The organism is Salinispora fenicalii (genome assembly GCF_000514815.1).
GTDB lineage: Bacteria > Actinomycetota > Actinomycetes > Mycobacteriales > Micromonosporaceae > Micromonospora > Micromonospora fenicalii.
This window is the reverse complement of sequence record NZ_AZWQ01000018.1, coordinates 1-56,089: the sequence shown is the minus strand read 5'-3', so window position 1 is coordinate 56,089 and position 56,089 is coordinate 1. Positions and strand designations below refer to the sequence as shown.

Annotated in this window: 51 protein-coding genes and 2 pseudogenes (1 of these 53 cut by a window edge); 37 read left to right on the top strand and 16 right to left on the bottom strand. The window is 70.4% G+C overall.

Annotated features, from left to right (window positions below; translation table 11 throughout):
• The 4 genes from B116_RS0108315 to B116_RS0108300 form a co-directional block, all read left to right on the top strand.
• Positions 1-151: the 3' end of an ABC transporter permease gene (locus tag B116_RS0108315; RefSeq protein WP_018720987.1), read on the top strand. Its footprint begins 539 nt before the window's first position; the window shows 151 of its 690 coding nt (coding positions 540-690); the start codon falls outside the window, past its left edge; the stop codon is at positions 149-151.
• Entirely contained in the window at positions 148-882 is a 735-nt protein-coding gene (locus B116_RS0108310) for an ABC transporter permease (RefSeq protein WP_033667429.1), read from the top strand. Before B116_RS0108315 ends, B116_RS0108310 begins: the two co-directional genes overlap by 4 nt.
• Positions 883-1,162: 280 nt before the next feature.
• Complete coding sequence (locus B116_RS0108305) at positions 1,163-2,167, top strand: glycine betaine ABC transporter substrate-binding protein (protein ID WP_027659770.1); 1,005 nt, start codon at positions 1,163-1,165, stop codon at positions 2,165-2,167.
• 69 nt (positions 2,168-2,236) lie between these two features.
• Positions 2,237-3,817, top strand: coding sequence for a hypothetical protein (locus tag B116_RS0108300; protein WP_027659769.1), 1,581 nt, complete (start codon positions 2,237-2,239; stop codon positions 3,815-3,817).
• Between the two features lie 35 nt (positions 3,818-3,852).
• Here B116_RS0108300 and B116_RS0108295 read toward each other — a convergent pair whose 3' ends face one another.
• Entirely contained in the window at positions 3,853-5,019 is a 1,167-nt protein-coding gene (locus B116_RS0108295) for an NADH-quinone oxidoreductase subunit D (RefSeq protein ID WP_188116010.1), read from the bottom strand.
• Entirely contained in the window at positions 5,016-6,029 is a 1,014-nt protein-coding gene (locus tag B116_RS0108290; RefSeq protein WP_027659768.1) for an SAM-dependent methyltransferase, read from the bottom strand. The genes B116_RS0108295 and B116_RS0108290 overlap by 4 nt, the downstream gene beginning before the upstream one ends.
• A gap of 177 nt (positions 6,030-6,206) precedes the next feature.
• Between B116_RS0108290 and B116_RS0108285 the strand changes: the two genes are divergently transcribed.
• The 9 genes from B116_RS0108285 to B116_RS0108240 all read left to right on the top strand — a co-directional run bounded on the left by B116_RS0108285 (position 6,207) and on the right by B116_RS0108240 (position 17,350).
• Positions 6,207-7,148, top strand: coding sequence for a Rossmann-like and DUF2520 domain-containing protein (locus tag B116_RS0108285; protein WP_018720982.1), 942 nt, complete (start codon positions 6,207-6,209; stop codon positions 7,146-7,148).
• Complete coding sequence (panC, locus tag B116_RS0108280; protein WP_027659767.1) at positions 7,145-7,993, top strand: pantoate--beta-alanine ligase; 849 nt, start codon at positions 7,145-7,147, stop codon at positions 7,991-7,993. Before B116_RS0108285 ends, panC begins: the two co-directional genes overlap by 4 nt.
• 22 nt (positions 7,994-8,015) lie before the next feature.
• Positions 8,016-8,444 (top strand): aspartate 1-decarboxylase, encoded by a 429-nt coding sequence (panD, locus tag B116_RS0108275; RefSeq protein WP_018720980.1) that lies wholly within the window; start codon positions 8,016-8,018, stop codon positions 8,442-8,444.
• A 233-nt stretch (positions 8,445-8,677) separates the two neighbouring features.
• On the top strand, positions 8,678-10,396 hold the full coding sequence (locus B116_RS0108270) for an L-aspartate oxidase (protein ID WP_027659766.1): 1,719 nt from the start codon (positions 8,678-8,680) through the stop codon (positions 10,394-10,396).
• Complete coding sequence (nadC, locus tag B116_RS0108265; protein ID WP_018720978.1) at positions 10,393-11,289, top strand: carboxylating nicotinate-nucleotide diphosphorylase; 897 nt, start codon at positions 10,393-10,395, stop codon at positions 11,287-11,289. Before B116_RS0108270 ends, nadC begins: the two co-directional genes overlap by 4 nt.
• A 35-nt stretch (positions 11,290-11,324) precedes the next feature.
• The gene (locus B116_RS0108260; RefSeq protein ID WP_027659765.1) at positions 11,325-12,083 is read left to right on the top strand and encodes a type III pantothenate kinase; all 759 of its coding nucleotides are present in this window, start codon (positions 11,325-11,327) and stop codon (positions 12,081-12,083) included.
• Between the two features lie 207 nt (positions 12,084-12,290).
• Positions 12,291-13,799 (top strand): lysine--tRNA ligase, encoded by a 1,509-nt coding sequence (gene lysS, locus B116_RS0108250; RefSeq protein WP_027659764.1) that lies wholly within the window; start codon positions 12,291-12,293, stop codon positions 13,797-13,799.
• Between the two features lie 117 nt (positions 13,800-13,916).
• Positions 13,917-14,267, top strand: a complete 351-nt coding sequence (locus tag B116_RS0108245; protein WP_033660423.1) for a histone-like nucleoid-structuring protein Lsr2 — start codon at positions 13,917-13,919, stop codon at positions 14,265-14,267.
• Between the two features lie 548 nt (positions 14,268-14,815).
• Positions 14,816-17,350 (top strand): ATP-dependent Clp protease ATP-binding subunit, encoded by a 2,535-nt coding sequence (locus B116_RS0108240; RefSeq protein WP_018720975.1) that lies wholly within the window; start codon positions 14,816-14,818, stop codon positions 17,348-17,350.
• Positions 17,351-17,415: 65 nt separating this feature from the next.
• Here the strand turns inward: B116_RS0108240 and B116_RS0108235 are convergent, their stop codons facing one another.
• The gene (locus B116_RS0108235) at positions 17,416-18,315 is read right to left on the bottom strand and encodes an HhH-GPD family protein (protein ID WP_027659763.1); all 900 of its coding nucleotides are present in this window, start codon (positions 18,313-18,315) and stop codon (positions 17,416-17,418) included.
• 129 nt (positions 18,316-18,444) lie between these two features.
• Between B116_RS0108235 and B116_RS0108230 the strand changes: the two genes are divergently transcribed.
• From B116_RS0108230 to B116_RS0108220, 3 genes are all read left to right on the top strand, one after another.
• The gene (locus B116_RS0108230) at positions 18,445-18,957 is read left to right on the top strand and encodes a glycine cleavage system protein R (RefSeq protein ID WP_027659762.1); all 513 of its coding nucleotides are present in this window, start codon (positions 18,445-18,447) and stop codon (positions 18,955-18,957) included.
• Positions 18,954-19,517 (top strand): peptide deformylase, encoded by a 564-nt coding sequence (locus B116_RS0108225; protein WP_018720972.1) that lies wholly within the window; start codon positions 18,954-18,956, stop codon positions 19,515-19,517. Before B116_RS0108230 ends, B116_RS0108225 begins: the two co-directional genes overlap by 4 nt.
• A gap of 197 nt (positions 19,518-19,714) precedes the next feature.
• Positions 19,715-20,428, top strand: coding sequence for a hypothetical protein (locus B116_RS0108220; protein WP_027659761.1), 714 nt, complete (start codon positions 19,715-19,717; stop codon positions 20,426-20,428).
• A gap of 108 nt (positions 20,429-20,536) precedes the next feature.
• Here the strand turns inward: B116_RS0108220 and disA are convergent, their stop codons facing one another.
• The 4 genes from disA to B116_RS0108200 form a co-directional block, all read right to left on the bottom strand.
• Positions 20,537-21,712 carry a DNA integrity scanning diadenylate cyclase DisA gene (gene disA / locus B116_RS0108215; RefSeq protein ID WP_018720970.1) on the bottom strand — a complete coding sequence of 392 codons (1,176 nt, stop codon included), beginning with the start codon at positions 21,710-21,712 and terminating at the stop codon, positions 20,537-20,539.
• 132 nt (positions 21,713-21,844) lie between these two features.
• Entirely contained in the window at positions 21,845-23,290 is a 1,446-nt protein-coding gene (gene radA, locus B116_RS0108210) for a DNA repair protein RadA (protein ID WP_027659760.1), read from the bottom strand.
• Positions 23,291-23,318: 28 nt separating this feature from the next.
• Positions 23,319-23,972, bottom strand: coding sequence for a hypothetical protein (locus B116_RS0108205; RefSeq protein ID WP_027659759.1), 654 nt, complete (start codon positions 23,970-23,972; stop codon positions 23,319-23,321).
• 137 nt (positions 23,973-24,109) lie between these two features.
• A complete protein-coding gene (locus B116_RS0108200; RefSeq protein WP_027659758.1) occupies positions 24,110-25,042 on the bottom strand; it encodes a UbiA family prenyltransferase in 933 nt (310 codons plus the stop codon).
• A gap of 45 nt (positions 25,043-25,087) precedes the next feature.
• Here B116_RS0108200 and B116_RS0108195 point away from each other — a divergent pair, with 45 nt between their 5' ends.
• Genes B116_RS0108195 through B116_RS0108185 form a run of 3 tightly spaced genes read left to right on the top strand, consistent with a single transcriptional unit; the run spans position 25,088 to position 28,135 of the window.
• Complete coding sequence (locus B116_RS0108195; protein WP_027659757.1) at positions 25,088-25,879, top strand: methyltransferase domain-containing protein; 792 nt, start codon at positions 25,088-25,090, stop codon at positions 25,877-25,879.
• On the top strand, positions 25,876-27,039 hold the full coding sequence (locus B116_RS0108190; RefSeq protein ID WP_027659756.1) for an acyl-CoA dehydrogenase family protein: 1,164 nt from the start codon (positions 25,876-25,878) through the stop codon (positions 27,037-27,039). The genes B116_RS0108195 and B116_RS0108190 overlap by 4 nt, the downstream gene beginning before the upstream one ends.
• Before the next feature lie 34 nt (positions 27,040-27,073).
• Positions 27,074-28,135 (top strand): type III polyketide synthase, encoded by a 1,062-nt coding sequence (locus B116_RS0108185; RefSeq protein WP_033667427.1) that lies wholly within the window; start codon positions 27,074-27,076, stop codon positions 28,133-28,135.
• On the opposite strand, the gene B116_RS0108180 is transcribed toward B116_RS0108185, so the two are convergent.
• Positions 28,115-28,786, bottom strand: a complete 672-nt coding sequence (locus tag B116_RS0108180) for a hypothetical protein (protein WP_027659754.1) — start codon at positions 28,784-28,786, stop codon at positions 28,115-28,117. The two genes, B116_RS0108185 and B116_RS0108180, sit on opposite strands and share 21 nt — an antisense overlap.
• Positions 28,787-29,108: 322 nt before the next feature.
• Between B116_RS0108180 and B116_RS0108175 the strand changes: the two genes are divergently transcribed.
• From B116_RS0108175 to ispF, 3 genes are read left to right on the top strand one after another with little or no spacing between them, the layout of a single operon-like run.
• Positions 29,109-29,594, top strand: a complete 486-nt coding sequence (locus B116_RS0108175; RefSeq protein ID WP_012015454.1) for a CarD family transcriptional regulator — start codon at positions 29,109-29,111, stop codon at positions 29,592-29,594.
• A 56-nt stretch (positions 29,595-29,650) separates the two neighbouring features.
• Complete coding sequence (gene ispD / locus B116_RS0108170) at positions 29,651-30,346, top strand: 2-C-methyl-D-erythritol 4-phosphate cytidylyltransferase (protein WP_027659753.1); 696 nt, start codon at positions 29,651-29,653, stop codon at positions 30,344-30,346.
• 13 nt (positions 30,347-30,359) lie between these two features.
• A complete protein-coding gene (gene ispF / locus B116_RS0108165; RefSeq protein ID WP_027659752.1) occupies positions 30,360-30,854 on the top strand; it encodes a 2-C-methyl-D-erythritol 2,4-cyclodiphosphate synthase in 495 nt (164 codons plus the stop codon).
• A 298-nt stretch (positions 30,855-31,152) separates the two neighbouring features.
• Here the strand turns inward: ispF and B116_RS0108160 are convergent, their stop codons facing one another.
• Positions 31,153-31,812, bottom strand: coding sequence for a TetR/AcrR family transcriptional regulator (locus B116_RS0108160; RefSeq protein ID WP_027659751.1), 660 nt, complete (start codon positions 31,810-31,812; stop codon positions 31,153-31,155).
• A 113-nt stretch (positions 31,813-31,925) separates the two neighbouring features.
• Here B116_RS0108160 and B116_RS0108155 point away from each other — a divergent pair, with 113 nt between their 5' ends.
• Positions 31,926-32,408: a peroxiredoxin family protein gene (locus tag B116_RS0108155; protein WP_027659750.1), complete on the top strand. Its 483-nt coding sequence runs from the start codon at positions 31,926-31,928 to the stop codon at positions 32,406-32,408.
• 380 nt (positions 32,409-32,788) lie between these two features.
• On the top strand, positions 32,789-33,814 hold the full coding sequence (locus B116_RS0108150; protein ID WP_018720960.1) for a tetratricopeptide repeat protein: 1,026 nt from the start codon (positions 32,789-32,791) through the stop codon (positions 33,812-33,814).
• A gap of 5 nt (positions 33,815-33,819) precedes the next feature.
• Here B116_RS0108150 and B116_RS0108145 read toward each other — a convergent pair whose 3' ends face one another.
• Positions 33,820-34,986 (bottom strand): homogentisate 1,2-dioxygenase, encoded by a 1,167-nt coding sequence (locus tag B116_RS0108145; protein ID WP_027659749.1) that lies wholly within the window; start codon positions 34,984-34,986, stop codon positions 33,820-33,822.
• An 86-nt stretch (positions 34,987-35,072) separates the two neighbouring features.
• On the opposite strand from B116_RS0108145, the gene B116_RS0108140 reads away from it, so the two are divergent.
• The 5 genes from B116_RS0108140 to B116_RS0108120 all read left to right on the top strand — a co-directional run bounded on the left by B116_RS0108140 (position 35,073) and on the right by B116_RS0108120 (position 39,570).
• Positions 35,073-35,936: a hypothetical protein gene (locus B116_RS0108140; RefSeq protein ID WP_027659748.1), complete on the top strand. Its 864-nt coding sequence runs from the start codon at positions 35,073-35,075 to the stop codon at positions 35,934-35,936.
• Positions 35,933-37,129, top strand: a complete 1,197-nt coding sequence (gene fahA, locus B116_RS0108135; protein ID WP_018720957.1) for a fumarylacetoacetase — start codon at positions 35,933-35,935, stop codon at positions 37,127-37,129. The genes B116_RS0108140 and fahA overlap by 4 nt, the downstream gene beginning before the upstream one ends.
• Before the next feature lie 253 nt (positions 37,130-37,382).
• Positions 37,383-37,592 carry a DUF397 domain-containing protein gene (locus tag B116_RS0108130; protein WP_018720956.1) on the top strand — a complete coding sequence of 70 codons (210 nt, stop codon included), beginning with the start codon at positions 37,383-37,385 and terminating at the stop codon, positions 37,590-37,592.
• Positions 37,593-37,688: 96 nt separating this feature from the next.
• Positions 37,689-38,177, top strand: coding sequence for an SRPBCC family protein (locus tag B116_RS0108125; RefSeq protein ID WP_018720955.1), 489 nt, complete (start codon positions 37,689-37,691; stop codon positions 38,175-38,177).
• Positions 38,178-38,313: 136 nt separating this feature from the next.
• A complete protein-coding gene (locus tag B116_RS0108120) occupies positions 38,314-39,570 on the top strand; it encodes an outer membrane protein assembly factor BamB family protein (RefSeq protein ID WP_027659747.1) in 1,257 nt (418 codons plus the stop codon).
• Positions 39,571-39,607: 37 nt separating this feature from the next.
• Here B116_RS0108120 and hisC read toward each other — a convergent pair whose 3' ends face one another.
• The 3 genes from hisC to hppD form a co-directional block, all read right to left on the bottom strand.
• Complete coding sequence (hisC, locus tag B116_RS0108115; RefSeq protein WP_027659746.1) at positions 39,608-40,711, bottom strand: histidinol-phosphate transaminase; 1,104 nt, start codon at positions 40,709-40,711, stop codon at positions 39,608-39,610.
• Positions 40,708-41,676, bottom strand: coding sequence for an RDD family protein (locus B116_RS0108110; RefSeq protein ID WP_027659745.1), 969 nt, complete (start codon positions 41,674-41,676; stop codon positions 40,708-40,710). The genes hisC and B116_RS0108110 overlap by 4 nt, the downstream gene beginning before the upstream one ends.
• Positions 41,677-41,775: 99 nt before the next feature.
• A complete protein-coding gene (hppD, locus tag B116_RS0108105; protein ID WP_027659744.1) occupies positions 41,776-42,981 on the bottom strand; it encodes a 4-hydroxyphenylpyruvate dioxygenase in 1,206 nt (401 codons plus the stop codon).
• A 154-nt stretch (positions 42,982-43,135) separates the two neighbouring features.
• Here hppD and B116_RS0108100 point away from each other — a divergent pair, with 154 nt between their 5' ends.
• Positions 43,136-43,702: an Lrp/AsnC family transcriptional regulator gene (locus B116_RS0108100; protein WP_027659743.1), complete on the top strand. Its 567-nt coding sequence runs from the start codon at positions 43,136-43,138 to the stop codon at positions 43,700-43,702.
• Here B116_RS0108100 and B116_RS0108095 read toward each other — a convergent pair.
• Positions 43,657-44,646, bottom strand: coding sequence for an ArsR/SmtB family transcription factor (locus B116_RS0108095; protein WP_027659742.1), 990 nt, complete (start codon positions 44,644-44,646; stop codon positions 43,657-43,659). The genes B116_RS0108100 and B116_RS0108095 overlap by 46 nt on opposite strands.
• 65 nt (positions 44,647-44,711) lie before the next feature.
• Between B116_RS0108095 and B116_RS0108090 the strand changes: the two genes are divergently transcribed.
• From B116_RS0108090 to B116_RS0108075, 4 genes are all read left to right on the top strand, one after another.
• A complete protein-coding gene (locus tag B116_RS0108090) occupies positions 44,712-45,941 on the top strand; it encodes an MFS transporter (RefSeq protein ID WP_027659741.1) in 1,230 nt (409 codons plus the stop codon).
• Between the two features lie 80 nt (positions 45,942-46,021).
• Positions 46,022-47,395 (top strand): outer membrane protein assembly factor BamB family protein, encoded by a 1,374-nt coding sequence (locus B116_RS0108085; protein WP_033667425.1) that lies wholly within the window; start codon positions 46,022-46,024, stop codon positions 47,393-47,395.
• Between the two features lie 66 nt (positions 47,396-47,461).
• Positions 47,462-49,129 carry a fumarate hydratase gene (locus B116_RS0108080; protein WP_027659739.1) on the top strand — a complete coding sequence of 556 codons (1,668 nt, stop codon included), beginning with the start codon at positions 47,462-47,464 and terminating at the stop codon, positions 49,127-49,129.
• Between the two features lie 186 nt (positions 49,130-49,315).
• Positions 49,316-52,288, top strand: a complete 2,973-nt coding sequence (locus B116_RS0108075; RefSeq protein WP_027659738.1) for an AfsR/SARP family transcriptional regulator — start codon at positions 49,316-49,318, stop codon at positions 52,286-52,288.
• Between the two features lie 109 nt (positions 52,289-52,397).
• Here the strand turns inward: B116_RS0108075 and B116_RS26375 are convergent.
• Positions 52,398-52,862, bottom strand: a pseudogene (locus B116_RS26375) (EamA family transporter); the annotation flags it as partial.
• Positions 52,863-52,957: 95 nt separating this feature from the next.
• Between B116_RS26375 and B116_RS24835 the strand changes: the two are divergent.
• A pseudogene (locus B116_RS24835) lies at positions 52,958-53,591 on the top strand (aminotransferase class I/II-fold pyridoxal phosphate-dependent enzyme); the annotation flags it as partial.
• Between the two features lie 53 nt (positions 53,592-53,644).
• Positions 53,645-55,045, top strand: a complete 1,401-nt coding sequence (locus tag B116_RS0108055) for a class II fumarate hydratase (protein ID WP_018720942.1) — start codon at positions 53,645-53,647, stop codon at positions 55,043-55,045.
• Positions 55,046-55,059: 14 nt separating this feature from the next.
• On the opposite strand, the gene B116_RS0108050 is transcribed toward B116_RS0108055, so the two are convergent.
• Complete coding sequence (locus B116_RS0108050) at positions 55,060-55,680, bottom strand: TetR/AcrR family transcriptional regulator (protein ID WP_188116009.1); 621 nt, start codon at positions 55,678-55,680, stop codon at positions 55,060-55,062.
• 74 nt (positions 55,681-55,754) lie between these two features.
• Between B116_RS0108050 and B116_RS0108045 the strand changes: the two genes are divergently transcribed.
• Positions 55,755-56,089: RidA family protein (locus tag B116_RS0108045; protein ID WP_027659735.1), on the top strand; the 335-nt coding region annotated here is incomplete at its 3' end.

Genomic DNA, 56,089 nt, shown 5'->3' with positions numbered 1-56,089 from the left:
GATCTTTGCCGGCTTGCAGAACAACTTCTACAAGGCGCAGATCATGACCGGTACGCTGCTCTGCGTCCTGCTCGCCTTGGTGTTCGACCTCGTCCTGGCCGGTGCCGGGCGGCTGCTCACCCCGTGGCTGCGTCGCCGGAGCGCGGCATGATCGCGGTGGCGGGGCCGATCGAGGCGGCGGTGGTCTGGCTCAACGACCCGCTGAACTGGACCAATCCGGGCGGCATCCTGGACCGGGTCGGCGAACATCTCGCCATCTCCGGGGCGGCGGTGCTCCTGGGCTGCCTGGTCGCGTGGCCGATCGGGCTCTGGCTCGGGCACACCGGGCGTGGGGGCGGGCTGGTCGTGCTGGTGGCCAACCTGACCCTGGCCGTACCGACGCTGGCCCTGCTCGCCATCCTGCCGTTGACCTTCCTCGGCTTCGGTCGGCCGGCGGTGGTGGTGGCGCTGGCGGTCTTCGCGATCCCGCCGTTGCTGGCCAACGCGTACACCGGGGTGCGTGAGGTGGATCCGGAGGCCCGGGACGCGGCCCGGGGGATGGGCTTCTCCGGCTGGCAGCTGCTGCGTCGGGTCGAGCTGCCGCTCGCCGTGCCGTACCTGGCGGCGGGGTTTCGCACCGCGGCAGTGCAGGTCGTGGCCACCGCCGCGCTGGCCTCCTTCGTCAACGGCGGCGGCCTTGGGCAGATCATTCGGGCCGGGTTCGGTCTGGACATCGCCGCCGGCGGTGGGCAGATCCTCGCCGGCGGTCTGCTGGTGGCGGGGCTCGCCATGCTGGTGGAGTTGGTGTTGGCGCTGGTCGAGCGGCTGGTCACCCCGCGGCCGCTGCGCAACCGCGGCCGGCGGGCGGGGCGGCGCGCGGCCGACGCGGTCAGCGGCGCGTGACCGGCGTCTGACCGGTGCCTCCGGTTCCTGACCGGTGTCTCCGGCGCCTCCGGTGCCGGACCGGCGCCGCGAGGATGCTTCGGGTCGCCCGGGCAGTCGCGTCGGTGCCGGGTGACGATCCGGTGACGAAGTCCGAGCAGAGTTTGTCGTACCCGGCGTGAGAATGTTGGGTGGGAGCGCGGGCGGCACCGATCGCCCGTCGGAGACGCGGGTGTATTGATCGCCCGTCGGACACGCGGCCGGCGCAGGAGCCGTGCCGGGACACGGAAGGCGGGCAGACATGCACGCAGGCACACGTTTGGCAATCGGCGCTGTCGGCGTCCTGACCACGGCCGGGCTCCTGACCGGCTGCGGCGAGGCCGGTTCGTCGGGCACGGACGCGCCCGAGACGGCGGCGGCGGGGGAGGGATGTGCCCCGGTGGCCGGCGACGAGTTGGTCGTGCTGACCGACGACAAGTCGTTGCAGAACAGCGACAACATCATCCCGGCGGTCAACGCCGACGTCGCGACCACACCGCTCATCGCCGCCCTGGACCAGGTCTCCGCGGCGCTGGACACGCCGAAGCTGGTCCAGCTCAACAAGGCCGTTGACGATGACCGCAAGACGCCCGCCGTCGCGGCGGCCGAGTTCGCCACCGCCCACGACCTCACCGCTGGCATTGCGAAGGGGCCCGGCGGTACGATCAAGATCGGCGCCGCCAACTTCAGCGAGAGCCAGACCCTCGCCGAGCTCTACAAGATCGTACTGGCCGCCGCCGGCTACCAGGCCGAGGTGCAGCAGGTCGGCAGCCGTGAACTCTACGAGCCGGCCCTGGAGAAGGGTGAGATCCAGGTCTTCCCCGAGTACGCGGCCACCCTGGCGGAGTTCCTTAACACCAAGGCGAACGGCGAGGACGCCCAGCCGGTCTCCTCGCCGGACCTGGACGAGACGGTCGCCGCGCTGAAGACGCTCGGCGCGGAGGTCAACCTGGCCCTCGGCGCACCGGCTGCGGCCCAGAACCAGAACGCCTTCGCCGTCACGAGCGCCTTCGCCGAGCAGCACGGTGTACGGACTCTCTCCGAGCTGGCCGAGAAGTGCTCTGGCCAGGAGACCGTCCTGGCCGGTCCGCCGGAGTGCCCGCAGCGGCCGAAGTGCCAGGTTGGGCTGGTCGAGATCTATGACTTCCGGGCCGGGTCGTTCAGCTCACTTGATGCCGGTGGACCGCAGACGAAGAACGCTCTGCGGACCGGCGAGGTCAGCGTGGGTCTGGTGTTCTCCTCCGACGGAGCCCTCACCGCCGGCTGAGCCCAGCAGTAGCAGGGAGAGTTGCGCTGCCGTTCCCACGCGGCGCAACTCTCGGTAGGCTGCACAGCCATGTCCGTCCCGGCCGTGACTGATGACCCGCGTAAACCTCGGGTGCCCACGGCACTGTTCCGGGCCGGTGTGGCATGCGCCCCGGTGGCGGCGCTGGTCTTGCTCATCGCTGACAGCAACGGGCTGCTACGGGTCGCCGCCGTACTGGCGATTCTGGCGGTCGTGCTGATCGGCCTGTCGATCGTGCTGCGTCCCGACGACGGCGCCCGGGCCGGGGAGCTGCGGGGCGAGATCGAACGGCTTCGCCACGAGCTGCACGGCGAGATCGTGGCTGCGGCCCAGCGGGGCAACCAGGCACTCGACCAGACGCAGCGCACCCAGGAGGCGGTGGTGGCGCTGGGCCGACGCCTCGACGCCGGTGCCGCCGCGCCGGTCGGGAGTGCCGGCGCCGCGCCGGTCGAGACCGAAGGTGCGCAGCGGGCACGGGTCCCGGTTGACGGGCCGGCCGGGCGGGCGGCCGTTCCGGAGGCCGACCGCTGGGGTGACCACGAGGGCGACCGGACGGGTGACTCCCAACCTCAGGGCCACTTTCCGGGCGGCCACTCCACTGCCGGAGCGGCCGGGGCATACGCCGCGTTCCACCCATCGGCCGGAGAGCCGGGGGCCGACGAGCGCTTCGCCGGTCAGCCCGGCACCGAGCGGGCCGCCGGCGCCAGTGCGGGAACCGCCGGCACCTATGGCGGCACTGACGGTGGTGCCTGGTCGGCGGAGCCGGATGGCCGGCACGCCGCCCCCCTGCGCGGCGTGGTGCGGCACACCGAGACGGTGCACGTCACCCGGCACACCGTGGTCGATGGTGGCCGGAACCACTCCGGTGCGCCCGCCAGCGACTACGACCGGCGGTGGCCGTCCGGCCCGGACGCACCGTCGTGGGCTGAGGACGGGGAGCGTCGCTCCTGGTCCGGGGCCGAGGCCGGGACCCGGGACCGGGAGCGCCGCTCCTGGCCGGGCGCCGACGACTCCGATGACCGGTCATGGTCGGACCAGGGCGGGCGGGCACGCGACGATCGTGGGTTGGGCGAGCCGCCAGAGGTCACCGGGGCCGGAACACGGTGGGATGACCAAGGCTGGGCCAGCCAGCCCGACGGCCAGGGCTGGGGCGGTGAGCGGTCTGACCGCGGCGGCGTCAACCAGCATGGCGGGGAGCTTGCGGCGGGCGGCGACGCGGAGGACGGGTACTGGTCGCAGCTGCGGGCCGGAAACCGTTGGGCCACCGTCCACGCGGATGAGCGCGGGCACGAACTGCGGCTGGGTGAGCAGCGGGCGCAGGTGCGCACGGATCGGGGCGGTGCCGAATACCGGGTGGACCAGCGGTGGGCCGCGGTCCGTCGAGACGAGCCCGGACGGGACCGCGCCGACGCTGGACGGGGCGGGTGGTCCGAACCGGCGGAACGGTCCGCGCTGCCCCCGGAGTCCGCCGAGTGGGAGCCGCCGCGGCAACGACAGCCCGAGCCCCGGTGGCAGCCCGAACCTCGGTGGCAGTCAGAACCCCAGCGCCAGCCCGAGCCCCAGTGGCAGTCCGAACCCCAGCGTCAGCCGGAGCCGGGCCGGTACGGCCGCGGGGACAACCGGTGGCGTTGACGGCTGCGACAATGCCGGCGGGCGCAGCCGGCCGCTCACTTGTCGATGTCGCCAACCACGAAGAACATCGAGCCGAGGATGGCGACCAGGTCTGGCACCAGGCAACCGGGCAGGAGGGTGGCCAGCGCCTGTACGTTGGCGTACGACGCGGTGCGGAGCTTGAGCCGCCACGGCGTCTTCTCACCCCGGGACACCAGGTAGTAGCCGTTGATGCCGAGCGGGTTCTCGGTCCAGGCGTAGGTGTGCCCCTCGGGCGCCTTGAGTACCTTCGGCAGCCGGGTGTTGATCGGGCCGGTGAGCTGGTCCACCCGGTCCAGGCACTGCTCGGCGAGGTCGAGCGAGACGTACACCTGGTCGAGTAGCACCTCGAAGCGGGAGTGGCAGTCACCCGCGGTGCGGGTCACCACCGGCACGTCGAGCTGGTCGTACGCCAGGTATGGCTCGTCCCGGCGTAGGTCGAGGTCGAGGCCGGAGGCGCGGGCGACCGGTCCGGAGGCGCCGAACGCCGCGGCCTGGGCCGCCGAGAGCACCCCCACGCCGACGGTACGGGCCAGGAAGATCTCGTTGCGCCGGATCAGGTTGTCCAGGTCGGGCAGGCTCTGTCGGACCTCGCCGATGGCCGCCCGAGCCCGCCCGGTCCAGCCGGCCGGCACCTCCTCCTTGAGTCCACCGACCCGGTTGAACATGTAGTGGATCCGCCCGCCGGAGACCTCCTCGAGCACCGCCTGGAGCGTCTCCCGTTCCCGAAAGGCGTAGAACATCGGGGTGATCGCCCCGATCTCCAGCGGGTACGAGCCGAGGAACATCAGGTGGTTTAGGATCCGGTTCAGCTCGGCGAGCGCCATTCGGAGCCAGGTGGCCCGCTCCGGAACCTCCATCCCCAGCAACCGCTCCACGGCGAGCACCACGCCGAGTTCGTTGGCGAACGCCGAGAGCCAGTCGTGCCGATTCGCCAACACGATGATCTGCCGGTAGTCGCGGACCTCGAACAGCTTCTCCGCGCCCCGGTGCATGTAGCCGATGATCGGTTCGGCGCTCACCACCCGTTCGCCGTCGAGCACCAGCCGCAGCCGGAGTACGCCGTGCGTCGAGGGGTGCTGCGGACCGATGTTGAGCACCATGTCTGTGCCGAGTTGTTCCCCACCGGCGCCGGTGCCGACGGTCAGTTCGCGGAGATCGGCGTGGGTGGTCATGCCTGTCATGGTGCCACGAGTGGGTCGAGGGGGCCGCCGGCCGGCTGGAGGAGCCACCAGTGTCCGCCGAGGCCGGCCGGGTCGATCAGCTCGGCCACCGCCGACGCCGCGGAGAGGGCCCGGAGGTATCCCGCGGGGTCGGTGCTGGCCCGCTCCAGCGGTGGGCGGCGGCCGTCGGCACCGAGCGCCCGCAGCGCCGTCCGCTGCGACACCAGGGTGTACGGAGCCTGCGCGACCTGCGCACCGGCGGCGGCGACCGAGTCCACGCAGAGGTGCGCGGTGACATCGCACGATCCGTCGGGTACCGGTGGGACCTGCCGCCCGTTCCGGTAGCCGGTCAAGGTCCCGGCGGTCGGTCGGGATTGCCGGAGGTGCCCGTAGTCCACGGCGACCGCCAGCCCCCGGTCGAGTCGTCCGAGGGCGTCCGCCCAGGCGTCGTCGCGGGTTCGGCCGATCTCGGCGCGGATGCCCGGGCTGTCGGCGGGCGGCGACCACCACCGGGCCAGCCAGTCGGCGTCTTCCGGGCTGACCGGGGTGCCGACCGTCTCCTCGCCGGTGGCGGGGTCCACCAGGAGGTACCGCCAGCCCGCCGGGGTGGTCACGGCCAGATCCAGCGGTACGTTGTCGAGCCACTCGGTGGCCAGGAGGAGGCCGGTGATGCCGGCGGGGATCTCGTTCGTCCAGGTGATCTCCGCGGGCAGGTCCGCGGGGCGCGGGGCGCGTTCGACGGCGGTGAGGCGCAGCCGGTGCGCGAGGGACGCGTCGGTGGCCCCGGCGATGCTGGCATGGAGGGTGCGCAGCAGCTCGCCCCGCCCCGCCCCGACATCGACGATTGCGATGGGGGCTGGGTGGTCCAGGGCGGCGTCAACGGTGGCGATAAGCCGGTGCAGGGCCGCCGCGAACGCCGGGGAGGCGTGCACGCTGGTGCGGAAGTGGTCGGCCGGGCCGGCTCCGGAGACGAAGAAGCCGTCCGGCCCGTACAGCGCCTGCTCCATCGCGTCCCGCCAGCGGATCGACATCAGCTCCTCCTTCGGTTCGGCCGCCCCGTTGCGGATCGGCCCCTCTCGTTGTCTTCGGTGGCGAACGGGATCCCTGACCCCGGTGGGTGAACGTTTTCACACCTCCCTGTCCCGGTTCCGGCACCGCGGCGCATACTTGCCAACGACCGGTACCCCTCCGAGGACTGGATCATCGTTATGAGCGCTTCGCTGTCGCCGCGTCCCGGCATTCCGTCGGTTGACGCTCCCACCTCCCGATCCCTGACCGTCGGCGTGATCGGCGTTGGCCGGGTCGGTGCCGTGTTGGCCGCTGCTTTCGCCGCCGCCGGGCACCGGGTTGTCGCCGCGGCTGGGGGTTCCGCCGCCTCGCAAGCCCGGATGGCGCTGCTCCTGGCCGACGTGCCGCGGCAGCCGGCTACCTCGGTAGCCCGCGCTGCCACCGATCTCTTGCTGGTGGCGGTCCCCGACGACGCGCTCACGGGGGTCGTCGCCGGCCTCGCCGAGGCCGGGGCGTTGCGCCCGGGCCAAGTGGTCGCGCACACCTCCGGCGCGCACGGTCTGGCGGTACTGGCGCCGGTCGTCGGGGCCGGGGCCAGCCCGCTGGCCCTGCACCCCGCGATGACCTTCACCGGTACGCCAGACGATCTCACCCGGCTGCCCGGCACCTCGTACGGGTTGACCGCCCCGGCGCAGTTGCGCCCGTTCGCCACCCGACTCGTCGCCGACCTCAACGGCGTACCGGAGTGGGTCGCTGAGGTGGACCGGCCGCTCTACCACGCGGCTCTCGTGCACGGTGCCAACCACCTGATCACGCTCGTCAACGAGGCGGCTGACCGGCTGCGGGATGCCGGGGTGACTCAGCCGGAACGGGTGCTCACGCCGCTGCTGGGGGCCGCCTTGGACAACGCGCTGCGGCTCGGGGACGATGCGCTGACCGGACCGATCGCCCGGGGGGACATCGGCACCGTGGAACGGCACTTGACCCAGCTCACGGCGACCGCGCCGGAATCGGTGGGGCCCTACCTGGCGTTGGCCCGACGGACGGCGGATCGAGTGATCGCGGCCGGCCGGCTGCAGCCCATGGACGCGCAGCCGCTGCTGGGCGTGCTGAGTGGGTGGGATCGGGAGGTGGCTGCGTGACCGAGCTGGTGCACACCCGCGCCGACCTGGCGGCGGTGCGGGGCGGATTAACCGGCACCGTGGGCGTCGTCATGACCATGGGCGCCCTGCACTCCGGGCACGAGACCCTGCTGCGGGCGGCCCGGGAGCAGACCGACAACCTCGTGGTCACGATCTTCGTGAACCCGCTTCAGTTCGGGCCGGACGAGGACTTCAACCGCTATCCGCGCACCCTCGACGAGGACCTGGAGATTTGCCGCCGGGCCGGCGCGGCGGTGGTCTTCGCGCCGGCCGACCCGGAGCTGTACCCGCAGGGCCAGCCCCGGGTCTGGGTCAACCCGGGCCAGCTCGGCGAGGAGTTGGAGGGGCAGAGCCGTCCGGGCTTCTTCCACGGGGTGCTGACCGTGGTGTTGAAGCTGCTCCAGCTCATCCGGCCGGACCAGGCGTTCTTCGGCGAGAAGGACTATCAACAGCTGACCCTGGTCCGTCGGATGGTGCGCGACCTGGATGTGCCGGTGGAGATCGTCGGCGTGCCGACGGTTCGGGAGCCAGACGGGCTGGCCCTGTCCAGCCGCAACCGCTACTTGTCGCCCGAGGGCCGGGCGGCGGCGCTGACCCTGTCGGGGGCGTTGCGGGCGGGGGTAGCCGCCGCCGCCGGGGGCGCGGACGCGGGCGCGGTGTTGGCCGCCGCGCACGCCGCATTCGACTCCGGCCCGCCCAGCGTCGAACTGGATTACCTGGTGCTTACCGATCCGGAGTTGGAGCCGGGGCCGGTCACCGGCCCGGCGCGGTTGCTCGCCGCCGCCTGGGTTGGCACCACCCGTCTGATCGACAACGTGTCGGTCCAGCTCAACCCGCGTTTCTGACCCACCTCACGGAAGGCGCCCGATGCTGCGCACCATGCTTAAGTCGAAGATTCACCGGGCCACGGTTACCCAGGCCGACCTGCACTACGTCGGCTCGGTCACGGTGGACCAGGATCTGCTGGACGCCGCTGACCTGCTCGCGGGGGAGCAGGTGGCGATCGTGGACATCACCAACGGCGCCCGGTTGGAGACCTATGTAATCCCGGGCCAGCGAGGCAGCGGCGTGATCGGCATTAACGGTGCCGCCGCCCACTTGGTCCGCCCGGGTGATTTGGTCATCCTCATCGCCTACGGACAGCTGGAGGACGCGCAGGCGCGTACCTACCAGCCGCGGATCGTGCACGTCGATTCAGGCAACCGAATTGTTGACCTGACCGCGGACGCGGCCACGGCGGCACCCGGGACGGCGGGGTCGCCGGTTCCCAACCCGTTGGCGGACTCGCTGGGCTGACCGGGGCCCGGCGCGCGCTTGTTCCTCCGGTGGGCGGGTGTCCGCCCACCGGAGCCACGCTGCAGGGCGCTGGTCCGGCTCGGTTGTCGGTCCGGGCCCGGTGACGAGGAGTTCGCGGCGCTTCTCTTCGACGTCGTTGGCGCGCGGATCGGCCCGGTCAGGTACGGCGTAGCCCAAACCACTCGCCTCGCCCCCGCCGCCTCTGGCGCGCATTGTTCGGGTTAACTGTGGGGATGGACCTACCGACCGGTGACTGGCCAGCCCTGCCCCGCCTGCTGGCGGCGCCCGCGCCCGGGTGGGTGGAGACGACTGACGTGATCGTCGTCGGCTCCGGTGTCGCCGGCCTGACCGCCGCGCTCCACCTGCGTGAGGCGGGCCTGCACGTCACGGTGGTCTCCAAGGTCGACATTGAGGAGGGCTCGACGCGCTGGGCGCAGGGCGGCATCGCTGCGGTGCTCGATCCCCACGACACCCCCGCGGCCCACGCCTCGGACACCGAGATCGCTGGCGTCGGCCTCAGCGATCCAGCGGCGGTCCGGGTTCTCGTCGAGGAGGGGCCCACCCGGCTGCGGGAGTTGATGCGGATCGGCGCGGAGTTCGATCGCAACCCGGATGGCTCGCTCATGCTCAGCCGGGAGGGTGGGCACCGAGCGGACCGGATCGTGCACGCGGGTGGCGATGCCACCGGTGCCGAGGTGCAGCGGGCACTCCACGCCGCTGTTCGCCGGGACCCGTGGATCCGACTTTTCGAGCACGCCCTGGTGCTGGACCTGCTCCGGGCCCCCGGAGACGGTCCGGATGGGCTCGGCCCTGCCTGTGGGGTGACCCTGCACGTGCTCGGTGAGGGCAGCGAGGACGGCGTCGGGGCGATCCTGGGTCGCGCGGTGGTGCTCGCGACCGGGGGGATGGGTCAGGTCTTCGGGGTCACGACCAACCCCGCGGTCTCCACCGGTGACGGGGTGGCCCTCGCGTTGCGGGCTGGTGCCGCCGTCACCGATGTGGAGTTCGTCCAGTTCCATCCGACCGCGCTGATCGTCCCGCCATCCGCTCGGACGTCCGGGGCCCGGCACGCCCAGCAGCCGTTGGTCTCCGAGGCGCTGCGGGGCGAGGGTGCCCAGCTGGTGGATGCCGACGGCAAGCGGTTCATGGTCGGGCAGCACGAGTTGGCGGAGCTTGCCCCCCGGGACGTGGTCGCGAAGGGCATCCACCGGGTGCTGTTGGCCACGGGATCGGACCATGTCTTTCTCGACGCCCGGCACCTCGGCGGCGACTTCCTCGCCCGCCGTTTTCCCACCATCGTGGCCTCCTGCCTGGCCATCGGCGTCGACCCGGCGACCGACCTGATTCCGGTGGCCCCGGCGGCGCACTACGCCTCCGGCGGCGTCCGTACCGACCTGCACGGCCGTACCTCCATCCCCGGCCTGTACGCCTGCGGTGAGGTCGCCTGCACCGGTGTGCACGGCGCGAACCGGCTGGCCAGCAACTCATTGCTGGAGGGGCTGGTCTTCTCCCGCCGGATCGCCGAGGACCTGGCGACCGGTTTGCCGGAGCAGTTGCGTCCGGCCTCGACCGGTGCCTGGGTGGGTGGTGCCGGTCGGGTGCTCCCCGTCGCCGGCGTTCCCGCCCTGCAACGGGCGATGACCCGGGGTGCGGGCGTGCTGCGGTCGGCGGCGACCCTGGCCGATACGGCGGCTGCCCTGGTCGCGTTCGGTGACGCCGCGGGAGTTCCCCGCACCGCGGACTGGGAGGCGACGAATCTGCTGACTGTGGCAACCGTGCTGGTGGCTGCCGCCACCGCGCGGCAGGAGACCCGGGGCTGCCACTGGCGGGAGGACTTTCCGGTGGCCGACGAGCGGTGGCGCGGCCACCTGGTCGGCGCCATTGATCCGCAGGGCCGGCTGACGCGGAGGTGGCAGCGGTTCGGGGCTGTCGAGCGTGGGGAGAAGATGTGACTGGCGAGACCGAGGGCTTGTTGCGGGCGGCGGGGCTGGACCCGGAGCGCGTACGACGGGTGGTCATGGACGCGTTGATGGAGGACCTGGGGCCGGATTTCCTCGACGTGACCAGCGTCGCCACGATCCCCGACAGCCAGGTTGACACGGCCGACGTGGTCGCGCGCGCCGACGGGGTGGTCGCCGGGTTGCCGGTGGCCGCCGCCGTGTTCGAGCTGGTGGGCGAGGTGACCGGAGCCGGCCGTACGGTCGCGGTGTCGCTCGTCGCCCACGACGGGCAGCGGGTGGCCGGTGGCGACGTGCTGGCCACGGTGACCGGCCCGACCCGGCTGCTGCTCACCGCCGAGCGCACCGCGCTGAACCTGCTTTCCCGAATGTCCGGCGTCGCCACCCACACTCGGGCCTGGGCCGACGCGTTGGCGGGCACGAAGGCGATGGTGCTGGACACCCGGAAGACCACCCCGGGCCTGCGGGCGTTGGAGAAGTACGCGGTCCGCGCCGGGGGCGGTACCAATAAGCGGATGGGCCTGCACGATGTGGCCATGGTCAAGGACAACCACAAGCTGGCGGCCGGTGGGGTGGCCGCGGCGTACCGGCGGGTTCGGGCGGCGTTTCCGGGCGTGGGAGTGCAGGTGGAGGTGGACACCCTCGCCGAGGCGGTGGAGGCGGTCGAGGCGGGCGCGGACTTCCTGCTGGTCGACAACATGGGGGTGGAGTTGCTGCGCGAGGTGGTGAGCGCGGTCGGGGAGCGGGCCGAGCTGGAGGCGACCGGGGGGCTGACGTTGGCGGTGGCGGCCGAGGTGGCGGCTACCGGAGTGGACTTCCTGTCGGTTGGCGCGCTTACCCACTCGTCGTCGATTCTGGACATCGCGCTGGACCTGCGGACGGGGTGAGGCGGCCCGCGCTGGCTGTTGTCTAGGCTGTGGGTGTGCTGCTCTGCATCGACATCGGAAACACCAATACCGTACTGGCGACCTTCGATGGCGACAAACTGGTGCACTCGTGGCGGATCAACACGGATCCGCGGTCAACCGCGGATGAGCTGGGGTTGATGTTCCGGGGTCTGCTCTCCGGTGCCGAGGTGGAGATCAGCGGAGTGGCGGCCTGTTCGACGGTGCCCGCCGCGCTCCGGTCGGTGCGTACGATGCTGGACCGCTACTACGCCCACGTGCCGCACATGATCGTCGAACCCGGCGTGCGGACCGGGGTGCAGCTCGCCATCGACAATCCCAAGGAGGTCGGTGCCGACCGGGTGGTTAACACGCTCGCGACGTACAACCTCTACGGCGGCCCGTCGATCGTCGTTGACTTCGGCACCACCACCAATTTCGACGTGATCAGTGGACGGGGCGAGTTCCTGGGCGGGGCGTTCGCCCCCGGCATCGAGATATCCTTCGACGCGCTCGCGGCCCGCGCCGCCCAGCTGCGAAAGGTCGAGGCCGCCCGGCCGCGTTCAGTGATCGGCAAGAACACGGTCGAATGTCTGCAGGCCGGCCTCTACTTCGGCTTCGCCGGGCAGGTGGATCGGATCGTTGAGCGGATGGTGGAGGAGTTGGGTCCGGTGAAGGCGGTGATCGCCACCGGGGGGCTGGCCCCGTTGGTGATGAAGGAGTGCCGGACGATCACCCACCACGAGCCGATGATCACACTGATCGGGCTCCGGATGGTCTACGACCGCAACGTTTGAGCCAGGCCCTGCCGAGTACGGTACGGCCGGTAGCCAGACTGAGGGATCCCGGCTACTGCGGTTGCTATCGGTCGTCGCCGCCCCCCCCGAACGATGGTGTGGGCGTGGGTTCGGTCATGGCGGCCGCTATCCGATGTCCCTCGCGAGAGCCCTTGAGTACGCTCGGGGGCTGACCCCGCCCGAATTCTCTGCCTGAGGAAGCGCGCCGTGATCGAGCAGAACGCCGTACCAGTTGACCCCGCCGACGACCTTCCGGAGCAGATGAAGGTCCGCCGGGAGAAGCGGGACCGGATGCTCGCCGAGGGCATCGAACCGTATCCGCTCGGTTATCCGCGGACCAGCACGCTCGCCGAGATCCGCCAGAGCTACGCCGACCTGCCCACCGACACGGCCACGGGTGACCAGGTGTCGGTCACCGGCCGGGTGATCTTTGTGCGGAACACCGGCAAGCTCTGCTTCGCCACGCTCCGGGACGGCGACGGGACCGAGCTGCAGGCGATGCTCTCCCTGGACCGGGTCGGCGCGCAGCGGCTTGAGGACTGGAAGCGGCTGGTGGACCTCGGTGACCTCGTCGGGGTGACCGGTGAGGTGATCACCAGTCGGCGCGGTGAGCTGTCAGTCTTGGCGCAGGGGTGGGCGGTTACCGCGAAGGCCCTTCGCCCACTGCCGGTGGCGCACAAGCCGCTCAGTGAGGAGGCCCGGGTCCGGCAGCGCTACGTCGACCTCATCGTTCGTCCGCAGGCCCGGCAGATGGTTCGTACCCGGGCGACTGCGGTTCGCAGTCTGCGGGAATCGCTGCACGAGCGGGGCTTCCTTGAGGTGGAGACCCCGATGCTCCAACTGCTGCACGGCGGTGCGGCCGCTCGCCCATTCGTGACCCACAGCAATGCGCTCAGCACCGATCTGTATCTGCGAATCGCTCCGGAACTATTTCTCAAGCGGGCGCTCGTCGGTGGCGTAGATCACGTATTCGAGATCAACCGTAACTTCCGCAATGAGGGTGTCGACTCGTCGCACTCGCCGGAGTTCGCGATGCTCGAGGCTTACCAGGCGTATGGCGACTACGACACGATCGGTGAGTTGACCCGTCATCTCATCCAACGGGCGGCGCTCGCGGTCGGCGGCTCGACGGTGGTGACCCACGCGGATGGTCGCGAGTTCGACCTCGGCGGTGAGTGGCGTTCGGTGACCCTGTTCGGTTCCCTTTCCGAAGCGCTCGGAGAGGAGGTCACGGTTCGCACGGAGCGGACCCGCCTGGTCGAGTACGCGGACAAGGTGGACTTGGCGGTCGACCCGAAGTGGGGTCCGGGCAAGCTGGCCGAGGAACTGTTTGAGGAGCTGGTGGTCCCGGGTCTGCTGGAGCCCACCTTCGTTCGGGACTATCCCGAGGAGACCAGCCCGTTGGTCCGGGCGCACCGCACCGAGCCGGGCCTGACCGAGAAGTGGGACCTCTACGTGCTCGGCTTCGAACTGGGTACGGGCTACTCCGAGTTGGTGGATCCAGTTGTTCAGCGGGAGCGTCTGGTGGCCCAGGCGCGGCTCGCAGCGCGGGGCGACGACGAGGCGATGCAGCTCGACGAGGACTTTCTCCGGGCCCTGGAGTACGGAATGCCACCGTCTGGTGGTATGGGAATGGGAATCGACCGGCTCCTCATGGCGCTGACCGGCCTGGGAATTCGGGAAACCATCCTCTTCCCGCTGGTCCGACCGGAGTGACGGTCGGACCACCCGGCTCGGAACCGGATCCTATTGACGCGCGGAGCGTCATCCGGGTTATTGTGCTCTTGCGGGATTCGCAGAACCGCTGCACCCTGCTGGAAAGGAATGTGGGACGTGGCCAAGCAGATCATTCATAAGCTGGTCGATGACCTGGATGGCGGGGACGCTGACGAGACCGTCAAGTTCGCCCTCGACGGCGTTCAGTACGAGATCGACCTGTCGAGCGTCAACGCCGAGAAATTGCGGGAGGTATTCGCCGCGTACGTCGCCAACGGCACGAAGGTGGGCCGGGGTGGCGTGGTCGTGGGTGGCCGGGCCGCCCGGGGCCGGGGCGGTGCCACCGCCGATCGTGAGCAGAACAAGGCGATCCGGGCCTGGGCCAAGAAGGCCGGCAAGGAGATTTCCGACCGGGGTCGCATCCCGCAGGAGATCGTGGACGAGTACCACGCTCGCGCCGGCCACTGACCGGTATTTGGCGGACGCCGACCCGGAGCTAGATACTCCGGGTCGGCGTTGCTGTGTCTCGGGTCGGCGTTTGCTGTGTCTCGGGCCGGCGGCGCGGCGGCGGGGGAATGGGTGGCGCTGCCGGCGGCGCGGTGGCGGGGGAAAGGGTGGCGCTGCCGGCGGCGGGCTCTACGGTGTCGCCGTGGCCGCGACTGGAGCTTGAGTCGGGGGCCGTGACTGGGCTGGGGCCCGTGGCTGGGCTCGGGCCGTGGCTGGGGCGGGATGGGCTGTTTTTGGGCTAGTGACGGTTTCCAGGCTGTCGTGGGGCCGATCCAGCGGCGGCCGAATTTCGCTCTGCGCGTAGCAGCGCTGCTACCGGAACACCTGCTGAGCGCGGACGGTTGGGCAAAACAGCGCGTATCCGGCGCCACCGGGGGACACAGGACCCCAGCGGAGTCGGCCCACGGCGATAGAGTTAAAAGGCACGGACGCCCATCCCGGGCGTTCACGCAGCGGCCCCGCCACGATCTAGACCATCGAGGCGCACGGTATGTGAGGAGCACGAGGGCATGTTCGAGCGGTTCACCGACCGAGCGCGTCGGGTTGTCGTCCTGGCCCAAGAAGAGGCCCGGATGCTCAACCACAATTACATTGGTACTGAGCACATTCTGCTGGGCCTGATCCATGAGGGTGAGGGCGTTGCCGCGAAGGCGCTGGAGAGTCTGGGGATCTCTCTCGAGGGCGTGCGTCAGCAGGTAGAGGAGATCATCGGGCAGGGCCAGCAGGCGCCGAGTGGTCATATTCCGTTCACCCCGCGGGCCAAGAAGGTGCTGGAGCTGTCGCTGCGGGAAGCGCTGCAGCTCGGGCACAACTACATCGGCACCGAGCACATCCTGCTGGGCCTGATCCGTGAGGGTGAGGGCGTGGCGGCTCAGGTGCTGGTGAAGTTGGGGGCCGACCTGAATCGAGTCCGTCAGCAGGTGATTCAGCTGCTGTCGGGCTATCAGGGCAAGGAGCCGGCGGCGGCGGGGACCGCGCCAGGTGAGGCCGCTCCCTCGACGAGCTTGGTGCTGGACCAGTTCGGTCGCAATCTGACGCAGGCGGCCCGTGAGGGCAAGCTTGATCCGGTAATCGGTCGGGAAAAAGAGATCGAGCGGGTCATGCAGGTGCTGTCCCGGCGGACGAAGAACAATCCGGTGCTGATCGGTGAGCCGGGTGTGGGTAAGACCGCCGTGGTCGAGGGCCTGTCGCAGCGGATTGTCAAGGGCGAGGTGCCCGAGACGCTGAAGGACAAGCAGCTGTACACCCTAGACCTGGGTGCATTGGTAGCGGGTTCCCGGTATCGGGGTGACTTCGAGGAGCGGTTGAAGAAGGTCCTCAAGGAGATCCGTACCCGTGGTGACATCATTCTCTTCATTGATGAGATTCACACGTTGGTGGGTGCGGGTGCCGCCGAGGGCGCGATCGACGCGGCAAGCATTCTGAAGCCGATGCTGGCGCGGGGTGAGCTGCAGACCATCGGCGCGACGACGCTGGATGAGTACCGCAAGCACCTGGAGAAGGATGCCGCGTTGGAGCGCCGGTTCCAGCCCATCCAGGTGGGTGAGCCGTCGTTGGCGCACACCATTGAGATCCTGAAGGGGCTGCGGGACCGCTACGAGGCGCACCACCGGGTGTCGATCACGGACGCGGCCCTGGTGGCGGCGGCGACCCTGGCCGACCGGTACATCTCGGATCGATTCCTGCCGGACAAGGCGATCGATCTGATTGATGAGGCGGGTGCGCGGATGCGGATCCGGCGGATGACCGCGCCGCCAGACCTGCGGGACTTCGATGAGCGGATCGCGCAGGTGCGTCGGGACAAGGAGTCCGCGATCGACGCGCAGGACTTCGAACGGGCCGCGCAGCTGCGGGACACCGAGAAGCAGCTGCTGGGCCAGAAGGCGCAGCGGGAGAAGGAGTGGAAGGCCGGCGACCTGGATGTCGTCACCGAGGTCGACGACGAGCAGATCGCCGAGGTGCTCGGTAACTGGACGGGTATCCCGGTCTACAAGCTGACCGAGGAGGAGACCTCCCGGCTGCTGCGGATGGAAGACGAGCTGCACAAGCGGGTCATCGGCCAGGAGGACGCGGTCAAGGCGGTATCGAAGGCGATCCGCCGTACGAGGGCCGGTCTGAAGGACCCGAAGCGGCCGTCTGGGTCGTTCATCTTCGCCGGCCCGTCCGGGGTTGGTAAGACCGAGTTGTCCAAGGCCCTCGCGGAGTTCCTTTTCGGCAGCGAGGACGCGTTGATCCAGCTGGACATGTCCGAGTTCCACGACCGGTACACGGTGTCCCGGCTCGTCGGTGCGCCTCCCGGCTACGTCGGCTACGACGAGGGCGGGCAGCTGACCGAGAAGGTCCGTCGGCGGCCGTTCAGCGTGGTTCTCTTCGACGAGATCGAGAAGGCCCACCCGGACGTGTTCAACACGCTGCTGCAGATCCTCGAGGACGGGCGGCTCACCGACGGTCAGGGCCGGATCGTGGACTTCAAGAACACGGTCATCATCCTGACGACCAACCTCGGTACCCGCGATGTCGCCAAGGCGGTCTCGCTGGGCTTCCAGGCCTCTGATGACTCCGACTCGAACTACGACCGGATGAAGCAGAAGGTCAACGACGAGCTCAAGCAGCACTTCCGGCCGGAGTTCCTTAACCGGATCGACGACACCATCGTCTTCCACCAGCTGCGCCACCGGGAGATTCTCTCGATCGTCGATATCATGATCGGCCGGATCGAGACCCAACTGCGCAACAAGGACATGGGGCTGGAGCTCACCGACAACGCCAAGAAGTACCTCGCGACGAAGGGCTTCGACCCCGTTCTCGGTGCCCGGCCGCTACGCCGCACGATCCAGCGCGACATCGAGGACAACCTCTCCGAGCGGATCCTGTTCAACGAGCTCAACCCCGGCCAGATCGTCATCGTTGACTGCGACGGTGATCCGGCCGATATCGATTCCTCCACCCTCACCTTCCGTGGCACCGACAAACCGGCCGAACTGCCGGATGCGGTCCCAGCCGACCTCGGCGGCGCCGCCACGGGAGCGGACGACACGGCGTAGGCCGGGCAGGTCCAACCGAGCGCGCAACGGCCCGATGGCGATCGCCATCGGGCCGTTGCGCGTGCTCAGCGGACGAGGACCGGCGGTCCGTCCCCGGTCAGCCGGAAACACGCCTCGTTGACCTGCTCCACGAGGCCGTCCTCGACCAGGCCGGCCAACGCCCGAAAGCGTTGTGTTTCGTCGGCCCACACCTGGTCCAGGCGTTGCCGGGGCACCGGGGCGGTTGCCTCCCGGAGCACGCCGAGCAGCAGTCCACGGACCTGACGGTCGGTGCCCGCGTACCGTTGCGGACGTCGGGTGGGGCCGGTCGGCGCTGGCTGCCCGGAGGCCCGCCAGGCGCAGATCGAAGCGACCGGACAACTCCCGCACCGCGGTGACCGGGCCGTGCAGACCACCGCTCCCAGTTCCATGAATGCGGCACTGGCGAGCGCAGCGGCGGCCGGTTCCGCCGGCAGTAGCTCCTCGGCGGCGACTAGGTCTGCCGGGCGGGTGGCGGGCCCGGCGTCCGGTTCACCCGCGACCGCCCGACAGATCACCCGTCGTACGTTGGTGTCCACCACGGGGTGCCGCTGCCCGTACGCGAACGCGGCCACGGCCCGCGCCGTGTACGTGCCAACTCCCGGCAGGGCCAGCAGCTGCTCCAGCCGGTTCGGCACCTGCCCGTCGTGCCGCTCCACGATCGCCACCGCGGCCTCGCGCAGTCGGACCGCCCGTCGTGGGTAGCCGAGCCGCCCCCACATTCGGATCGCCTCTGCTGGCGGCTCCACCGCCAAGTCGGCCGGGGCTGGCCAGCGGGCCATCCAGTCCGTCCAGGCTGGCAGCACCCGGGCGACCGGGGTCTGCTGGAGCATCACCTCACTGACGAGGATGGCCCAGGCGCCAACCTCAGGGCGCCGCCACGGCAGGTCCCGCGCATGCTGCGTGTACCACCGGCTGACCCGGGTGGTGAAGGTCGGTTCAGTCATCGTCGGTCGATCATGTCACGCCGTGGGATGCGCGCTCCTCCGGCGGCCAGCCCCGCTGACCAGTCCCGACAAGTGGTTGACCGGGGGTTTATGGGTGGCGTTCTGGGACTGGTCGGGGAGAATCTGGGGATGAGCGAGCTCGCCATCACCGTCATTGGCCGGGACCGGCCCGGCATCGTGGCCGATGTCGCCGAGGCACTCGCCCGCCTCGGTGCGAACCTCACCGATAGCACCATGACCCGGCTCCGAGGACAGTTCGCGATGACGCTGATCTGCGCGGGCCCGGCCGTCGCCGAGGCCGAGGCCGCGCTGGCGCCGCTCGCCGCCGATGGTCGGCTACTGGCGACGGTACGCGCGGTGGTGCCGGATGCGGAGCAGGCGCCGAACGGCACGCCGTACGTGCTGGCAGTGCATGGCGCTGACCGGATGGGCATCGTCGCCGCCATGACCCGGGTGCTCGCGGAGGCGGGCGGCAACGTCACGGATCTGAGTACCCGGCTCGCCGGCGCGCTCTACGTCGTCCTCGCTGAGGTCGAGCTGCCACCGGGAGGGGTCGAGCAGGTGACAACACGGTTGGCGGCGACCGCCGCCGAGCTCGGGGTGGAGGTAACCCTCCGGCCAGCAGATCCGGACCTGCTGTGAACCGTGCGGAGTCCGCCGGCCTCGGCGACTGGACGTTGGACGTGCTGGGCCCCCCGGGTCAGGTGCGACCGGTGGTGTGCGCCCCGGCCGCGGTGCTCAGCCGGGCCGGTGACGAGGTGGATCCGACGGCGGAGCAGACGGTACGCCTCGCGGCCGATCTGGTCGCCACGATGCGCGTCTCTCCGGGCTGCGTCGGTCTGGCCGCCCCGCAGATCGGGGTCGGTGCCCGGGTCTTCGCGGTGGATGTCACCGGTCATCCGAAGACCGGCACCGGGCACGGTGCGTTTGTGCTGTGCAACGCGGTCGTGGTGGAGGCCAGTCGATGGAAGGCTGGACGGGAGGGGTGTATGTCCGTGCCGGATCTGACCGGTGACGTCAAACGTGCCGGTCACCTGGTGGTCGAGGGGGCCCTGCCCGGGACCGGAGCGATGGTTCGGTTGGTCACCGATGCGTTCGAGGCACGGGCCCTGCAACACGAGATCGACCACTGTTCAGGTCTGCTGTTCCTGGACCGGGTTGCCGGCGCCCACGCCGTGTACCAGCGCAAGGTGTACCTCTGATCACCGGTCCCGGCTCCGAGCCACTGGTCGGCCGGGAGAAGGTGACTCGGCCGCAGCGGCCTAGGTTACCTTCCGTTTGTATGTCTACACCTTCGGCGACCTGAGTGGTCGTAAGCGGAGAAAAGCTTCCGTTGGCGGAGGCTGGCTCGGCGCGTCGCTGTCGGTTGCCGCATGCGACGCCGCTACGGTAGGACATCATGCGTCTGACGGTCGGCCCCTTGCCCCCAGCCGTTTACTGGCGGCGTCGTGCCGTTGTGCTCGGAGCGGTGTTCCTTTTCCTGGTTGTGGTTTTCTACTCCTCGTGGGGTAGCTCGGAGGAGCCCGCCAACAAGAATGCCAGCGGGCAAGAGCAGTCCTCCGGCGACTCCGAAACCCCGGCGGGCACTGAGCAGCCGGAGCCCCCGGATGACTCGGGCGATGCCGGCGGGGAGGAGCCGCCCAACTCCGAGTCGTCCGAGTCGAGTGAGCCGGACGACCCGGCCCCAGCACCGCCAGCTCCCCCGGTCACCGACGCTGGAACCTGCGCCGATAGCGAGATCAGCGTGACCGCCATTGTCCAGTCGGAGTCAATGGGTCAGGGCAGCACCGTTGATCTGCAATTAAAGATCCAGAATAGTTCGGACCGGACCTGTAGCCGGGATGTCGGCGCGGACCTACAGGAGCTGTTCGTCAAGGATGGGGCGGCGATGGTCTGGTCCTCCGACACCTGTGGCACCAACGAGGGCTCGGATGTCCACTCGCTCACGCCGGGCGGCGTGCGGTCCTTTTGGATCACCTGGAATGGTAACGACCACACCCGCTGTCAAGGTGGGGTCGCCACCGGCCCCGAGGCCCCGCCCGGCACCTATGAGGTGTTCGCCCGGGTCGGCACGAAGTACAGCAAGCCCGTGCAGCTTGAGGTCACCGGCTGACGGAGCTGTACTTCAGTCGACGGGATCGCGCCCCGGCGGACCGCGGGGCGTACCGCACACCAGTAGGTCGGGCGTCGGCTCGTCGCCGGTGCCGTGCCATCGGCGGGGTCAGACGTAGCGTTCCAGGATCGATGCCTCAGCGAGCCGGGAAAGGCCTTCTCGGACACCCCTGGCCCGGGCGTCTCCGACGCCCTCAACGGCCTGCAGGTCCTCTACGGTCGCGCCGAGCAGCCGCTGCAGGCTGCCGAAGTGCCCCACCAGGCGGTCAACGATCGTCACCGGCAGCCGCGGAACCTTGGCCAGTAGCCGGAAGCCGCGGGGGCTGAGTGCGGCGTCGAGTGCGTCGGCGGCGGCCGGGTAGCCGATCGCTCTGCTGACCGCGACCAGGTCGATCAGTTCGGTTGCGGTCAGCAGGTCCAGCTCGACCAAGGCCTCGTCGAGGGTGCGTGACTTGCGGCCGGTGGGTAGGTAGTCCCGGATGACCAGGGTGCGATCGGCGTCCACACCGGCCATCAGCTCGTCGAGCTGCAGCGCGAGGAGCCGGCCGTCGGTGCCCAGCTCCACCACGTATCCGGCGATCTCGTCGGCGATTCGACGGACCATCTCGAGCCGTTGGACGACGGCGACCGCGTCCCGAACGGTGACCAGGTCCTCTATCTCCAGGGCGGAGAGGGTGCCGGAGACCTCGTCCAGGCGTAGCTTGTATCGCTCGAGCGTGGCGAGCGCCTGGTTGGCTCGGGAGAGGATGGCGGCCGAATCGTCCAGCGCGTGCCGCTGGCCGTTGACGTAGAGGCTGATGATCCGCATGGACTGGCTCACCGAGATGACCGGGTAGCCGGTCTGACGCGCGACTCGCTCGGCGGTGCGGTGCCGGGTGCCGGACTCCTCGGTGGGAATCGCGGGATCGGGCATCAGATGCACTGCTGCCCGGACAATCCGGCTACCGTCGCTGGAGAGCACCACGGCGCCATCCATTTTGCACAGTTCACGTACGCGGGTGGCGGAGAATTCCACGTCGAGCGGGAAGCCGCCGGTGCAGAGGCTTTCGACGACCTTGTCGTAGCCTAGGACGATCAGGGCGCCGGTGCGTCCGCGGAGGATCCGCTCCAGCCCGTCGCGCAGGGCGGTGCCGGGGGCCATCAGGGCCAGGTTGGCGCGGAGCGGGTCGCTGGCCGCGCCGCCGGTCACGTGCACGCTGATCGGACGGGTGGGCGAACCGACGGCACCGGTGCGGGCGTACGGTGTCGCGCCGGCAGGCTTGGTGGTGTCGCGGTCGGTCGGCACGGGGACAGTCTACGGACTACTCTGCGGTGGGTGCTGCCGCGGTTACTGTGATGTGTCGTGCTGCCCGGATTAACTGATTCCGCCGTCTATATGGTGATTCATCCGGAAGTTTCTGTATCGACGGGCTGAAGGTTATTCCGCAGATGCCCGCGCGACGGCTTGAAGCGCGGCCCGGACATCACTGACTTCGATCACTCGCAGTTGGTCGGCGCGGACGCCGGTGCTCTCCGGACCGCAGCCCGGTGGCACGAGGGCGAGCCGGAAGCCGAGCCGGGTCGCCTCAGCCAGCCGGCGTGGCACCGCCCCCACCCGGCGCACCTCACCGGTGAGGCCGACCTCCCCGATCGCCACCAGGTGCGGGGTGATTGCGAGGTTGAGTCCGCCGGAGGCGACCGCCAAGGCGACCGCCAGGTCGGCGGCTGGCTCGACGACCCGGATGCCGCCAACAGTGGCCGCGAAGACCTCCCGATCGTGCAGGGTCAACCGCTCCGTACGTCGTTGGAGCACCGCCAGGACCATCGCGAGTCGGGCTGAGTCGAGCCCGGAGACCGTCCGTCGGGGCGACCCGGCCACGGTCGCCCCGATCAGCGCCTGCACCTCGGTGACCAGGGCACGTCGCCCCTCCATCGCCACGGTGACGCAGGTGCCGGGAACCGGCTCCGAGTAGCGGGTGAGGAAGAGCCCGGACGGGTCGGCCAGGCTACTGATGCCGCCCTCGTGCATCTCGAAGCAGCCGACCTCGTCGGCCGCACCGAACCGGTTCTTCACCCCCCGCACCAACCGCAGGGACGAGTGCTTGTCTCCTTCGAAGTGCAGCACCACGTCAACCAGGTGTTCCAGCACCCGGGGGCCGGCCACTTGGCCGTCCTTGGTGACGTGCCCCACCAGCAGCGTCGCGATGCCCCGCTCCTTGGCGACCGCCACCAGGGCCGCGGTGACCGCACGGACCTGGGTCACCCCACCGGGCACTCCTTCGGTGCCGGTGGTCGAGATCGTCTGCACCGAATCCAGCACCAGCAGCCCCGGTTTGACCGCGTCCAGGTGCCCGAGTACCGCGGCGAGGTCGCTCTCGGCCGCCAGATAGAGCTGCTCGTGCAGGGTGCCCATCCGTTCGGCGCGTAGCCGGACCTGACTGACCGACTCCTCGCCACTGACCACGAGCGATGGGTTGGCGCCGCCGGCGGCCCACTGCTGCGCCACGTCGAGTAGCAGGGTCGACTTGCCGACCCCCGGCTCACCGGCGAGCAACACCACCGCGCCCGGAACCAGGCCGCCGCCGAGCACCCGGTCGAGCTCACTGACGCCGGTCGGGCGGGCACGCGCGGGCGCGGCGCTGATGGTGGCGATTGGTCGTGCGGGCTCGGCCGGCAGCCGAGAACTGACTACCCGGCCGGAGACGGTCGGGCCGGTCAGCGTGCACTCGACGACCGAACCCCACTCGCCGCACTCCGGGCAGCGGCCAACCCACTTCGGTGGCTGGTGACCGCAGGCGTCGCACTCGTAGGCGGGGCGGGGCTCGCGGGCGGCGCGGGCGCGGCCACCGGTCGCACCGGCGCGGGAGGATCGGGAGGTGGTCACCCCAGGACGTTAACCGTCGCGTCGGCGGTCAGTGCCCGGCGCCACCCGCACCACCGTGCCCGTCCTCCAACTCCTCGAAGCCGGTGTGGCGCTCGATGATCGGCTCTGGGGGAGTAGCCGGGCTCAGCGGCACGGAGACCGGAGCCGCTGCCCGGATCGTGGTGCCACCGAAGTCGAAGGTCACGAAGATGGCCTCACCAACGTGCAGCGGCGTGTTCAGTCCGATCAGCCGCAGCACCGTCGAGGTCTCCGAGTTGAGCTGCACGTAGCTCAGCGGTGGCACCGCGACTTGGGTCGGTCCGCCAGCGGGGGCCTCGGTCTCGGTAGTCGTCGTGGACGAGCCCTCCCCGAGCGGGGCGTGGGGGTCGCTGAGAACGATGTCCCGGGCGTCCTCGGTGGTGACGGTCACGATGACCCGGTCCGGCGAGTCGTTGTAGAGGACCACGTCCAGGTTCGCGTCGTCGCCGGCCTGGTAGCCATCCACCCCCGGATAGGCGATCAGCAGGCTACGAACGGCGAAGTCACCGTTCTTGCTCGCGACATTGACGCCCTGAACCGACGGTACGGTTCCGGCAGTCTCGGCAACCTGGCCGGCGCTGCATCCGGTGAGCAGTAGCCCGCTCGTTGCCAATCCGGCCAGCAACAGGGCCGACCGGCGGGAACCCCTGATCGAGCGCGTCACGTCGGTCCTCCTCGTCATGATCGGGCCCGGTCGTACGCCGGACACGGTGGCCATGCCCGTGCAGACCGCGCTCCAGGGTAGTTGGGACTGATCCAGTTCCGCACGCCGACCCGGGGATGCCACCTCTGCGGGCGTGCTCAGATCAACGGTCCGCTGGTCACGAGCAGAAGCACATCGATGAAAGCAATTATCAGAACTGCTCGGAAGGCGGCCACCGACCGGTTCTTGGTGCGGTTGGTGACGCGCTCGCCGCACCAGAGGAGCGGTGGTATCAGCAGGGCGGCGATCACCGTGGCGAGCCCGACCGGCGACGGTGGTCCGGGCGGCCCGAACACCAGGGCGGCGGTCGCGGCGAGAAGGAGTCCGATGGCCGCGATTCGACTGCCGCCCGCGCCGAGCCGGTGGGGCAGCCCGCGGACCCCGGTGCGGGCGTCGTCATCGAGATCGGGCAGCACGTTCGCGAAGTGCGCGCCCGCGCCGAGCAGGGCTGCGGCGGTGACCAGCCAGACCGGTGGGGTTCCAGCGGCCGGCAGGGCCAGCACGACGAAGGCCGGCAACGACCCGAAGGAGATCGAGTAGGGCAGGACCGACAGTGGTGAGGACTTCAGCGGCCAGTTGTAGAGCAGCGCGGAGATCAGGGCGGCGGTGGCTACGGCCGCAGCGGGTTGGTTCGTCGTCAGCGCGAGCACCGGGGTGGCGAGCGTGGCCGTGACCGCGGCTAGAGCGGTTGTGCGGCGGCTGACCAGACCGGCGGCGACCGGCTTGTCGCGTCGCCCGACCACGATGTCCCGCTTTGCGTCGAGCGCGTCGTTGGTCCAACCGACGGCGAGTTGGCTGGCGGCCACGGTGAGCACCACGGCGACCACCCCCGCCGGCCGGTGCCCGACGCCCCAGGCGAGCAGGCCAGCCACGGTGGTGACCGCGGCTGCGGGCTCGGGATGACTGGCCCGGAGCAGGGCCACCACCCGCCGGGTGCGGGTCGCTCCCGAGCCGGCGTCGCCGGTTGCGGGCCCGGCTTGGTCTGGCCGGGTCAGCACCCGCGCGACACGCCGTAGCACTGAGGAGGTCATGAGGGAAGTCTGGTCGTTACCGGGCAGTCGTGCCACGCTCAGTCCATGCCAGACGCGGGTCGCACCCTGCCGCGCAATGATCCGCGCCAGTACGACGACCTGGCCGGGGAGTGGTGGCGGCCGGACGGCGCGTTCGCCATGTTGCACTGGCTGGCCGAGTCCCGGGCGGCGTTGGTGCCTGCGGCGTCGCACCCCGCCGCCCTTCTGGTCGATCTCGGCTGCGGTGCCGGGCTACTCGCCCCGCACCTGGCCGGCAAGGGCTATCGACATGTTGGGGTCGACCTGACCGGCTCGGCGCTACGCCAGGCCGCCGGGCATGGCGTGACGGTGGTCAACGCCGACGCGACCGCCGTGCCGCTCGCCTCCGGCTGCGCCGACGTGGTGGCCGCGGGCGAACTGTTGGAGCACGTTCCCGACTGGCGAACGGTGGTGGCCGAGGCCTGCCGCCTACTCCGCCCGGGCGGGCTGCTCGTCCTCGACACGCTCAATGACACCGCGCTGAGTCGCCTACTCGCCGTCCACATCGGCGAGCGGCTGCCCACGGTCCCACGGGGGATCCACGACCCACGGTTGTTCGTGGATGCCCGCGCGTTGGCCGCCGAATGCGCCCGGCACGGTGTTGACCTGCGGGTGCGTGGGATTCGACCGCAGCTGACCCGGATGCTCGGCTGGCTGGCCCGGCGGGCAGGGAGTGCGGGCGGGGTGCCTCCACGCATCGTGCCGACCTGGTCAACCGCAGTGCTCTACCAGGGCTGGGGCCGACGTGACCAGGGCTGGGGCCGGCGCGAGCGCGATCAGACGCGGACGGATGTACCCAAGGAGGGGACGGTCGCATGATGCAGGCTGTTCAGGTGGCCCGTCGGTTGGCGCCGCGATTCGCCGCTCGGGCGGCTGACCACGACCGGGATGGCACCTTCCCGGCCGACGATTTCCGAGACCTCCGGGAGGCGGGCCTGTTCGGCCTGATGGTGCCGCGGGAGCTTGGCGGCCTGGGCGCCACCTTCGGGGAGTACGCGGCCGTCGCGACCGAGCTGGCCCGGGGAAACGGCGCGACCGCGCTGGTGTTCAACATGCACGCCTCGGTCACCGGTGCGCTGGGCGCGGTGACCGAGGAACTGGCCGAAACGCTCGGTCTGCCGGACGCGGCGTTGGCGGCGCGGGACCGGCTGCTGCGTGCGGCGGCGGATGGTTCCTGGTACGCGGTGGCGATGAGCGAACGCGGGGCAGGGGCCCGGCTTTCGCGGCTCAGCACGGTGTACGAGCCGGTTGATGGCGGCTGGCGGATTAAGGGCAGCAAGACCTTCTGCTCCGGCGCCGGCCACGCCGACGGCTATCTGGTGGCCGCCCGTAGCGCGGCTGATCCTTCGGTGGTCTCCCAGTTTCTGGTGCCGGCGGGAGGCGGGCTGGCCGTCGAGGAGACCTGGGACTCGCTGGGCATGCGGGCGACGTCCTCGCATGATCTGCACCTGGAGGTCACGGTGCCGGCAGACCGGCTGCTCGGCGGGGTCGAGGGGCTGGCTCTGGTCGTCGCGCAGTTGATGCCGCACTGGCTGGTCGCGAGCTACGCCGCGGTCTACGTCGGGGTCGCGCGCGCGGCGATTGACGCCGCGGCCGAGCACCTGAACGCCCGTGACCTCGGCGGTCTGCCGGCGGTCCGGGCCCGGCTCGGTCGCGCCGATGCGGCGGTGGCCGCGGCGGACCTGGTGGTGGCGGAGGCGGCCCGGCGGGTGGACGAGGCGCCCGGTGACGCCGAGACGAACCGTTGGGTCTGGCGGGCGAAGTTGCTGGCGGGCACCACCGCGGCCGACGTGGCGGCCTCGGTGCTGGAGGCGGCCGGCACCGCGGCCACTCGGCGGGGGCATCCGCTGGAGCGGCTGTACCGGGATGCGCGTTGCGGTTCGCTGCACCCCGCCACCTCCGACGTCTGTGCGGACTGGCTCGGCATCGCCGTGCTCGGTGGTGACCCGGACCGTGACGGGTCGGCCCCTCGTTGGTGAACGTGCCGGGAGAGCAGAACGAAGGGTGGGCATCATGGCCGTGCCGGTGATCGCGGGAATCGGTACGGCGCATCCGCCGTCGGCCGACCAGGGTGAGCTGTGGGAGGGCTTCTTCGCGCGGCACTTCTCCGGAACCACCCGGGCTCTGGCCCAACGGATCTTCGCCAACTCGGGGGTGAAGCGCCGGCAGGCTGCGGTCAATCCGGTGCTGGAGGATGTCTCCGACTGGCCGACCGAGCGGCGGATGCGGCGCTATCAGGTGGAGGCGCTGCCGCTGGGCAAGGAGGCGGTGGGACGGGCGCTCACCGCCGCCGGGCTGGCCGCCGGCGACGTCGGGCTCTTCGTGGTCTGTTCCTGCACTGGCTACGCAACCCCGGGGCTGGACATTCTCCTCGCCCGGGACCTCGGCATGGCACCGGACGCGCAGCGGGTCTTCGTCGGTCACATGGGCTGCTATGCGGCGTTGCCGGGGCTGGGCGTGGCGAGCGACTTCGTGACCGCCCGGGGCCGACCCGCCCTGCTGCTCTGCGCCGAGCTGACCAGCCTGCACATTCAGCCCGCCACCGCCCGGGTGGACACCCAGCAGATCGTCTCGCACGCGCTCTTCTCCGACGCCGCGGTGGCCGCCGTGGTTGTGCCCGGTGGCCCCGGGTACGCGGTGCGTGAGGTCGCCTCGGTGACCGACACCTCCACCGCCGATCACATGACGTGGGATGTCACCGATACCGGGTTCCGGATGGGGTTGTCGCCGAAGGTGCCGCAGGTGCTCTCCACGCAGGTACGGGCGTTGGTAGACAGCCTGCTTGCCCGGTACGGCACGCGCCGGTCGGAGGTGGATGGCTGGGCGGTGCACCCGGGCGGCCCCCGCATCCTCAACGTGGTGGAGCGGGAACTGGCCCTGCCGCCGGCCGCCCTGGCGGCGTCCCGGGAGACGCTGGCCGAGCACGGCAACTGTTCGTCGCCGACAGTGTTGTTGGTGCTGGATCGACTGCACCGAGCGGTCGCGCCGGCGGGACGGGTGGTGATGTTGGCCTTCGGCCCGGGCCTGACCCTGTACGCGGGCCTCCTCGAACGGTCAGCCGGCGAGGCGGGCTAGTTCGGGTTCGAAGTCGGCGGTGGAGCGGAACTCGGGGAGCACCTTCTGCACCGTGCCGGTGCGGTCCACGAGCAGCGCGCTGACCACGTCGGTCCGGGGCGGCAGGCGCAGAAAGGCGCGCAACCCGTCGGCCGGGTCGTCGAGCGTACGAAGGGTGGGGGCCGAGGCCGGGGGCGACTCGCGTACGGCGGGGTCGGGGTTGATGATGATCACGGAAACCCCGGGCGGCGCGACGGCGACGGCGTTGGCCACCTCGGCCGGGCAGGCGCACGCGTCGGTGAGGAGGATAACGGCGGGCAGCAGACCCCGCAGCGGTACCGGTTGACCGTTGTCCACCAAGTCGAACGCGGGGATGGTTCGCCCGATCAAGTCGGCTGGCGGTGCCGGCGTGGCCGGGGTTGACGCGGCCGGGGCGGGGGGCAGTTGCGCCCAGATGGTCGCGCTCAGCCCGGCCAAGACGGTGACCAGGGTCACCAGGAGTGCCAGTAGCGCAGGCGCGACTGAACCGGATGGGGGCGGACGGTTCAGTTCCCGGCGGACCTGTTTGGCTTCGGCTGAGAGCTCGGCGGCGTTGTCCGGTACGACCACCCGGCCCCATTCGGGTGGCAGGTCCGGCAGTCCGGAGTCGTCGTCTGCGGTGGGCCTACCCATCGAACTCCCTGGAATTATGGCGAGCCTGAGGCAGGCTCTTGTTCAGCCTGCCGTACTGGTCCCGCTCCCGCCAGGCATGGGCGTGGGCCCGCGATGCGGGCTACCATGAGTTGAGCGCATCGTCTTGGATCCCGGGTTTCGTCACTCAGTCGTGGCGGCACATTGCCGTTACGGAGCGTGTTCATTGCTTCGGTCTGACTGCCGGTCAAACTGAAGAAATCCCTCTCACAGAGCCCCTGAGCTGCGCCAACGGTCAGGGCAGCGGTGAGACACCGGTGTCTGAGCGTGTTACCCTAGACACAGCGAAAGGGGTTTCGAACCTATGGTTTTCAGTGTCGGCGAGACCGTTGTTTACCCCCACCACGGGGCCGCACTCATCGAGGCAATCGAGACTCGGGTCATCAAGGGCGAGGAGAAGCAGTACCTCGTTCTCAGGGTCGCGCAGGGTGACCTCACGGTCCGGGTTCCCGCGGAGAATGCCGAGATCGTGGGTGTGCGCGAGGTGGTCGGCGAAGAGGGCCTCGGCAAGGTCTTTGACGTTCTCCGGGCTCCGCACACCGAGGAGCCGACCAACTGGTCACGGCGTTACAAGGCGAATCTTGAGAAGTTGGCCTCCGGTAATCCGCTGAAGGTGGCCGAGGTCGTCCGCGACCTGTGGCGTCGAGAGCGGGAGCGGGGGCTGTCCGCAGGCGAGAAGCGCATGCTCGCCAAGGCCCGCGACATTCTCGTTGGTGAGGTCGCACTGGCCGAAAAGAGCACCAAGGACGAGGCGGAGACGCTGCTCGACAAGGTGCTGACCGAAGCCTGATCTGCACCTGATCGTCGTACCCGATCTGCCATGAGGAAATCACCGAGGACCGCGACGTGACCGCGCAGCTTGATCCGCGCGGTGACGTCGCGGTCCTCGTGCCTGCGGCCGGTGCCGGCGTACGGCTGGGCCCCGGCCGGCCGAAGGCCCTTCGGCTGCTCGGCGGGGAGCCGCTACTGGTGCACGCGGTCCGTCGGCTCGCCGCCGCCGCGTCGGTGCACACCGTGGTGGTGGCCGCTCCGGCGGCCGACCTCGTCGCGGTCCGCGAACTGTTGGCCCCGGTGGCACCGGTCACCGTGGTGCCGGGCGGCGCCCAACGGCAGGCCTCGGTCGCCGCCGCGCTCGCCGCAGTCCCCGCCGGCCCGGAGGTCGTGCTGGTGCACGATGCGGCCCGAGCACTCACCCCACCCGAGCTGGTCGAGTCGGTTGCCGAGGCGGTCCGGTCCGGTCACGACGCGGTGATCCCGGTGCTGCCGGTGGTCGACACCATCAAGGAGGTCGGTGTCGGCGAACGGGTCCTCGGCACGGTCGATCGCTCCGCTCTGCGGGCGGTGCAGACGCCGCAGGGGTTCCGGCGGTCGGTGTTGACCACCGCGCACGCCGCCGCTACCGACCCGCTCACCGACGATGCCGGCCTGGTCGAGAAGCTGGGTGTGCCGGTGGTCTGCGTACCCGGGTCCGAACACGCCCTGAAGATCACACGCCCGTTCGACCTGGCGCTGGCCGAGCACCTGCTGACGGTCGGCCGCTGACGCGTACCCTCGGATGGTGATCGTTCCGCGGGTTGCCATCGGCGTTGACATGCACGCTTTCGAGTCCGGTCGGCCATGTTGGGTTGCCGGCCTGCACTGGCCCGGGCAGGACGGCCTGGCCGGGCATTCGGATGCGGATGTCGCCGCCCACGCCGCGTGTAACGCGTTGCTCTCCGCCGCCGACCTCGGCGATCTCGGCGCCAACTTCGGGGTGGGGCAGCCGGAGTGGTCCGGTGCTTCCGGCGTGGCTCTGCTCAGCGAGAGCGCCCGTCGGGTGCGGGCGGCCGGCTACACGATCGGCAACGTGTCGGTGCAGGTGATTGGGAACCGTCCCAAGATCGGGCCGCGTCGGGCCGAGGCGCAGCAGGTGCTCTCGGCGGCGGTGGGCGCCCCGGTCAGCGTCTCCGCCGCCACCACCGACGGGCTCGGCTTTCCCGGCCGGGATGAGGGCCTGACCGGTATCGCGGTGGCCTTGGTGTACGCGGCCCCCACGAATGATCGCTTCTGAGGCGGCCAGCGCGGACCACCACCTGGTGCCCGCCGATTGGACCGTCGGGCGCCGGTTGCCGACGATAGCCGTGGATCGTCCCGACGAGGCCCCATGCATCGAACAGGCCACGGTGTCCTGGGGCGTTCGGTCCACCCCACGATCCGCTCACTCTTGGCAACCACACCTTCGATGACCAGCGGGGACAATCCCGAGAACGCCATCCATGTAAATTTATCGACGTCTTCCACACGCCGGAGTTCGTGACCCCTCGCCACCTTCGTTACCACCGATTGCGGGAAGGGCCGATCGTGTTTTTCTACAGTTCCTGCCGCTGATCCGGGATCACCGATTTCCGAGTATCGGTGGAGTAGCTTTCGACATGCTCGATCGCCATGTCCAGCGCCCGGGCGAGCGGCCGGCTGGTCCGGTAGGTCTTGCTCAGCAGCAGCCCCCCTTGTAGGGCGGCCATGATGCCCTCGGCCAGTGCGTCTGGATCGGCGTCCGGCCTCAGCTGTCCTTGGTCGCGCATGGTGGTCAACCCGGTCAGTAGCGGGGATGCCCACGCGGTGAAGCACTTCTGCAGTACGGCATGAGTCTGCGGATCGCCATCGGCGATTTCGTTGGCCAGGGAGCCCAGCGGGCAGCCGCCCAGGTCTTTGGCCTCGTCACGGGCGGTGATGACCTTGTCGCGCCACCGACGCAGGGCGGGCAAGGAGTCCAGCTGGTCCAGCTCAGGGCGCTGGGACTCCATCGTCCGGTCAGTTTGCTGCCATGCTGCCGCTCGGAGTAGGTCATCCTTGTTCGCGAAATAGTGGTATAGCTGCGACTTGCTGGTCCTGCTCGCCGCCATTACGTCGTCCAGGCTTGTGCCCGCAGCCCCATGCTCACGGATGAGGTTGGCCGCAGCCTCCACGATGCGGGTCCTGGTCGCGGCGCCCCGGGGGGTCAGCTTGGGGGTGCGCTGGCTGGTCATCATGCCGGAACACTAGCAAAACTGGACTTGTGAGTCCAGGATATGCCCTCTAGCTTGGACTGCATGGTCCAATGTTCGGCATGCGGATGCCGGCGCCGACAAAGGAAGAATAAACGTTGACTAGACTCAATAAGGGGCAGCCGTTTCCGAAGCTTCAGGTTCCTGCGGTAGGGGGCGGCATGCTCAACCTACCGGAGGATCTCGCCGGTCAGTTCGGCGTTGTGTTGATCTATCGCGGATCATGGTGCCCATTCTGCAGCAAGCAGCTTGCGAGATTCCAAGAGGCCAGCGATGCCCTCGTGGAACTCGGGGTACGTGTCGCCGCGTTGTCGGTTGACGATGAGGAGACCTCTCGTAGGCTCATCGAGAAGCTCGAGCTCGGCTTTCCAGTTGGACACAGCGCCGATGTCGCCAAGGTGGCCGAGGCGACGGGCGCCTACGTCGACGACGAGCTGACCTACCTGCAGGCTACGGAGTTCGTCCTTGCGCCCGACAGCACCGTGGCGGAGGCCAGCTACTCCAGTGGGGCTGGCGGCCGCCTGACCCCCTTCGACGTCGCCGGCCTGATTCGCTATATCCGCAAATACAGCTGCGCATAGGCGGTGGCGTACCGACGTGAGGCCGGTGAAAGCTGCGGCGTGACGGTAGTCGATAGCTGATGAGGTCTCCGGTAGGCGGTTCAGCGACCAAGCTCGAGCGTCATACCGGAGATCTCATGCCACAGACGCCACCGCAGCAGCTCTGCTCCTGGCCGCCGGCGACAACCCATAGCGACTCATCTTCGCTGGGACCTGTGCACCCGCGCCGGCATAGACCGACGTGTCAGTGAAGGCAAACTGGAGAGGTGGATATGGTGCGGTGGATCCAGTATCCGAGTGTGCTGAGAAGATTTGTGTCGCAGTGAGGCGTGCCGATGGACGCCTTTCTACGTCTAGGCATGGACCCTTGACTTCGGAGCTACTCGTCTAGGCTTGCAGCGATGTCCAGCGAACCCACCTCTGACCGCTCCGCTGCCGACGGGTACCTCCAGCGAGCCCAGCTCCTCGCCGAGCTCGGCCGCTACGACGAGGCCGTCACCGAGCTGGGGTTCGCCCTCGCCCTTGACCCCGGCCACGCGGCGGTGCTGACCGAGCTTTCTCGGGTGCAGCTCGCGGCGGGGCGGCCCGCGGAGGCGCTCACCGCCGCCGACGGCGCGTTGGCGGTCGCGGCGGACTCGGTCCCCGCGCTGGTCGCGCGGGGGATGGCCCTGGCAGACCTGACCGAGCATGGGGAGGCGGCCCGGACCGCGGACCGCATTCTCGCGCTGGGACCGGATGACGCGTACGCCCAGCGCAGCGGCGCGGCGATCCTGGCCGGTTCCCGCAACGGCCAGCCCGCGCTGAACGCGGCCTGGCGGGGGGTGGAGTTGGCCCCACAGGAGCCGGCGGGGCACCTGGTGCTCGGGTTGGTCGCGGCCAACCTGCAGCTGTATGACCTGGCCGAGCGGGCGTACACCGAAGCGCTGCGGCTCGACCCGCAGCTCGCCGAGGCGCGGCACGACATCGGGGTGCTGCGGCTGGAGCAGCGCCGGTGGAGCGAGGCGCTGGAGCACCTTGCCGACGCGGCGGCGATCAGCCCTGGTCGGGTCAATTCGGTTCGAACGATCTCGGTCGGCCTTCGTCAACTCGTCGTCATTGGAGCCGGTTGGTCCATGGTCGCCGCGGTGGTGATCGCCTGCTTCGCGGTGGGCAGCCCGGGGCTGTCCCGGGCCGTCGCGGCGGCGGCCGCCCTCGGTGGCGGGTTGATGGTGTGGCGGTACGCGGCGAAGCTGCCCGGCGTGGCCCGCACGATCCTGCCGGAGCTGCTGCGCTCCGACCGGCCGCTGGCGCTGGCCGGGTACGCGACTGCCGCGGCCCCGGTGCTGTTACTGCTCTACACCCTCGTTGGCACGGTCTGGCCGCTGGTCCTGGCGATCGCGGTGGCGGCCTTCGCCGTCGTCACCGCGCTCGCCCGCTCGGTGCGCTGAAGCGGCTACTCGCGCCGCGCCCAGGTCCAGGCGTACGCGTCGTCTTCGCAGGCCGCGGCGGCGTCGCAGAGCTCCAGCGGACGGAAGGTGTCGACCATGACGGCGAGCTCGTCGAAGTAGTCGACGCCGATCGACCGTTCGGCGGCGCCGGGCTGCGGTCCGTGGGTGAAGCCCGACGGGTGTAGTGAGATCGATCCCTGGCCGATGCCGGAGCCGCGTCGCGCCTCGTAGTTGCCCCCGGTGTAGAAGAGCACCTCGTCGGAGTCGACGTTGTGGTGGTTGTACGGCACTGGGATCGCGTCGGGGTGGTAGTCCACCTTGCGGGGGACGAACGAGCAGATCACGAAGTTCGGGCCCTGGAAAGTCTGGTGCACCGGTGGGGGCTGGTGGACCCGGCCGGTGATCGGCTCGAAGTCGTGGATGGAGAACGCCCACGGGTAGAGGTGCCCGTCCCAGCCGACCACGTCGAACGGGTGATTGGCGTAGACGTGCCGGGTCCAGCCGCGTCGGTGCCGGACCAGGACCTCGAGCTCCTCGCCGTCAACGAGCAGTGGCGTGTCCGGTCCGCGGACGTCTCGCTCACAGTACGGCGAGTGTTCCAGGAACTGACCGCGCACCGACAGATAGCGCTTGGGCGGGCCGATGTGGCCGGCCGCCTCGACCGCCAGTAGCCGAACGGGCTCGCTGCCGGTGGGAACGAGCCGGTGGATGGTCGAGGTCGGGATGATCACGTAGTCGCCGGCGACGGCGTCGAGGGGGCCGAAGGGGGACTCGACCCGCAGGCTGCCGGATTCGACGTAGAGGCAGTGGTCGCCGGTGGCGTCGCGGAACAGCGGGGAGGGCTGCTCGGCCAGCACGTACGCGATCCGGACGTCGTCGTTGCCGAGCAGGTAGCGCCGGCCGAGTACCGGGTCGGCGCTGGCTGCGTCGAGTTGGTGGGTGCGCAGGTGGCGGGGCTTGAGCGGGAGGTTCGGCGTGTAGGTGACCGCCGGTGGGGTGAACTCCTCGGCAGCCACGATCGCGGTCGGTGCGTGCCGGTGGTAGAGCAGCGAGGAGTCGTCGGAGAAGCCTTCTTGACCCACCAACTCCTCGGCGTAGAGGCGGCCGTCGGGCTGACGGAACTGGGTGTGGCGCTTGCGCGGCACCTCGCCGACGCGGCGGTAGAACGGCATCTCGCCCTCCCCGAGCAGATATTCCACGGTGTCCGACAATCGGACGCTATTGTCCGCTCCTTTAGCGTCCCGTAGATTGTTGTGTCGTGTCAACGAAGCTGCCCCGACTCCTCGCCGGCCTCGTCGACGACGCCGCCGTCTTCCCGCCCGGCAACGCGTCGCTGCCCGATGCCGTTCCGGCGCACCGGCAGCACCGTTCGTCCTGGTATGCCGAGCTCGTCGGCCCGCTCCTGGTCCCCGCCTCCACAGTGCTCAATCGTGAGCTGCAGACCCTGGTCGACCCGGCCGAGGAGCTTGTGGTCGGGCTGATCGGAGACACCGGACTGGACGGCCTCCCGGCCGCCCTCGCCGCAGTGCCCCCCGGCGTCACGATCCAGCAGGTCGAGGTCGCCGTCGCCGCCCGCGGTGCGGACCCGCAGCCGGGCCTGACGAAGCTCTTCCCGTTGGCGGAGCGACTCGCCGGCCGCACCGTCTACGCCGAGATTCCGCTGACCTTCGGCTTGATGGGGGCGCTTGACCGGCTCGTCGAGGCCCGGGCCGCCGGGCTGTCGGTGGCCGCGAAGTTCCGGACCGGTGGCCTCGCCGTCGAACTCTTCCCCACGCCCGCCGAGCTGGCCGCGGTGATCCACGGGTGTCAGCAGCGGGAGTTGCCGTTCAAGCTGACCGCCGGGCTGCACCACGCGGTGCGACACCTGGACCCGGAGACCGGCTTCACCCACCACGGCTTCGCGAACGTGCTCGCCGCCGCGCTCGTCGCGGCCGAGGACGCCGAGGTGGAGCGGGTCACCGAACTACTCACCACCACCGACCCGCGGCCGTTGCTCGCACCGATCGCGCAGCGGCTGGAGGCGGCGCGTCCGCTCTGGGTCGGCTACGGCTCGTGCAGCATCCTGGAACCACTGACCGATCTGATCCAGCTGGGGCTGGTGAACGGGGGTATCGACGCATGACCTGGGTGACCGGCCTGGAGGGCTCGCCGTACGGGCTGCACAACCTGCCGTACGGAGTGTTCCGTACCGCCGATCGCGAGCCGCGGGTGGGCGTACGCGTCGGCACCCACGTGCTTGACCTCGGCGGCGCCGAGCAGGCTGGCCTGGTGCTGGCCGCCGGTACGCTGAGCCGCCCTCGACTGAACGACTTCATGGCACTCGGGCGTCCGCAGTGGACGTCGGTACGGCAGCGGATTGTCGAGCTGTTCACCGATAGCGCTCATCGGGCGGCCGTCGAGCCGCTGCTTCTGCCGCTGTCGGACGTGGAACTTCAGCTCCCCTTCGACGTGGCGGACTACGTCGACTTCTACTCCTCTGAGCAGCACGCCAGCAACGTTGGTCAGATCTTCCGCCCGGGCCAGCCGCCGCTGCTGCCCAACTGGAAGCACCTGCCGATCGGCTACCACGGTCGGGCCGGCACCGTCGTGGTCTCCGGCACCCCGATCGTCCGGCCGTGTGGCCAGCGGGCTACTCCGCAGGGGCCGGTCACTGGCCCCTCGGTTCGCCTCGACATCGAGGCGGAGGTCGGCTTTGTGGTGGGTGTGCCCAGTCCGCTGGGCAGCCGGGTCCCGGTCGGAGACTTCGCCGACCACGTATTCGGCGTGGTGTTGGTCAACGACTGGTCCGCCCGGGACATCCAGGCCTGGGAGTACCAACCCCTCGGACCGTTCCTCGGCAAATCCTTCGCCACCTCGGTCGCGGCCTGGGTGACGCCGCTGGAGGCGCTTGGTGCGGCGTTCGTGCCGGCACCGGAGCAGGATCCGCCGGTCGCTGACTACCTGCGCGACGAGCCGCACCTCGGGTTGGATCTGCGCCTGTCGGTGGAGTGGAACGGCGAGCGGGTGAGCGAGCCGCCGTTCGCCACCATGTACTGGACGCCGGCACAGCAGTTGGCCCATCTGACCGTTAACGGGGCCGCGCTGCGCACCGGCGACCTCTACGCCTCTGGCACCGTCTCCGGCGCCGAGCGCGGCCAGGTCGGCTCGTTCCTCGAGCTGACCTGGGGTGGGGCGGAGCCGGTCCGGGTTGGTGGCAGCGAACGCACTTTCCTGGCCGACGGCGACACCATCACTATCACCGGTACCGCGCCCGGCCCGGACGGCACGACGGTCGGCCTCGGCGAGGTCACCGGCACCATCGTCGCCCCCCGCTGACCAGCGAATACCCCTTCATCCCGGCGCGCGTCGCCCCTGTGGGGCCGCTGGGCCGAAGCGATACCACCGGCGCGACCAGGTCCGCCCGTACCGAGCGAGAATCCGTCCTCGGTACGAGCGGATCGCACAGGTCGTCCGACCGGGCCCCCTTCCTGTCACGTTGATCGATCGGATCCGTCGCCACGCGGTACGGGCTTGCTCCCCAGGTCGGGCCCGGCGGCGAGTTGGCGGCACAGCGACAGGAGGGTGAAGGATGAACGATTTCCCAGGTGCGGTCTGGCGATCCAGCAGCCGCTCCAACGACCAGGGGCTCTGTGTGGAGGTGGCCGACAACCTGGTCCAGACGCTTGGCGTGGTGGCCGTACGGGACTCGAAGGACAGATCTGGTCCGGCCCTCGCGGTGGGGGGACCGGGATGGGCGAGGTTCATTCGGGCGGTCCGGGCCGGGGAACTCGGTAGCTGAGCGGCGCGGGGCCGTGCGGGGCAGCGGCTAAATAAAGTGGCGGCGGGGCCCCGCACGGCGGTCACGGCGCGTACCGTCGACGCCACGGGAGGTGGTATGTCGCGGGTGACGGTCATGCGGTCTTTCCAGGCGCAGCCGAACGACGTGTGGCGCCTGCTGACCGATCTGACCGTGCGCACCCACGCCACCCTGGGCCGCGTGGTCCTGACCCGCGGCGAGTTCGGCCCCGGCGCCGCCTGGCGGGAGATTCGCTCCCAGCCGGATGGGTCGGCACTGGTCGAGGAGTTCGTCGTGGTCGAGGCCGAGCCGCCGCACCGGCTGGTGCTCGCCTCACCCGGCACGGAGGTGGACTATCGGGTGACCTGGACGCTGCGCCCCGCCCGACGTCGAGGCGAGCGCAACACGGTGGTCACGGTCACCCAGGAGGCGATCCCCTCCGGCGCCCGCGGCCGGATCGTCGCGTTCCTGCTCGGCGGGCTGGCCGCTCGGGCGGTCGCCGGTGCGCTGCGCCGCGACCTCGCCGAGCTTGCCGCCGCCGCCCGCGCCGACCCTGCGCCTTCCGGTGAGGCTGCCGCCGGGCGCTGACCCGGCGGCCTGGCGGTGCGACCCCACGGCCCTGTTTCGTGGCTGCCGGGCCGGTGGTGTCGGCCAGACTGTGGGTTCGGCAACCACGCCGTAGCTGGGCGCCGCGTGCTGGGTAGGGTTCCGGGCGGAGGTGCGCATGGTTTTCCCGACGGGTCGTCGGCTGTTCGTAGTGGCGGCGGTGGTCGTGGTGGTGCTGATGGCGGCGGTGGCGGCTACGGTTTACCGGGTGCTCGCCCCGGCCGAGGTCAGCACCCCAGCGGACGGCCCTTACCCCACCGCTGCGACTCCGGACCCCGGCCTCGTCGCGCGGCTGCCGGTGGCGCCGCTGGTGGTAGACGGCCGAATTCGGGTGTACGCGGCCGAGCGCCAGGTCTACGCCGATGCGCCGGTCGAGTTCAAGCATCGAAGCACGCCGTACTGGTCGTTTCGCCGCTGGCCCGCCGAGTTGGACGGTGTGGTGGCGAGCGGCCACACTGTGGTGACCCGTTGGTCGGACGGCCAGGTGGTGGCGCTGGACGGGCGTACCGGCGAGATCGCCTGGCGGGCGGAGGGGCCGGTGCCGGAGTCCGACCCGGAGGCCCGGCGAACCGGTGCGGAAACCGTGTGGAACCCGGCGGGGCTCTTTGTCGCTTCGGCTGCTGCCGACACCGCGGTAGTGCTCTCCGCCGGCCGGGCTGCGATGGCCGGCTGGAATCTGGCCGACGGGCAGCAACTCTGGCGGTCCGACGTCGGGTCGGGGTGCCAGCAGGCGGTCGGCACCACCACGGCTGGCGCTCTGGTGAGCATCGACTCCTGCGGCTCCGCGGCCACCGTCGACTTCCGGGACGCGGCCACCGGCGCCGTTACTCGCTGGAGCCCGCCCGGCGGCGGGGAGGCGCTGGTCGTCACCCCGCTCGGCTGCCACTCGGGCCGATCCGGTTGCGCCGGCCTCCGTACGGCTGTCGGACCGGGTGACGACGCGGCTCGGGGCTGGCTGTTCGGTGCGGGAGAGCCGGCGGCGGCACCGGTGCTGGACGCACCCGACACCCGGCTCGCCGGTGACGTCGCCGTCGACGTACGGGACGGCTCCCTGGTGGCCCGCGAGGCGCGGACCGGGAGCGAGCAGTGGCGGCACGAAGATGTGGGCGGGGCTCGGGTGCTCGCGGTGGAGCCGGACCGGGTACATCTGGTCACTGAAAGCAATGACCTGATCACGTTCGATTCGGTCAGTGGGGACGAGCGATCCCGGTTCAGGCTTTCTCTCGGCACCGACAGCACATCGTGGGCCCCCGGCACGGCGTACGCGGTCGGTGGCTACCTGGCGGTGGAGTGCCTTCGCCTCCCGGTCGACTCGAAGGCCGACGACCAGCGCTACTTCCTCACCTCGCGACCGGTCCTGCTCGCCGCGACCTGAGCGGGCCGTCAGCCCGCGGCGAGTAGGACGCCGTGACTCAGCCGAGCGCGGCCTCCGCCGCGGCGAGGAAGACGTCATTCTCGGCCGGGGTGCCGATGGTGACCCGGACTCCGTCGCCGGGGAAGGGTCGTACGATCACGCCGCGCGACTCGCAGGCCCGGCCGAACTCCACCGCCTGGTCGCCCAGGGGCAGCCAGACGAAGTTGGCCTGGCTGGTCGGTACGTCTGGGATCAGCTTACGGACCGCCTCGGTGACCCGGCCCCGCTCGGCCACGACCAGGGCGCAGCGCCGCCGCACCTCGTCGGCCTGGGCGAGGGCCGCCAGCGCGCCGGCCTGTGCGGCCACGCTGGCGGAGAAGGGCGTGACCACCTTTCGGATGGCCGCGGCCACCTCCGGCTGGGCGACCAGGAAGCCGATCCGCAGCCCGGCCAGGCCCCAGGCCTTCGACAGGGTCCGCAGCACCGCCACGTTCGGTCGGTCCAGGTAGTTGAGACCGTCCGGCACCTCCGGGTCGGTGACGAACTCCCGGTAGGCCTCGTCGATGACCACCAGCACGTCGTCCGGGACCTGGTCGAGGAAGCGCTCCAACTCGGTTCGGCCTACCGCGGTGCCGGTGGGGTTGTTCGGGTTGCAGACCAGGACCATTCGGGTGCGGTCGGTGATCGCGGCGGCCATCGCGGTCAGGTCGTGCCCGTGCCCGGCGTCGTTGCTGACCCGTACGCTGGTCGCCCCGTTGGTCGCCGCGATGATCGGGTACGCCTCGAACGAGCGCCAGGAGTAGATCAGCTCGTCACCGGGCATGCAGGTGGCCCGGACCAGGTGATCGGCGAGCGCCACCGACCCGCAGCCGGTGGCGATCCGCTCGGCGTCCACCGCGTACTGCTCGGCGAGGGCCGCGCGCAGCGCCACCACGCCCATATCCGGGTATCGGTGGGCGCCCGCGGCGGCCTCGGTGACCGCCGCCACCACGCCGGGCAGCGGTCCGTACGGCACCTCGTTGCTGGCCAGTTTGATCGCCTCGGGCAGGCCCAGTTCGCGGGCCAGGTCGGCCGGGCTGCGCCCTGGCACGTAGCTGGGCAGTATGTCCAGGTCGGCGCGGGTGAGCCGGGGTGCCGGCCGGCGTCGTCCGGTATCGGTCATGGGGTGTCTCCCGGGGGTGCGGGGCGGTCGTTCGGGACGGGGGTGCGGGGTAGCTGAACCACCACGGTCTGCGCCCGCTTGTCGTGCAGGGCCTGCCGGAGCGGACGGTCGAACAGCGGTGAGAGGGAGTCGATGAGCTGCAACAGGAAGCCGACGCAGCAGAACCAGAGCAGGGTGGGCAGGCCGAGCGTGTTCCAGCGGCGCAGCGCCCGTCCGAAGCCCAGCGGGGCGACGGCGCTCACCGGTAGCACCTGCAGGCCCATCACCCGCTTACCGAAGGTCTGTCCGCGGCTGGCCATCGACGGTACCTCGTAGGCCATCCAGAGCGCTGTGGCGATCAGCAGAATCGCGATCTGGAGGCCGCCGGCCTGGTCACCCGCCGCCGGTAGGGGCTCGGTGGTGGTGTCCTGTTCAACGATCCGGCGCCAGGCTTCGGCGATGGGCGGGGACATCTGCTGGATGTACTGCCACACGAACCAGAAGTTCACCACCACGTTCAGCGCGAGGACAGCGGCGATATCGATGAGGCGGGCCACCAGCCGGGCCCCAAACCCGGCCAGCGGCAGCCCATGCAGACGAGGCTCAGGCTGCTGCCCGGGCCAGGCCGGGTACGGCACGCCCGGTGGTGGCGCACCGGCGTTCCCCGGGTACGGCGTGCCCGGTGGTGGCGCACCGGCCGGTCCGGGCTGCGGGCCGGTCGGTCCGGGCTGCGGGCCGCCCGGTGGGGGCCAGTGTCCCGGCGGCGGGGTGCCGGCTGGGGCGTGCTGCCCCGCCCCAGCACCCGGCTGACCGGCGGATGCGCTGGGCTCGTCGGGACGGGCAGCCGGCTCGGGCTCGGGCTCGGGCGGGCCCGCCGGGGGTGTGGCCTCGGCGGGGATGGGCGCACCGAGCCAACCCTCGCCGTCCCAGTAGCGCCGGGTGTCCGGGTCGGCGGGGTCCAGATACCAGCCAGGTGCGACGCTCACCGCGCCACCTCGTTCTGCTCGCTCACCTGGACACCTTAACGACGGTGGTTGGCGGCCTGCCCGTTGGCGGGCACCGGGTGGGCCGCCAACCACCGACCGTCACAGGTTGCCGCGCTTCTCCTGCTCCCGCTCGATGGCCTCGAAGAGCGCCTTGAAGTTGCCCTTGCCGAAGCCGAGCGAGCCGTGTCGCTCGATCAGCTCGAAGAAGACGGTCGGGCGGTCCTGGACCGGGTTGGTGAAGATCTGGAGCAGGTAGCCGTCCTCGTCCCGGTCAACCAGGATCCGGCGGGCCTTCAGCTCCTCGATCGGAACCCGGACCTCGCCGATCCGGGCCCGCAGCTCCGGGTCGTCGTAGTACGAGTCCGGGGTCTCCAGGAAGTCCACTCCCGCCGCGCGCATCGCGTCCACGCTGGCCAGGATGTCGTTGGTGGCCACCGCGATGTGCTGGGCGCCGGGGCCCTGGTAGAAGTCCAGGTACTCGTCGATCTGCGACTTCTTCCGGGCGACCGCCGGCTCGTTGAGCGGGAATTTCACCTTCCGGGTGCCGTTGGCGACCACCTTGCTCATCAGCGCTGAGTAGTCGGTGGCGATGTCGTCGCCGACGAACTCCGCCATGTTGGTGAAGCCCATCACCCGCTGGTAGAACTCGACCCACTCGTCCATCCGGCCCAGCTCGACGTTGCCGACGACGTGGTCGACCGCCTGGAAGAAGCGCTTCGGCTGAACGCCAGCGTCGATCATCGGCTGGCGGTCAACGATCGGTTGGCGGGCGACGTAGCCGGGCAGGAACGGACCGGTATAGCGGGAGCGGTCCAGCAGGGTGTGGCGGGTGTCGCCGTAGGTGGCGATGGCGGCGAGCCGGACGGTGCCGTGTTCGTCGCTGACCTCGTGCGGCTCAGCCAGGCTGGTCGCGCCCTTGCCGACGGCGTGCGCGTACGCCGCGTCAACGTCGGGGACCTCCAGCGCGATGTCGCAGACCCCGTCGCTGTGCCGGGCGACCTGTTCGGCGCCGGGCGCGTCCGGGCGGACCGCGCCGGTGAAGACGAACCGGGCCGAACCGCTGGTCAGCACGTACTGGGCGTGGTCCCGGTAGCCCTGCTCTGGCCCCCGGTAGGCCACGCAGGTCATGCCGAACGCCGTGGAGTAGAAGTGCGCGGCCTGCTTGGCGTTGCCGACCAGGAAGTGCACGTGGTCCAGGCCCTTGACCGGGAACGGGTCGCGGCTGATGTCGTGGTCAACGGCGCCGACCAGCAGGTCGGCGTCGACCTCGTCGTTCGACTGGGGTCGGTCGATCGCCTGGGTCATGGTGGCCCTCCCTCGCGTACCGGCCGGCCTGGTGGGCCGCAGCCGTGTTCCGTTAGTGCTGTGTTCCTCCGGTGAATATCGCTGTGTCCCCGGTCACTGGGCAACTGTTGTTGATCAGGCTGGTCAGGTTGCACAAGCGGTAGGGTCCTTACCCATGAGCACTGGTCATTCTGTCCAGCTGGACAGCCTCGACGTTGGCCTGATCGAGCTCTTAGCCGAGGAACCGCGGATCGGAGTACTGGAGTGCTCCCGTCGCCTCGGGGTGGCCCGGGGCACCGTGCAGGCGCGGCTGGACAAGCTGGTCGCCCGAGGGGTGATCGACGGGTTCGGCCCCGCGGTGTCCCCGGCCGCTGTCGGGTTCGGGGTGACCAGCTTCGTCACTCTGGAGATCAGCCAACGACACGGGCGCGATCCGGTCGTCGCCCACCTGGCGGCGATCCCGGAGGTGCTCGAGGCGCACACCATCACCGGCTCCGGTGACCTGCTCTGCCGAATCGTGGCCCGTTCCAACGCCGACCTGCAACGGGTGATTGACCAGATCGTGTCGCACGAGAGCATCCGACGCACCTCGACGATCATCGCCTTGGCCGAGCAGATCCCGCGCCGGGTCCTGCCCCTGCTCCGTTCCGCGCTGCGGGCAACGTCGCCGTCGGCTGCGGAGGATGCCCGGTCCACTCAGCCGTTCTCGGCGAGCGCGTCCCCCAATGCGGTGCGGCGGTAGCGGACCGTGCGGCCGGCGCGGGCGCGGGTCACCAGGCCGGCCTCGCGCAGCACCGCCAGGTGGTCGCCGACGCCGCCCAGGCTCAGACCGAGTTGCGCGACGAGCTGACTGGTCGTCGCGGGGGCCACCAGGGCCCGCAGCACCGTGGCGCGGCCCCGGCCGACCAGCCGGTCCAGCGCGTCCACCGGCCGCGTCGGGTCCGGGGGAGCGAGTAGTTCGGCGACCCCGGCGGCCCGGTAGACGATCGCGTACGGCCCGGGCTGCTCGACGTAGTACATCAGGGTGCCGAAGACGGTGGGCACGAAGAGCATTCCGCGCCCGCTCAGCGGGTACGTCTGCGGGTCCGGGTCGTCGATGTCGAGATAGCCGACGCCCGGGCCGGACACCCAGTGCAGCCGGGGGTCCAGGTCCGCGACCGCCGCGCCCCAGCCGTACGCGAGCAGCCGCCCCGCCCGGTGCAGCAGGTCCCGCTCCAGGACGGCCCGCAGTCGCGGCCACTCCGGCTCGACCAGCGTGACCCAGGCCGCTTCGATCCCGTCGGCGAGTCGGTCCACCACCGCCGGCGACTCGTAGATCCGACGGGCGTTCGCCGGTGGGGTGCGATGGCCGGCGAGATTGCGGGCCAACTCGGCGCGGGCCCGCGCTAGTGGAGTCGACCGGACGATGGCGAGTTCGTCGGTGAAGTCCCGCGCCGTGCCGTCCGGTGGTGGTTGGTAGAAGTCCGCGTTGTACGCGCCCTGGCGTTGCAACGCCAACAGCGCGTCGATCGCCGGCATGCTTCGCCGCAGCCGCTCGAAGGCGGGGCGGGCCCGGGTCACCCACGGGGTCAGCCCGGTGACCTCGTTCTGCCCGGCGCAGAGCCGCAGCGCCGACATCGCCTCCCCGAGCGGCGAGATGGCGTAGCGGCTCACCGCCACATCCGCCGAGGTCACCTCGATCCGCATGCTGCTCCTTTCGCTGGTGAACGAAAGGATAGGTCGTCACCGGGTCACTCCCCACACTTACTCGAATGATCGTTACCGACTCCCGTCCCGTCACCTTCCGGGACGTCTTCGCCGTCGCCGAGTTCCGGGTGCTCTTCGGCGGCTACAGCGTCTTCATGATCGGCGAGACGGTGAAGATGCTCGCCCTGTCCGTGCTGATCTACGAGCGCACCGGCTCCGGGCTGCTCGCCGCGTTGGCCTACGTGACCGGGTTCCTGCCGCACGCGGTGGGCGGGGTGTTCCTGCTCGCCCTCGCCGACCGGTGGCCGGCCCGGCGGCTCATCGTCGGCTACGACTTGTTCCGGCTCGCCATGGTCGTGGTGCTCGCGCTCGGCGTGCTCTCCCCGGCGGCGATGCTCGGCCTGGTCGCGGTCGTCGGCCTCCTCGCCCCGGTCAGCAGCGCCGCCCGCAGCGCGCTGCTGCCGGAGATACTGCACGGCGACGCGTACGTGCTGGGGCGTTCGGTGCTGACCGTGGCGGCCGGGGGCACCCAGGTGGCCGGGTTCGCCCTCGGTGGCCTGCTCCTCGGGCTGGTCGGCCCGTACGGGGCGCTCTGGCTCACGGCGGCCACCTGCCTCCTCGCCGCCCTGCTGACCCGGGTCGGGCTGCCCTCGCGAGCGCCCCGGGTGGGTACGGCCACCGGAAACGCCGTCGGAGAGACCTGGCGGGTCAACCGGATACTCCTCGCCGACCGGCGGGTACGCGGTCTGCTCCTGGCACAGTGGATTCCCGGCTCGCTACTGGTCGGCGCCGAGGGCGTGATCGTGCCGTACGCGGCCCAGCTCGAACCGGCGGCCAGCGCCGGCCTGCTGCTGATGGCCGCCGCGTTCGGGATGCTCCTCGGTGACCTGCTGGTCGGACGCTTCGTCGGGCCCGCCCGCCGGGAGGCGTTGACTCCGTGGCTGGCGCTGCTGCTCGGCGTGCCGCTGCTCGCCTTCCTGGCCCAGCCCGGCCAGCGGCCGGCGGCGGTGCTGCTCACGGTCGCGACCGCCGGTTTCGCCTACCAGCTCGGGCTGGCCCGGCGGTTTCTCGACGCGGTGCCGGAAGCCCGCCGGGGACAGGCGTTCGGGCTGCTGGGCACCGGCCTGATGGCGGTGCAGGGGTTGGCCGCCGCGGCCGGCGGGGCGTTGAGCGAGGTGGTCGACCCCGGCACGGTGATGGCCCTGGCCGGGGTGGCGTCGCTCGCCGCGACGGTGATGCTCTGGCGGGTGCTGGCCCCGTCGCCCACACCAACCGCGGCGGGGGCTCTGCGTTAGCGCGCGGTGCGGGCCCGTGCGTGTCGGGTGTGGGCCCGTGCGTGTCGGGTGTGGGTACGGTGCGGGCCCGTGCGTGTCGGGTGCGGGCGCGGCGGGGTGCGGCGGACGGAGCGGGCGGCTACCGTGTCCCGGTGGGGAAGGGGCGCGGCCTTGGTAAACCGGGTTGGCTGCTGCTCGGGCTCGTGACGGTCGTCGTGCTCTCGGTGAGCGGTGTCTGGAACCCGTTTCCCGGCGTGTGGGACTGGGTGAACCGCAGCGCCCCGATCGGCGGGCCGGGCGTGGTCTGGCAGCAACGCGTCGGTGGCACCCCACGCAGCGTCACCATCGCCGGTGAGGCCGTCGTGGTCGAGCAGCGCACCCGGGTGGAGGCGGTGGGGCTCGCCGACGGCACGCCGCTCTGGAAACGCAAGGCCGACTGGTCGGCGGTCGCCGGTACGGGCCAGGACGCCGTCGTCGTGGTGGGCAAGCTACTCACCCGGGGCTACGAGGTGCTCGACCCGGTCACCGGTGCCACCCGGCGGCGGGACAGCGACGCGGTCGCGGTCTGGACGTGGCAGAACCTACTGCTCGACGCGCGTTGCCCGGCCCCTACCGACTGCACGCTGCAGGCCTGGGACCCCCGGGGCGACACCCCGCTGTGGACGGCCTACCTGCCGGGCGTCCGAAGTGGCTTGCTCGGCGACAACCCGGGGCTGCTCGACACCCGCCGGATCGAAGCCGTCCGGATCGACAACGAGATCTCCGGCCCGGAGCCGGTGCCGGGGCTGCTCGGGTTTCCGGTCGACGGTCGCGTGCACGTGTTGGACACCGCGACCGGACGGGTGCTCGTCGACATCGAGCCCGGCCGGGACGAGCGGCTGTCGGTGGTCGGTGGTCGGATGCTGCGGCTCACCGCCCGCTCCGAGGAGGGCAACTGTCTTTACGCCGTCTCGGGGTGGGATCCGTTGGCCGGGCGGGAGACCTGGCAGCGGGCGGGGGTCAACTTCGGCACCGCCGACGCCATCGGCTGCGCCCAACGCCGGGACCCGCTGGGCGCCCGTAGCGTGCTGATCGGAGTGTCGTCGGACGGCAAACAGGCGGTTCTCGACGCCTACGACGGCCGACTGCTGCTGGTCACCGACCCGGGCACGAAGATCGTCGCCGTTGACGACCGGTACGCCCTGGTCCGCGCGGCCGACAAGAGCTCGGTCGTCGCCCGTGAACTGGGCGGCGGCGAAACCCGGTGGAGTCGCCCCGCTGATGGGGAGCCGAGGGCGGCGCTCACCCCGACCGCGGCGATCTTCGCCGAACAGGAGCCGTCCCGGCTCGTCGCGCTCGATCCGCGTACCGGCGCCGAGCTGGCGAACCTCCGTACGGCGGCGAACGCGCTCGCGGTCGGAGCGAACGGCATGGTCATCGGGGAGGGGCGGCAGATCGGGTACGTGTCCTTCCCGCCAACCGACCCGGCAGGGTGAGAGCGCTGTCCCAGGACCTACCCGGCGGGTGGGACCGGACGGCTCTTCTGCCCTAGGCTTCCGCTCATGAGCAGTGCCGCCTCCTTCTCGTACGCACCCCTGCTGCCGACCGGTTCGGACCAGACGGAGTACCGCCTGATCACCGACGAGGGCGTTGATGTCGTCAACGGTCCCGGTGGTCGCCGATTCCTGACTGTGGAACCGGCTGCGCTCACCGCGCTGACCGCCGAGGCGATGCATGACATCGCGCATTTTCTGCGCCCTGCGCATCTGGCGCAGCTCCGGTCGATCATCGATGACCCGGCGGCCTCGCCGAACGACCGTTTCGTCGCGCTGGACCTGCTGCGCAACGCGAACATCGCCGCCGGCGGGGTGCTTCCGATGTGCCAGGACACCGGCACGGCGATCGTGCTGGGCAAGCGGGGCCGGCACGTGCTCACCGACGGGGCGGACGCCGAGTCGATCTCTCGGGGCGTCTGGCAGGCGTACACCCGGCTGAACCTGCGCTACTCGCAGCTCGCCCCACTGACCATGTGGGAGGAGCGCAACACCGGCAGCAACCTGCCGGCGCAGGTGGAGCTCTACGCGGAGGACCCGGACGGGCAGCCGGACGCGTACAAGTTCCTCTTCATGGCCAAGGGCGGCGGCTCGGCCAACAAGTCGTACCTGTACCAGGAGACCAAGGCACTGTTGAATCCGACTCGGATGATGCAGTTCCTGGAGGAGAAGCTGCGGTTGATCGGCACGGCGGCCTGTCCGCCGTACCATCTGGCCGTCGTCATCGGCGGCACCAGCGCCGAGTACGCGCTGAAGACCGCCAAGCTGGCCTCCGCGAAGTACCTGGACGGGCTGCCGACCGTGGGCTCGATGACCGCGCACGGCTTCCGCGACCTGGAGCTGGAGGCTGAGGTGCTGGAGCTGACCCGGGGCTTCGGCATCGGCGCACAGTTCGGTGGCCGGTACTTCTGTCACGACGTGCGGGTGGTCCGGCTGCCTCGGCACGGCGCGTCGTGTCCGGTGGCGATCGCCGTGTCCTGCTCGGCGGACCGGCAGGCGGTCGCGAAGATCACCCCGTCGGGGGTGTGGCTGGAACGACTGGAGACGGACCCGGCCCGCTACCTGCCCGACGTGACGGAGTCCCAGCTGGAGTCGTCGGAGGTGGTCCGGGTCGACCTCAACCGGCCGATGGACGAGATCCGCGCCGAGTTGAGTAAGTACCCGGTCAAGACCCGGCTGTCGCTGAGCGGTCCGCTGGTCGTCGCCCGGGACATCGCCCACGCCAAGATCGCCGAGCGGCTGGACGCCGGGGAGCCGATGCCGGCGTACCTGCGGGACCACGCGGTCTACTACGCCGGCCCGGCGAAGACCCCCGAGGGCTACGCCTCCGGCTCGTTCGGCCCGACCACGGCGGGCCGGATGGACGCGTACGTGGAGAAGTTCCAGGCCGCCGGTGGCTCGATGGTGATGCTGGCGAAGGGGAACCGCTCCGCCCAGGTCACCCGCTCCTGCCAGCAGCACGGCGGCTTCTATCTCGGCTCGATCGGCGGCCCGGCGGCCCGGCTCGCACAGGACTGCATCAAGCACGTCGAGGTGCTTGAGTACGCCGAGCTCGGGATGGAGGCGGTCTGGCGGATCGAGGTGGAGGACTTCCCGGCCTTCATCGTGGTTGACGACAAGGGCAACGACTTCTTCGCCGAGGTGACCAAGCCGGTCCTCACCGTCGGTCGCCGCTGACATCGGTGCGCCCGTTCGGCCGTAGCCGAACGGGCGCACCGCCCCCGTCGGATGTCACCGACCACGCGACCTGGATTGTCGGTCGCCGCTCTCTTGATCCGCTCTCATCGCGCTATCGCCGTACCTAAAACGGTTTTAGGTCGACAGCTACCCTGCTGGAAGTTGCGAAACGGCAGGGGTGGAAGTATGCGGTTTGGGATCCTGGGCCCACTACGGGTCGGTGGCGAGGCCACCGTTACCGCGGGTCGGGATCGGACCATCCTCGCGATGCTGCTGCTGCAGGCTGGTCGGATCGTGCCGACGGAGGAGTTGGTTGACGCGGTCTGGGAGGAGCAGCCACCGGCTACCGCACGGGCCCAGCTGCAGACCTGTGTGTCCCGGCTGCGGCGCCGCTTCGCCACCCTCGGGCTTCCCCCGGAACTCATCGTCACCGACCCGGGCGGCTACGGCGTCCGTACCGCGCCGGGAGACCTCGACGCCGAGGTGTTCGGCGACGAGGTGGCTGCCGCTCGGGCAGCGGTCGCCACTGGCCAGCTGGCTGACGCCCGTCGGCACTTCCGTGCCGCGCTTGCGCTCTGGCGGGGGTCGGCGCTGGGCGGCATCGCCGGCCGGAGCGTACGCGGGCGGGCCCAGACGCTCGACGAGCAACGGGTGACGGCGCTGGAGGAGTGCGTTCACGTCGAGCTGCGGCTCGGCCAGGCCGTCGATCTGATCGACGAACTGACCGAGGCGGTGGAGCGGCACCCGCTGCGGGATCGCCTGCGGGGCCAACTGATGCTGGCTCTCTCCGCCATCGGTCGCCAGGCCGATGCCCTCGTCGTCTACCGGGACGGGCGCCGTCGCTACGCCGACGATCTCGGTATCGAGCCCGGCGTGGAGCTGCAGGAGCTGCACCAGCGGGTGCTCGCCGGGGACCTGGTTACCACTGGACCGCGGCGTACCACCACCCCGGTTCGAGGCCTCCCGAGGGCGATCAGCGACTTCACCGGCCGGCAGGAGATCGTCGCGAGGCTGCTCCAGCAGCTCCACGAGGGGGACACCCAGGTTCAACTGATCGACGGGATGGCGGGCAGTGGCAAGACCACCCTCGCGGTGCACCTCGCCACCCGCCTCGCCGACCGCTACCGGGACGTGCAGCTCTTCATCGACCTGCACGGCCACAGCGAACGCACTCCGTTGACCCCGGCTACCGCGGTGGCGACGTTGCTGCGGCAGCTCGGAATCCCGGCGGAGCAGGTTCCGGTGGACTTTGAGGATCGCCTCGCCCTGTGGCGCACCGAACTCTCCGACCGGCGGGCGCTGGTGTTGCTGGACAACGCGGCGAGCGTTGATCAGGTCGCACCTCTGTTGCCGACCGGGCGTTCCTGCCTCACGCTGGTGACGAGTCGGCGGCGGTTGGTCGGGTTGGATGCGGGCCAGCCCGTGTCGCTGCCCGTTCTCGACCTGGATGAGGCCGTCACGCTGCTGGCGCGGGTGGCCGGCCCGGAGCGGGTCACCGCTGAACCCGAGGCGGCGGCGGAGGTGATTCGTCGCTGTGGCTTCCTGCCGTTGGCGATCCGCCTGGCGGGTGCCCGGTTGGCGCACCGGCCGAGCTGGCAGATTGTTGACCTTGTCGAGCGGCTGGCCGGAGCCCGTGATCCGTTGGCCGAGTTCGTGGCTGGGCCGCGTTCGGTTGGCGGGGCCTTCGCCCTGTCGTACGCGCAGGTTTCACCGCCCGCACAGCGGCTCTTTCGACTGCTCGGCGTGCATCCTGCCAGCAACTTCGACAACGCGGTCGCCGCCGCGTTGGCTGAGCTGGCCCTACCCGACACCCAGGACCTGCTCGACGAGCTGATCGATGCGAACCTGGTCGAGGAGCCGAGGCCGGGCCGGTTCCGCCTACACGACCTGATCCAGGAGTACGCCCGTCGCCTGTTGGCCGAACCCGGTCGAACGGCCGAGCGTGCCGCCGCCCTGGAACGACTTATGGATCATTGCCTGTACGTTGCGGCAGCTATTGCCCGTTCACTCGAGGAAGCCAGTCGGGCCGCCTTCGTACTGCCGGATCCGCCGCGAGCCGACCTGGTTGAGGCATGCCTACCGCAGAGGACAACGTGGTTCGACAGCAACCGCGTGGTGTTGACCGCGCTGCCTCGGATCGCCGAGGCGGAGGGACTGCTCCAGCACTGTTGGCGGCTTGCCCGCGCCTGCTGGTGGGCGAACTACCAAGGCGGCCACCTCAGCGAGCTGATCGAAATGCACACCGTGGGCCTCCGTGCGGCGGAGCGCCTTAACGATCAGGCTGCGGTGGCGCTGACCCTGAACTACCTGGCCTCGGCGCACTACCGGCTGGCGCAGTTCCCCGAGGCGATCACCCTGATGTCGCGGGGCCTCCAGGTATGCCGCCAGCTCGGGCTGCGGCGACAGGTGGTGAGCGGACTGATGAACCTCGGAATCGCCTACTCCGGCGGTGGCGACTACCGGCGCGGCTTGGAGTTTTTCGACGAGGCGATCAGGCTCGTCGATGCTGGAACTGGGCGGGGTGCGCTGGTCGAGTTGACGAGCAACAAGGGCTGCGCGCTCGCCTACTGGGGCCGGTACGAGGAAGCCCTGCGCACGATCCGGCTGCACATGTCGCTGGCCCGGGAACTTGATGATCTTTGGGAACTCGGCCGGGCGTTCGGGCACACCGGCATGATTCGGCACCGGATGGGGGACGTCGCGCCGGCCCGGCGGCTACTCCGGGCGGCACTGCGGCTCATGCGGCTGGCCGGAAACAGCTACGGCGAGGGCGAGGTCCTCAACGAGTTTGGTGTGTTGGAGCGGGAGGCTGGACGGCCTGAGGAGGCTGCGCGGCTGCACCGGGAGGCGCTGATCGCGATCAACAAGTCCGGCGACCGGGCTGGTGCGTGTGCCTCTCGCAACCTGCTGGCTCGGGCGATCGCCGATCAAGGGGACCGGCCGAGCGCGTTGGATCTCTTCCGCCGGGTGCTGCACGACGCCCAGAAGATCAACCATCGGTACGAGCAGGCGCGGGCCCTGGACGGCATGGCCCGCTGCCTGCGGTCGACGGACATGAGTGCGGCGCGAGCGTACTGGACCCAGGCGCTTGCCCTGTTCGACCAGGTCGACGTGCCGGAGCGGCACGAGGTGCGGCGGCTGCTGACCGAGCTGGGTTGAGCGGCTCGGGGCGCCGGTTCTCCGGCCAGGTTCGGGCGGGCCTCAGCCCGAGGATCACGCCGATTCCGACGACGACCGCACCGACGATGTCCGCGCTCGAGGGGTGGCCGGTGCCCAGCAGCGCCGTGGCCGCGACCGCGCTGGCCGGGGCGATGCCGGCGGCGAGCCCAGCCCGATCGGCGCCGAGCCGGGAGATCGCCCCGTACCAGAGTACGAACGCGAGCGCGGTGACGACGACGGCGAGGTAGGCCAGTCCCAACGCCTGCCCGATGGTCGGGAGGGGAACCGCGCTCCGCCCGTCGGCGACGACGGCCGCGATGAGCAGTACGGGCACTGCCAGCGCCGACGCGTACGTCGAGACCCGCAATGGGCCCAGCCTCGGTAACAACGGGACGGCGAGCAGCGAGAACGCCACCTCGGCGGCCAGTGCCCCCAGCGCCCACGCCAGCCCGGTGACACTGCCGCCACCGTAGCCCTGGGTCAGCACCACGCCGGCCGTCACCACGACTGCGGCGGCTACCACCCGCCCGCTGGGGGGCCGACGCCGTAGCAGCGGAGCCAGGAGCGCGAGCATGATCGGAACGCCACCGATGACGGCCCCGACGCTGGACGGGTCGGCATGCCGTACCGCCTGCACGTAGCAGACGTTGAATCCGGCCAGGCCCGTGCCGGCGAGGAGCGCTGGTGACCTGGGCGCGGAAGGTCGACGGGATCATCGTCGAGGACGACTACGACGCAGAGTTCTGGTTTGACGACGCCGAACGTCCTCCCGCCGTCCAAGGCCTCGCTCCCGAGCGGGTGGTCTACGGCGGGTCCGCCAGCAAGACGCTCGCCCCGGGGCTTCGGATCGGGTGGCTCGCCGCGCCCGCGCACCTCACGCCGGCGCTGGAGCGGGCCCGCGCCCGCCAGGACCTGGGCAGCTCCACCATCGATCAGCTCGCGTACGCCGACTTCATCGCCACCGGACGGCTCGAGCGGCACCTGCGTCAGATGCGCAGGCGCTACCGGGAGCGGCTGGAAGCGTTTACCGCCGCGGTGGCCAACCTGCCGCCACTTCAGGTTGATCGGCTCACCTGCCGGTCTGCATACGTTCCTGGCGACTCCGCCGTACCTTGACGAACGGGCGTTGGTGGATGCCGCCGCGCGACGCGGCGTGGTCGTGCGGGGGGCGGACCACTTCGCCTTCCACCATCGTCCACTGACACCGGGGCTCGTCGTCGGGTACGCCGTCCACTCTCGCGACTCGCTTGTCGGAGCCGCCTCCGCCTTGGCCGCCGCAGTCCGGACGATCAGGACCGATTGAGTGGCTCGGGGTGAATATCCGCGCGGCGCGGTCGTGCGCGGCAGGATGGTGGGGTGAAGAATCCTGAGGCGACGGGCAACCGGATCGAACGTGACTCGATGGGCGAGGTGGAGGTGCCCGCCTCGGCCCTGTGGCGGGCGCAGACCCAGCGCGCGGTGCAGAACTTCCCGATTTCGGGGCGGGGGATGGAGCCGGCCCAGATCCGGGCACTGGCCCAGATCAAGGGTGCCGCGGCCGAGGTCAACGGTGAGCTGGGGGTGCTCGACCCGAAGGTGGCCGCCGCGATCGCCGCCGCCGCGGCGCACGTGGCCGACGGTGGGTACGACGACCAGTTCCCCGTCGATGTCTTTCAGACCGGCTCCGGTACGTCGTCGAACATGAACGCCAACGAGGTGATCGCCACCCTGGCCAGTCGGAAGCTCGGCGCCGACGTGCACCCGAACGACGACGTGAACGCGTCGCAGTCGAGCAACGATGTCTTTCCGTCCTCGATTCACCTGGCCGCCACCGAGTTCGTGACCTGGGACCTGCTGCCTGCCCTGGTGCACCTGGCGGAGGCGTTGGAGGGCAAGGCCGCCGAGTTCGAGACGGTGGTCAAGGCGGGGCGTACCCACCTGATGGACGCCACGCCGGTCACCCTGGGCCAGGAGTTTGGCGCGTACGCCGCGCAGGTTCGCTACGGCATCGATCGGCTGGAGTCGGCCTTGCCCCGCCTGGCCGAGCTGCCGTTGGGCGGTACCGCTGTCGGTACCGGCATTAACACCCCGCTGGGCTTCGCGGCGCGGGTGATCGAGCGGCTGCGTACCTCGACGGAGTTGCCGCTGACCGAGGCGCGAAACCATTTCGAGGCGCAGGGTGCACGGGACGCGCTGGTCGAGACCTCCGGGCAGTTGCGGACGATCGCCGTCGGTTTCTACAAGATCGCTAGCGACATCCGCTTGATGGGCTCCGGCCCCCGGGCCGGCCTGCAGGAGTTGCGTCTCCCGGACCTCCAGCCCGGGTCGTCGATCATGCCGGGCAAGGTCAACCCGGTGGTCTGCGAGGCGGTCCGCCAGGTCTGTGCGCAGGTGATCGGCAACGACGCAACGGTCGCCTTCGCCGGCTCCCAGGGCGACTTCGAGCTGAACGTGATGCTCCCGGTCATGGGACGCAACCTGCTGGAGTCGATCAAGCTGCTGGCCGCGTCGGGGCGGCTGCTGGCGGACCGGTGCGTGGTCGACCTGGTCGCGAACGTCGAGGTCTGTTTGTCGTACGCGGAGGGCTCGCCGTCCATCGTCACCCCGCTCAACCGGCATCTCGGGTACGACGAGGCCGCTTCGATCGCGAAGGAAGCTCTCGCGAAGCAGGTTTCGATCCGGGAGGTGGTGGTCTCCCGGGGGCACCTGGATTCCGGCAAGCTCACCGAGGAGCAGCTTGACGAGGCGCTTGACCTGCTCCGGATGACGCACCCCTGACGGGTCGTGCCGGGTCAGTCGCTGGTCAGGTCTGGTTGCCAGCCTTGCTTGACTGACTGTCGGCACCGGTTGGGGTCGTCTCCGGTGGCGGTGAAGAGTGCGGTCAGCAGGAGGGGGCCGTGGGCGAGGGTCGGCCGGGGCAGGGGGCCGGTGGCGACCAGGGAGACCAGGCCGTGGGCGACGGCCCAGCTCTGGGTGGCCAGTTCGAGGGGGGTGGTGTCGGCGCGGTAGCGGCCGGCTCGCCGGCCTCGTTCGGCGGCTTGGACCAGGTACTCCAGGGTGTCGTCCGCCGCCTGGGCGTCTTCCAGGTCGAAGTTGGCGTCGAACATGACCCGGTACAGGTCGGGGTGGTCCAGGGCGTTGCCGAGGTAGGCGGCGATGAGGGCGGTCAGGTCCCGGACCGGGTCCGCCGAGGGGGTGACTTGGGCGAGTCGGGCGCCCAGGCGGGTGAAGCCTTCCTGCCGGAGCGCCTTCCACATGCCGTCCATCCCGCCGAAGTGGGTGTAGATGGCCATGGTCGACACGCTCGTGCCGGCTACCAGCGAGCGGAGGGTGATGGGTTCGCGGGTGCGGAGCATGTGCGCGGCCCGCTCGATGAGTTGGGTACGGACCGCTGGGTCTCTCCTCCTGGCCACAACCCCAGGATACATAACATAGCCGTGCTATGTTTAGATGGTCCTACCGACAGCTCCACGAAAGGGGAGTCAGCATGACCATCACCCTGGTGAACCCCGAAGGGCTACCGAAGGTCGACCTCTACTCGCAGGTGGCGGTCGCCACCGGGTCGCGGCTGGTCTTCCTCGCCGGCCAGGTCGCCGTCGACGCCGACGGGAACACGGTTGGCGTGGGCGACCTCGCTGCCCAGGTCGAGCAGTGCTACCTCAACGTCGCCACCGCCCTGGCCGAGGTCGGCGGCTCCTTCGATGANGTGGCGAAGTTGACCGTGTACGTCGTCGACTGGACGCCCGACAAGATGGCGCTCCTGGGAGAGGGGATCGCGCGGGCGGCGGCGAAGCTGGGCGTCACCCTGGCCGCCCCGTTGAC

What these genes read in the sequence shown, in the direction of transcription:
- B116_RS0108300 (WP_027659769.1), top strand. Translation starts at nt 2,237, where the DNA reads ATGTCCGTCCCGGCCGTGACTGATGACCCGCGTAAACCTCGGGTGCCC.
- B116_RS0108270 (WP_027659766.1), top strand. Translation starts at nt 8,678, where the DNA reads ATGGACCTACCGACCGGTGACTGGCCAGCCCTGCCCCGCCTGCTGGCG.
- B116_RS0108235 (WP_027659763.1), bottom strand. Translation starts at nt 18,315, where the DNA reads ATGACTGAACCGACCTTCACCACCCGGGTCAGCCGGTGGTACACGCAG.
- B116_RS0108200 (WP_027659758.1), bottom strand. Translation starts at nt 25,042, where the DNA reads ATGACCTCCTCAGTGCTACGGCGTGTCGCGCGGGTGCTGACCCGGCCA.
- fahA (WP_018720957.1), top strand. Translation starts at nt 35,933, where the DNA reads ATGACCTGGGTGACCGGCCTGGAGGGCTCGCCGTACGGGCTGCACAAC.
- B116_RS0108180 (WP_027659754.1), bottom strand. Translation starts at nt 28,786, where the DNA reads ATGGGTAGGCCCACCGCAGACGACGACTCCGGACTGCCGGACCTGCCA.
- B116_RS0108220 (WP_027659761.1), top strand. Translation starts at nt 19,715, where the DNA reads ATGCGTCTGACGGTCGGCCCCTTGCCCCCAGCCGTTTACTGGCGGCGT.
- hisC (WP_027659746.1), bottom strand. Translation starts at nt 40,711, where the DNA reads ATGACCGATACCGGACGACGCCGGCCGGCACCCCGGCTCACCCGCGCC.
- B116_RS0108175 (WP_012015454.1), top strand. Translation starts at nt 29,109, where the DNA reads ATGGTTTTCAGTGTCGGCGAGACCGTTGTTTACCCCCACCACGGGGCC.
- B116_RS0108150 (WP_018720960.1), top strand. Translation starts at nt 32,789, where the DNA reads ATGTCCAGCGAACCCACCTCTGACCGCTCCGCTGCCGACGGGTACCTC.
- B116_RS0108290 (WP_027659768.1), bottom strand. Translation starts at nt 6,029, where the DNA reads ATGTCGATCCGCTGGCGGGACGCGATGGAGCAGGCGCTGTACGGGCCG.
- B116_RS0108285 (WP_018720982.1), top strand. Translation starts at nt 6,207, where the DNA reads ATGAGCGCTTCGCTGTCGCCGCGTCCCGGCATTCCGTCGGTTGACGCT.
- B116_RS0108100 (WP_027659743.1), top strand. Translation starts at nt 43,136, where the DNA reads ATGAGCACTGGTCATTCTGTCCAGCTGGACAGCCTCGACGTTGGCCTG.
- B116_RS0108125 (WP_018720955.1), top strand. Translation starts at nt 37,689, where the DNA reads ATGTCGCGGGTGACGGTCATGCGGTCTTTCCAGGCGCAGCCGAACGAC.
- B116_RS0108160 (WP_027659751.1), bottom strand. Translation starts at nt 31,812, where the DNA reads ATGATGACCAGCCAGCGCACCCCCAAGCTGACCCCCCGGGGCGCCGCG.
- B116_RS0108190 (WP_027659756.1), top strand. Translation starts at nt 25,876, where the DNA reads ATGATGCAGGCTGTTCAGGTGGCCCGTCGGTTGGCGCCGCGATTCGCC.
- B116_RS0108090 (WP_027659741.1), top strand. Translation starts at nt 44,712, where the DNA reads ATGATCGTTACCGACTCCCGTCCCGTCACCTTCCGGGACGTCTTCGCC.
- B116_RS0108230 (WP_027659762.1), top strand. Translation starts at nt 18,445, where the DNA reads ATGAGCGAGCTCGCCATCACCGTCATTGGCCGGGACCGGCCCGGCATC.
- B116_RS0108075 (WP_027659738.1), top strand. Translation starts at nt 49,316, where the DNA reads ATGCGGTTTGGGATCCTGGGCCCACTACGGGTCGGTGGCGAGGCCACC.
- B116_RS0108305 (WP_027659770.1), top strand. Translation starts at nt 1,163, where the DNA reads ATGCACGCAGGCACACGTTTGGCAATCGGCGCTGTCGGCGTCCTGACC.
- B116_RS0108185 (WP_033667427.1), top strand. Translation starts at nt 27,074, where the DNA reads ATGGCCGTGCCGGTGATCGCGGGAATCGGTACGGCGCATCCGCCGTCG.
- B116_RS0108120 (WP_027659747.1), top strand. Translation starts at nt 38,314, where the DNA reads ATGGTTTTCCCGACGGGTCGTCGGCTGTTCGTAGTGGCGGCGGTGGTC.
- B116_RS0108145 (WP_027659749.1), bottom strand. Translation starts at nt 34,986, where the DNA reads ATGCCGTTCTACCGCCGCGTCGGCGAGGTGCCGCGCAAGCGCCACACC.
- B116_RS0108130 (WP_018720956.1), top strand. Translation starts at nt 37,383, where the DNA reads ATGAACGATTTCCCAGGTGCGGTCTGGCGATCCAGCAGCCGCTCCAAC.
- ispF (WP_027659752.1), top strand. Translation starts at nt 30,360, where the DNA reads ATGGTGATCGTTCCGCGGGTTGCCATCGGCGTTGACATGCACGCTTTC.
- B116_RS0108080 (WP_027659739.1), top strand. Translation starts at nt 47,462, where the DNA reads ATGAGCAGTGCCGCCTCCTTCTCGTACGCACCCCTGCTGCCGACCGGT.
- B116_RS0108240 (WP_018720975.1), top strand. Translation starts at nt 14,816, where the DNA reads ATGTTCGAGCGGTTCACCGACCGAGCGCGTCGGGTTGTCGTCCTGGCC.
- B116_RS0108195 (WP_027659757.1), top strand. Translation starts at nt 25,088, where the DNA reads ATGCCAGACGCGGGTCGCACCCTGCCGCGCAATGATCCGCGCCAGTAC.
- B116_RS0108295 (WP_188116010.1), bottom strand. Translation starts at nt 5,019, where the DNA reads ATGACAGGCATGACCACCCACGCCGATCTCCGCGAACTGACCGTCGGC.
- panD (WP_018720980.1), top strand. Translation starts at nt 8,016, where the DNA reads ATGCTGCGCACCATGCTTAAGTCGAAGATTCACCGGGCCACGGTTACC.
- B116_RS0108310 (WP_033667429.1), top strand. Translation starts at nt 148, where the DNA reads ATGATCGCGGTGGCGGGGCCGATCGAGGCGGCGGTGGTCTGGCTCAAC.
- hppD (WP_027659744.1), bottom strand. Translation starts at nt 42,981, where the DNA reads ATGACCCAGGCGATCGACCGACCCCAGTCGAACGACGAGGTCGACGCC.
- B116_RS0108095 (WP_027659742.1), bottom strand. Translation starts at nt 44,646, where the DNA reads ATGCGGATCGAGGTGACCTCGGCGGATGTGGCGGTGAGCCGCTACGCC.